We start from the raw sequence: 53634 nt of genomic DNA, 5'->3' as shown, positions 1-53634 counted from the left end.
TGGGGTCTGACGGCGCGCATAGCGGACCTGCTCTCATAAACATGGACGGGCGACGAGCGCGGGCCTAAGTCTGTAGCCACATGACCCCTTTATATGATCCCGCCAATCCATCGAGTGAGCAGACGCGGCGTCGCGCCTTCCGGCTTCTGTTTTTGTGCCTGATCGCGACCTCGATCGGCAATTCCATGCTGTTTGCGATCCTGCCGCCGCTGGCGCGGGACCTTCAGGTGGACGAGGTGTTCGTCGGCGCGATCTACACGGTGTCCGCCCTGTTGTTTCTGATCATGAGCCCGGTCTGGGGCGCCCTGTCGGACCGTCATGGGCGCCGTCCGCTCATTGTTTTCGGTCTGTCCGCCTTCGCGGCATCCTGCCTGGTCTTCGCTGCGGGCGCCTGGGCCGGTCAGGTGGGGCTGTTGCCGCCCCTGGCCGCGATTATCGCCATGGCCATGGCGCGCTCGATCTTTGGCGGGCTGGGCTCGGCGACCAACCCCGCGGCGCAAGCCTATGTGGCGGACCGCACCGAACCCGCCGAGCGCACCCGCGCCCTGTCGAGCCTGACGGCGGCGTTTGGCCTCGGCACGGTGATCGGACCGGCGCTGGCGGGGTTTTTCTCTCACCGGATCGGCATTTCCACCTTCATGATCGCGGTGGCGGTGATGGTGGCGGTCGCGGCGGTGTGCGTGCGCCTGTTCCTGCCCGAGCAGACGCCGCCGAAGAAAAAAGGGCGCCCCATCAATCCGCTGGTGCAGTTCCAGTTCGCGGGCGATCCGCGACTGACCGCCTTCATGATCTATGGCTGCGCCATGTGGATGGCCCAGGCGGCGAGCCTGCAATCACTGAGCTTTTACATCATGGACCGGCTGGGCATGGACGCCGCAGGCGGGCTGCAGCTGGGCTCCATCGCGCTGACGGCAGGCGCGGCGGGGCTGATTTTCGCCCAGCTGGTGGTGATCCCGGTGCTGAACACCAGCCCGCGCGTGCTGATGGCCATTGGCGCGGTGATGGTGGTTTTGGGCAATGTCACCATGGTCTTCGCGCCCGGTTATCTGGTCATTGTGATCGGCTATGTGTTCAACAGTTTCGGCTTCGGCCTCGCCCGGTCCGGCTTCACAGCCGGCGCATCGCTCGCGGTCGAGCCCGAAGAGCAAGGCCGGGCGGCGGGGCTGACTACCGCTACGGCGGGGGTGGGCTTCATGATCGCCCCGATCACCGGCTTGTGGCTCTATCAAAGCGTCGCGCCCGCGGCCCCGTTCGAGCTGAACGCCGCGCTCGCCGTGGTCGGCTTCGCGCTGGCGCTGCTGCATCCACGCGTACGGGCGGCCGACGCGGTTCTGACCCCGGCCGTCGAGGATACGCCGCCCGCTTAAACTCTTAGCGCGCCCGCGCCATCACCGCTTCATAGGTCAGCTGGCCGGCGTATCCGTCCGGCGTCAGCCCGTTGGCGGCCTGAAAGGATTTCAGCGCGCGGCGGCTGTTCGCCCCGAAAATGCCGTCCACACCCCGCGTGTCATGACCGAGATCGGTCAATGTCTGCTGCAATTGGCGCGACTGGGAGCGGTTGATCGGCGGATTGTCTTCCGGCCAGCCGTCCGGCAGCGCGTCGAGCCCTTCCAGACGCTTGGCCAGATAGCCGACGCCCAGCGCATAGGCGGTGGAATTGTTGTAGCGCATCAGGGCGTCAAAATTTGAAAACGCCATGAAGGCCGGGCCTTGCGCGCCAGACGGTAGGACGATGCGGGCCGGACGGTACAAATCATCCGGGCTCCACTCGCCTTGAGCCGGTCGCACGCCATCCATCGCCCAGGCGGAGACGGCGCGGCGATCGCGTTCTTCCCAAGACGCAAAGTCAAACGTGTCGGGCAATGTCACTTCCGTCACCACCGGCGCATCGGTTTCCCACCCGGCACGCGCGAGCAGGTTCGCCGCCGAACCCAGGGCGTCCGCCTCAGTGGTCCAGATGTCGCGATGGCCGTCGCCATGCATGTCCACGGCGCGTTCAAGATAGGTGGTGGGGATGAACTGGGTCTGCCCCATCGCCCCCGCCCAGCTGCCGGTGAGCTGATCGCGCTCCGCATAGCCGCGTTCGAGCATGTCGGCGACCGCCAGAAGCTGGTTCTCGGCAAACTGACGGCGGCGGCCCTCCCAGGCGAGCGTCGCCAGCGAACGCACGATGTCGAAATCGCCCATGATGACGCCATAGGCGCTTTCCAGCCCCCAGATGGCGGTGAGGATGTCCGCATCGACGCCGAACTGCGCCTCGACCTGATCAAGCGCCTCGCGATGGCGGGCCTGAGCGTTCAGCCCGTTCTGGGTGCGCGCGTCAGACGCGGCGCCATTGAGATAGACCCAGACCGGGCGCACGAATTCAGGTTGGGAGCGGTCGCGATCGATGATGCGCGAATCAGGCTCCAGCCCGTCCATCATGATCGCGATTGTGGCGGGCTCTGCGCCATGCTCGGCCAGGCGCTGGCGAAAGCCGTCCGCCCAGTCCTCAAAGCTCATCTCCTGCGCGCCAGCGGCTGCGGTCATGAATATGGCCAGGGCCAGACCCAGGCCCTTGAACAGTGTGCTTAGCGTCATGACGATCCTGACTATATGCTTGCGCCCCTCACCGAAGCTGTATGATAGCGCTGCTCGCACACACATGCGAGGCGCCAGAAGCGTTGACTCTGCTCTAAGCTTTGCGTAAATCCCGCCCTCCTGATTTTTCCGGGGGCCGTTTGCGTCCTCACTCGCAATTAAGCTAGGGCGACGACCATGAAAGTGCGCAGCTCCCTGAAGTCCTTGAAGAACCGCCACCGCGACTGCCAAGTCGTGCGTCGCCGCGGCAAGGTCTACGTGATCAACAAAACCGACCCGCGTTTCAAAGCCCGCGCCGGCTAGACAGCCGTGTCGCGCGCGGTTCTCTGGGACCTGGGTCATACCCTGGTCGACTGGGACCCGCGCCGGGTCTACAGAACGCTTATGCCTGACGACGCCGCCGTGGAGCAATTCCTCGGCGGTGTTTGTACGATGGCGTGGCACACCGAGCATGATCGCGGCGTGCCGATGGCGGACAACCGCAAGCCCCTGATCGAGGCGCATCCCGACAAGGCCGATCTGATCACGGCCTGGGAAACGCGCTGGCCGGACATGTTTGACGGCTGGATCACGGGCATGGAAGCGGTGGTCGACCGCCTGAACGCCCTGGGCGTCGCGCAATACGCCCTGACCAATCTGCCAGCCGAGAAATGGTCTCACATCCAAGAGACCTATCCCAAGATCGCCGCGTTTGACGCCGTGGTGGTTTCAGGCGCCGAGAAGATGGTCAAACCCGATCCCCGTCTCTATCAGCTGACCATCGATCGCATCAGCCATGCGCCTGAAGACGTGCTGTTCATCGATGACCGGGATGACAATATCCGCGCCGGAATCGAAGCGGGCTTCAAGGGCCATGTCTTCAAGGGCGCCGAAGGGGCTGTCAGAGCCCTGCGCGAGCATGGCGTCGATCTCTAGACGATCCGGTTGAAGTCGGGCGGATGGCCTTCTAATTTTACTGTCGAGCAAATCGACGGGATGATTACGAGCAAAGCTGTTCGCTGGGCCTTGGTCAGTTTCGCCATCCTCATTCAGCTGGCGGCCGCAACGGTTTTTCCTCAAAGCCCTCAGGCCTTGCGCGCCTTTGTCGCCGGATCTCTGTCTGGCGTGCCGATCAGCATCATCCTGATGAAGACAGGACTGATCTCTCAAAAAACCGCATAGCGCGCTTGCCGCATCCTGTGTCTCGCTTATCCTCCCCTGCATGATGCTGCTGAGCCTTCTGGCCGCTGTTCAGGCGACGCCGCTACTGGATCTGGCGCCCGCGCCGGATGCCGATCCGCCGCGCACCTATCAATCCGCCTCCGAGCGCCTGGAAGAAAAGCTCGATGAGCTGCTGACCGCGCCCGGAGAAGAAGCCGCCGCAGAAATCGCCAGCCAGGTCCGATCACTCTGGCGGCAACAGGCCGGGCCGACCGCTGATCTCCTCCTGCAACGCGGCGCTGAGGCGCGCGAGGCTGGCGATCTGAGCACCGCCTGGCGCAGCTACGATCATTTGCGCACGCTCGAGCCTGACTATGCCGAAGGTTGGATCGTTTCCGCCGAACTCGCCATCGAGGACACTGACTGGGATTTCGCGCTTGAGGCGCTCAACCAGGCCGTGACGCTCGATGCGCGGCGCTATGACGCCTGGGCGCTTCTGGGCAGGGCGCTGGAGCAGGCCCAGGCGCGTGAAGCGGCGATGGAAGCCTATCGCGAAGCGCTGGCGCTGTATCCGCTGCATCCCGCCGCTGGCCCCGCCCTGGCCCGGTTGGAGCGTGAGCTGGCCGGACGCGCGCTCTAGGCGCGCAGAGGAAACCGACCGAATGAGGATGACTTCATGACAGGCGGTTTCATCGAGCTGGGCGGCGTTCAACTTCACCACCACATCACTGGCCCGGAGGACGCGCCCGCTTTGCTGGTGCTGCACGGGGCCTCCACCTCCTATCTTGAACCGTTCATGGCGCTCTCGACGGCGCTGGAGGCCTACCGCGTGATCTGGCTGGACCGGCCGGGCCTGGGGTGGAGCGAACGCCCCGCCGGCCCCTGGTCACCGGGACGGGAAGCGGAACTGATCGAGCATTTCCTGACCGCGATAGGCGTGCCGCGCGTGACCGTGCTCGGCCACTCCTGGGGCGCCGCCATCGCCTTGCGCCTGTTGATGGACTTTCCCCAGCGCACGGGCGGCGGCGTTCTGATCAGCCCGGCGGCGCGCGCCTGGGTCGGTGAAGCGGCGGGCTATAACAAGATGACCGGCTGGCCGGTGATCGGCCCACTGATCAGTCATGTGGTCGCGCCTGTGCTGGGCCCGGGTCAATTGCCCAAAGGCGTCAAAAGCGCGTTTCACCCCGAGCCGGTCCCCACGGGCTATATCGAGACCGCCCGGCTCGACCGCTTGTTCGCGCCGTCAGTCTGGCGTGCGAACGCGGCGGACATGGCGCGCGTCAACACGCATCTGGCCGAGCAGGAAACCCGCTATGGCGAGATCACCCAGCCGGTGATCGTGCTCGCCGGTCCCAAGGACACGGTGGTGCGCACCAGCCGTCATGCCGAGCCGGTCGCCAAGACCTTGCCGCGCGGCGAGCTACGGCTGCTGCCGAAGGCGGGTCACAATCTGCACCACGCCTATTCCCACGAGGTGACGCAAGCGGTGGCGGACGTGGTCGCGCGCAAACGCTGAAACGCGGCCTCGAACCGCAGGTTCGCAAGCGCGACCGCGCGCCCGCAGCGTCAGCGAGGAGCGAACACCCGGACGTGTGTGAGCCTTGGGAAAAACCGAACCGCAGGTCCGCAAGACCAAAGGCCGCCCGCAGCGCAGCGAGGATCGACCGAGCGGAGGCGAGGGAGAACTTGAGAAAATCAGTCGCTGACCCGGCGGTACACGCCGTCAATGCGCAGCTGCCCGTTCTGCGCCCTGTAGAGCGCCTGCATCAGCGTGGTGAGCTGATCGAGATCGTGGATCGGGCAATACCCTTCCGCATCCAGAACCACGTCCGCGCTGTCCAGGACAGCGTCGGAGACATCGCTGCACGAGGGCTGGTGATAGCTGACCAGTGCGCCGTCTTCATACACAAAGGCGAGACCGTAGCCCACGCCGTCCTCACGCGGGGACTGAACGATATAGACATTGTCAAAAAGCGCATGGAACCGCGCGTTCTGATGGGGAAAATTCTCGGTGTCCGAGACATAACGACGTTGCGTCAGGCTGATCCGCCCGGTCCAGGTGGGCCGGTCCCATTCGCGGCCATCGGGATGGGTGGGCGTGTGGGCGTAAACGCCCTCGGCCACGGGCCGGTCCGCCCCCCAATACCCCACCAGCTCTGTCTCGCTGGCGAAACACGCCGACAGAGCCAACGCAAAAGCGAGCCCGACGCTGACGCGCAGACTCGCTTTCACAAGACGCAGCGCCCAAGCGCTCATCAGGGCGTCGCGCCCAGAATGGGCTCGCACGCCTTGGCGAGCCAGGCCGCAGCCTCACCGTCCAGAAGCGGCAGGACTTTTTTGCGCACATCGGCGTGATAGGCGTCGAGCCAGACAAGCTCGTCCTTGTCCAGCAAGGAGACATCCACCAGCGCACGGTGCATGGGCGCCATGGTCAGGGTTTCAAAGCCGAGCATGGAGCGATTGCCGCCCGGAACCGGTTCGGCAGGCGTGACCACCTGCAGGTTCTCGATCCGGATGCCGTAATCGCCGACCTGGTAATAGCCCGGCTCGTTGGACACGATCATGCCCGCTTCAAGCGCAATGGCGTTCGGCGCCTTGGAAATGCGCTGCGGACCTTCATGAACGCCCAGATAGCTGCCGACGCCATGGCCGGTGCCATGGTCATAGTCGAGCCCGGCGTTCCACAGCGGCTGACGCGCCACAGCGTCCAGCGCATGACCGGACGTGCCTTCAGGGAAACGTATGCGCGACAGCGCGATATGCCCCTTCAGAACGAGCGTGAAATGACGGCGCATCTGCGCGGTCGGCTCGCCAATCGGCACCGTGCGCGTGATGTCGGTGGTGCCGTCCGGATACTGGCCGCCTGAATCCACCAGGAAGAGCGAGCCCTTCTCCAACGTCCGGTTGGAATCCGTGTTCACCCGGTAGTGAGGGAAAGCCCCGTTCGGACCGGCGGCGGAAATCGTCTCAAACGAGATGTCTTTCAGCTGCGGCGACATGTGCCGGAACTCCTCCAGCTTCATCGCCGCGCGGATCTCGTCCATCTCGCCAGACTGGGCTTCGGTGTCGAGCCAGTGCAGGAAACGGGCGATGGCGGCGCCGTCGCGGATATGCGCCTGACGGCTGCCTTCGACCTCGACCGGGTTCTTGCACGCTTTCGGAAGGGCGACCGGGTCAGGCTTGCGCTGAACCTTGGCGTTGGCGCCGTCTAGCTGCTGCACGACCCAGACTGACGCCGTGGCTGGATCTACCCGCACCGTCTTGCCAGAAAGCGCTTTCAGCCCGTCTGCAAACTCGGTCTCGGGCCGGATCGCCACTTCATTGCCCAGATGGCTGCGGGTGGCGTCCGTGAGCTTGGCCTCGTTGATGAACAAGGTCGCCTGCCCGGACGGCTCGATGATCGCCGAGGACAGCGGCAGCGGCGTACACGCCACATCGCCGCCGCGCACATTGAACAGCCAGGCGATGGAGGCGGGATCGGTGATCACGGCGGCGTCCGCGCCGTCGTCCTTCACATCTTCGCCGATCCGCTTGCGCTTGTCGCCATGGGCTTCGCCTGCGACGTCCAGCGGCTGGGGATGCACGCTTGCGAGAGGAGCGGCGGGACGATTCTCCCAAGCCTGGTCGATCGGATTGGTTTCAACGGCGACCAGCTTGGCGCCGGACTTGTCGGCGGCTTCCTGCAACTTGGTCAGCGCGTCCGGCGAATGCAGGCGCGGATCATAGCCGATGGTCTGGCCAGGCTTGGCCGTCTTGCGGATCCAGCCCGCCATGCCGGTCTTGACCAGGTCCTCATAGTCAAAAAGGCTTTGATCGACCTGGGATTTGACCTGCTCGGTATAGCGGCCGTCCACAAAGACCGCCGCCACATCGCCGAGCACAGCCGCCGCGCCCGCGGAGCCGGTGAACCCGGTCGCCCAGGCGAGGCGTTCTGCATTGGCGGGCAAGTACTCGTTATTGTACTCGTCCTCATGGGGGATCAGGAATCCGTCGAGGCCGGCTTTCGCCAGGCTGGCGCGGAGCTTGGGAAGGTTTTCGCGCCCGTATTGAGGCCCGCCCTTCACGTGAAATTGCTGGATCTGATGGGTCATGGGGCAAAGCTAGGCCCGCGCCCGCGGCTTATCAATCTCATCCGTGCGACAGTGCGCAGCGAAATCGTCCGCCTTGCATTTCTGCAGGTCGGGCCTGCACAAATGGTTATGGCGCAAATAACCCTACAAGCTCATATCCCCGTTACGAAATTTCAGCCCGTAACGGAGCCCCCGCATGTTTCATCATGACGCCCATCTTCGCCTGAGCGCTTGCGACGGCCTGCGCTCTGTTCGCCGCGCCGAAACGGCAGGCGTGCGCGCCCGTCCGCGCAACACCGACGCCAACTCATTGTTTGAGAAAATCGGCCTCGGCGGCCGCGCCCGCAAACTCTGAGCCGGTCCCCTCACCGGCTTAATAAAAAGCGCGCCAGGCCTCACAGCTGGCGCGCTTTTTTCGTTTCAGGCGTTCCCGGCGTCATTTATCCAGCGTAGACTAGGGTCACCCAACCATCGAGGATCGCCTTGTCGATCCGTTTGAGGCCCAGCGCGTCATAGGCGGCCTCGACCTTGTCAGACTGCTCTTCGAGCAAGCCGGACAAAATCACCCGCCCGCCTTTCTCAAGACGGCTGACGATACCCGGCGCCAGGGTGATCAGCGGGCCGGCCAAAATGTTTGCGAAGATAAGATCAAACGAGCGCGTCTCCAGCACCGGATGATGGAAGCCGTCCGCCATCACCGCTTCAATGCGGGGTTTGACGCCGTTCTTGGCGGTGTTCTCCACCGTTTCGATCACTGATTCCTCGTCGATATCGGTGGCGAGAATTTCACAGTCGGGCCAGATCTTCGCCGCGGCGATGGCGAGCAGCCCGGTCCCGGTCCCAAGGTCCAGCACGGTTGCAGGCCGGAAGCCCGAGCGGTCGATCTTGTCGAGCGCTTCCAGGCACCCCTTGGTGGTGCCGTGATGACCGGTGCCGAAAGCGGGTCCGGCTTCAATCCACAGACCGATCTGTCCCTCGGCGAGATCGCCTGAGGTGTGCTCGCCATAGACCAGGAAGCGGCCAGCTTCGACGCTGGGCAGACCTTCCAGTGACATGGCGATCCAGTCTTCATCGGGCAAAGGCGCGAACAGCACTTCCACATCGTCATGATCGAGACCGATGTCGCCGACGAACGCGTCCGCATCGGGCTGATGGTCAAACAGAATGTCGATGCGGCCTGCTTCGGGCGAGCCGTCCTCGAACACCGACCAGCTGACCGGCAAGGGCTCCAGCTCATCATCCAGACGCGCATTCGCCGCGCGAATGATCGGCATGGGACCGCGGCCTTCAATGCGCCAGAGCGTGGTCATGTCAGTCTCCTGTTGTCATGCTGGCAAGGGCTCTAACGGCTTCCGGGCCGGAAGGAAAGCATGCAACGCGTCTGCATGATCTGCGCTTTGGGCGTCACGACCGGCTTGCCCCGCCCCGCCCCCCTCGCCTATCGAAGAGGGCAAGATCGTAAATCCCCGCCAGGAGACCCTCATGGCCGACTTTGCCGCTTCCACGCCTGAAAAAGACGAATCCGACGCCATCGGCGCCGCCGCGCGTGACCAGTTGCGCGCCCTGGTGGCCCGCATCGAGCGCCTTGAAGAAGACAAGGCCGGCGTCGCCGCCGACATCAAGGAGGTCTACGCCGAGGCCAAATCCATGGGCTATGACACCAAGGTTCTGCGCAAGGTGATCTCCCTGCGCAAACAGGATGCCCATGAGCGCCAGGAAATGGAAGCGCTGCTGGAGCTGTATCTGGGCGCTGTCGGCGAGCACTAGCCCTTTACCGCGTTGTAAGCTGACGCGCGGTCCGGTTCGGTCAGTATGTCGAGGTCACTCACAGGAGACCTTGATGATCAAATCGCTCGCCGTCAGCGCGCTCGCCTTCGCCAGCTTCGTCCTCGCCCCCAGCGCCTTCAGCCAAACCGATGAAGAGGCGGTGCGCGAGACGGTGCTGCATTATTTTGAGGGCGGCAATACAGGGTCGCCCGACCGGGTCGCGCAGGCGTTCGACACCGAGAACGGACATTTCTATGTCCGCCGCTCGACAGAGGGCGAAGACACGATCTCGGCCTGGCCGCTGGGCGAATTCGCTTCGGTGTTCACCAATGCGCCACCCTATGAGCGGAGGGGTGAATTTGCCGAGATCCGCATCGTTGATGATAGCATGGCCTTCGTGCACTTCATCATCACCATGCCCGGGCGCGAATTTGATGACTTCTTCCTGCTCTACAAAATCGAGGGCGACTGGCGGATCGTCAGCAAGACCGCCAGCCTGGAACTGCTCGAGGAGTAACACCTGGTCCCATGGCGCGTGAGGTTGAGGATAAATCGACCCGCAAGGCTCTGGCCCGCATCCGCCGGGCCAAGGCCGCTGTGGAGCGCGCTATCGCCAAGGCGGAATCAGATGATCCCGACGCCGCTGAAGCCGCCCGGGTCGAGCTGACCGATTGGGAAGACGAGTTCATGGCCTCCGTCGAGGAGCGCCTGAACACGTTCGGGTCCGCCTATGCCGATCCCGCCCTGGGCTCTGAAGGTGAAGCACTGTCCCGGCTGCAGCTCGCCAAGCTCAAGGAAATCGAGAAGAAAGCCCAGGGCAAGGCCCCCAAGGGCTTCGCGCGCGGCGGCGGGTCGAGCTTCAAGAACAAGGGCTCGGGCTTCAAGCGCAAAGGCCCTGAACGCCGCTCGCGCGATCGCGACATCCATGAAGACGTCATCGCGCCGGTCGAGGATACAGCGCCTGATCCCGTCGCGGAGTTGCGCAAATCCGGACTGGTGCGCAAAGGCTTCACCCCGGAAGTCGTGGAGAACACATCCGCTCCTGAAGAGACCGCACCGCAAGACAGCGATGACCGTGAAACGGATACGCCCGATACGCCAACCCCGCCCCAGCCGCCTCGCCGCGGCGGCTTTCGGGTGATCGAGGGCGGCAAGGACTAGAAATGACGCCTGAATTGACCGCTGAACAGGCTGCACTCTGGGCGCAGTTTCAGGCCGAAACCGGGATAAAGGCCCCGCTGCGCGGCGTCGACGCTTTCGGCGACAGTCCGGAGATGATGGATGAGCTGCTCGCTCTGGTGCTGAGTCGGACCAAGCAGGCCACCGCCAGCCTGGCGCGCTGGTTCGTGGACGATCCGCTAGGTCTGCCCAAACCCGGTGATCTGTGGCTGATCACAGACGGGCGCGGGTCGCCGGCTTGCGTCACCCGGACGACGCGCGTCGACGTCATGCCCATCCACCAGGTGGACGCCGAATTCGCCTGGGTCGAAGGCGAGGGCGACCGGTCTTATGCGTACTGGATCACCGAGCACCGCAAATTCTGGCGACGCGAAGCCGCGCGTGAGGGGTTTGAGTATTCAGACGATCTCGACGTGGTTTGCGAACGCTTCGAGCTGGTCTGGTCGCCCGATCAGCCGGAATAGAAAAGAAGCGGGCTTTCACCCGCCTCTCCTGAAATCGGTTAGGGGCGATGGATGGCGCAGAGCTTGTTGCCGTCCGGATCACGCACATAGGCGAGATTCATCGCGCCCATATCACTCTCACGCAGCCCGGGCGCATCCTCGATAGACGCGCCGCCATGAGCGACCGCCACATCGTGAAATTGCGTGAGCTGATCGAACGAGCTGCACTTGAAGCCGAAGGTCGAGCCATTGCCAGCGGTCGCGGCTTGTCCGTCAATGGGCTCGCTGACGCAGAAAACGCTGCCATCGTGGATATAGAACAAGCGGACATGACCGGTCGGCGCTTCATTGCGCACAGGCTCGCCCGCGCCCAGAACGCCCAGAACGGCGTCGTAAAAGCGCTTGGACCGCTCGATATCATTCGATCCGACCATGATGTGATTGAACATGCAGTCCTCCGTCTGCGATTAAAGAGTCTGCATTCTCGCGCGAGACGAAATCCTGTCCATGCCTGAGCGCAGAGCGTCAAGAACGAAGCAAACTTCATAGCGCGTTGAGAGCGCGGAAGCTTTCGCGGGCCCAGCCCCCAACAACAAATCGCGGCCCAGGCTGAACGCCTGAACCGCGATGAAGTTTTGGCTCAAAACCTGGACGCCGTACTGGACGTCCAGCCCTGAATACAGCGTCGCCTCAGCCCGCTTCGCGGAAATTATCCACGTCGAGATCGTACTCGCGCACTTTGCGATAGAGCGTGGAGCGGCCCACGCCCAGGCGTCGGGCGACCTCGGCCATGCGGCCGGAATAGGTCTCGATGGCGAAGGCGATCAGATCGCGTTCAATGCTTTCCAGTGAGCGCAAATGTCCGCCTTCATCCATGATGTCGACGGGCAGATGCTCGTCTTCAGCCGCATGCGCCGCAGCGCCCTCAAACTGCTCGGCCGGCAAGCTCGGCGCAGCGGCCGGCACGGTCTGAACATTGGCGGCCGGCGCAACGGGCGCATCGCGCAGGGTCGGGGCGAGCCCGGAAATCTGCGGGAAGTCCTCTTCGGTAAGATAATCGGTGTCTGACAGAACCACGGCGCGGAACACCGCGTTTTCAAGCTGGCGCACATTGCCTTTCCAGTGATGGCTGGAGAGCATGTGCATGGTCTCAGCCGTCGCATCGAGCACCGACTTGCCTTCCTGGGCGTTGAAGCGCGCAATGAAATGGCGCACCAGAGCCGGAATGTCTTCGGTCCGCTCTTTCAGGGACGGCACTTCGATCGGGAACACGTTCAACCGGTAAAACAGGTCTTCACGGAACGCGCCGGTCTTCACCTGTTCGGCCAGATCACGGTTGGTCGCCGACACGATGCGCACATCCACCTTCACCGGGCGCTTGGAGCCCACCGGGTCCACTTCGCCTTCCTGAAGGGCGCGCAGCAGTTTCACCTGCATGTCGAGCGGCAGTTCGCCGATTTCATCAAGGAACAGCGTGCCGCCATCGGCCTCCTGGAATTTACCCAGATGCTTGGCCACAGCGCCCGTGAACGAGCCCTTTTCGTGACCAAACAGGGTGGATTCCACCAGGTTTTCAGGGATAGCGCCGCAGTTGACCGCCACAAAGGGACGGCCCGCCCGGTCAGACCCCGCCGCGATCGCGCGCGCCACCAGCTCCTTGCCCACGCCGCTTTCCCCGGTGACGAGGATCGGAATGTTGGACTTGGCTGCGCGTTCGCCCAGCCGCACCACCTGGCGCATGGACGGAGCGCCGGCGATCATGTCGGCGAAGCCCAGCGCGCCGGAGGTTTTCTTCTTCAGGCGGCTAACCTCGCCGGACAAATCCTTGACCTTGAGCGCGTTGCGGATCGACACCGCGATGCGTTCCGGGCTGGCGGGCTTCACAAAGAAGTCCACGGCCCCGGCCCGCATGGCTTTCACCACGGTTTCAATGCCGCCATGCGCCGTGAGGACGATGACCGGAAGATCGGGGTTTCGGGCCTTGATCGCTTCCAGCGTTTCAATGCCGTCCATACCGGGCATGACCATGTCGAGCATGACCACGTCCACCCCGCCGCGCTTGACGCGCTCGAGGCCGGCTTCCCCATCTTCGGCGGTCTCCGCCAGATGCCCCTGTTTTTCCAGAACCGCCTGCATCAGGCGGCGCTGAGTCGGATCGTCATCGACAATCAGTACGGTCTTGGCCATCACACCCACGCCTTTTCGGTCGCTTATTTATCGGAGCGGTTTGTGAGTGGACCGACCAAGGTTTTCCTCGTGTCGGTCCAAACCGCCCTCCCACCTGTTGTGTGACCCTTTATGGGACACCCGGCGTAAAGATGAGGTGTAGAGGCGACTCAGAAAGTGTTAGGGTAAATAGAGGGTTAGTCTGTTCTTAAACCCTTGCTCAGACTCTGCCGTTTGACGGGTCGGCCCTGCGCGGTCTACCCCTGAAGCTCCTAAGTATAAGAGACCCAAGGTCCGATCATGACCAAAGCCGACCGCTTACCCCCGCCCCTCGCACCGTTTGACGGCCAGCCTGTGCCCGCGCCGGACTGGTTCAACCACGCGCTCGAAACCGAGGCTGAAACCGGCGTGGCGGACCGGGACGGCGTGTCCCTCGCCTGGAAAGCCTGGGGCGAACGCGGCAAGCCCGGCGTGCTGCTGGTGCATGGCGGCACAGCCCATAAAGGCTGGTGGGACGCCATGGGGCCGTTCCTGGCGAAAGAAGGCGGCGGGCGCCGCGTCGTCGCCGCGGACCTTTCAGGCATGGGCGAAAGCGGCTGGCGCGACGTCTACACCATGGACGAGCACGCCCGGGATATGCTGGTCGCGGCTGAGGCCGGCGGCGCGTGTCAGGCTGGAAAGCCGATCATGATCGGGCATTCGTTCGGCGGTTTCGTCACCTTGCAGGCCGCCACCATGCTGGGCGATCAGCTGGAGGCGGCGATCATTCTCGACAGCCCGATCCGCAAGCCCGAAAAGCAACGCGAAGGCAGCCCGCCCCGTCGCGGCGGGCGCGTGTATTCCGATCTTTCAGCGGCGCTGGCGCGCTTCCGGCTGCTGCCTGAGCAGGAGTGCGACAATCTGTGGATCATCGATCATATCGCCCGCGGCAGCCTGAAAGCCGTCGATGAGGGCTATACATGGCTGTTTGATCCCGATCTCTGGGCGAAGCTCACCTATCAACGTCGCGACCCCGAAGCCGCTGCGGCCAATCTCAAATGTCCGCTGGCGTTTATTCGCGGGGAAAACTCCGTCCTGATGGGCGAGGAGACCTGGAGCTACATGAAAGCGACTTTCACCCGTTCGCCCTTTGTCAGCATACCGAACACCCAGCACCATCTGATCCTGGACGCCCCGCTGGCGGTGACCGCAGCGCTCGACGCGCTGATCGAAGGATGGGCGCGCAAGCCAGTCTAGACCGCTTGCGCATCTTGGCGAGAGCCAAGGAGCGTGATACATGCGCGATCACAGGACTTCTTTTTCAGATGAGGACGATCATGGCTGAAGAATACACCCGTGGAGAGATGGACATCTCCGAGCATAAAGCCTCTTTCGACGGCTTTATCAGCGTGTCAGTGTATTCCACCCTGGTCGTGACCGTAACGCTGTTGTGCGTGATCCTCGTCTTCGGCGCGCATTTTCATTGGCTGACCGCCATGTTCGTCTCCGCCATTGTCGGCGGTCTGGGCGGCGTGTTCCTGAAGCAAGGCGCCGGCTATTGGGCGACCCTGGTGATTCTGGCCATCATCGGCTTCATCACAGGCGGCCTCGTCTCCCTGCTCGGCTAGGACTCACCCCCGATCTCACGACTGGTTCACCAGTAGTTGAGGGGAGTTTGCCCGTACAAGCCAAATTAACCCCTTTCCGGGCTTAGACGTTTGTCGCAGACTGCGCACAACGTTAACGACCGGACGACGGGGTCTTTGCATGCACATCGCCGTACTCGCCGAAACCCGGGATGGAGAATCCCGGGTCGCCGCCACGCCTGACAGCGTCAAGGCGCTGATCAAGGCCGGAGCCGAGGTCACGGTTCAAAAGGGGGCGGGAGAGCGCGCCGCCTATACCGACGCAGCCTATGAGGCCGCCGGGGCCAAGCTCGCCACGCGCGCCGCAGCCGTCAAAGGCGCGGACGCCTTGTTCTGCGTCCGCCGCCCCGATGACGAAACGCTCAAACGTCTCAAGGACGGCGCGCTGGTCATCGGGCTTCTGGAGCCTCATGGCGCGACCGACTTCGCCAAGGCCTGCGCGGACGCTCACGTCAACGCCCTGGCCATGGAATACACGCCGCGAATCACACGCGCCCAATCCATGGACGCGCTCTCGAGCCAGTCCAACCTGTCGGGCTATCGCGCGGTGATCGAAGCGGCCGAGCTGTATGGCCGCGCCTTCCCCATGATGATGACCGCTGCGGGCACCATCGCCCCGGCCAAGGCGTTCGTCACGGGCGCCGGCGTGGCGGGCCTTCAGGCCATCGCCACCGCGCGCCGTCTGGGCGCTGTGGTGTCAGCGACCGATGTGCGTCCCGCCGCCAAGGAGCAGGTGGGCTCGCTCGGTGCAAAATTCATCGCCGTCGAGGATGACGAATTCAAGGAAGCGGAAACCGCCGGCGGTTACGCCAAGGAGATGAGCGACGCCTACAAGGCCAAGCAGGCCGAGCTGGTCGCCAGCCATATCGCCAAGCAGGACATCGTCATCACCACCGCGCTGATCCCGGGCCGCCCCGCGCCGCGCCTGATCACCAAGGCCATGGTCGAGAGCATGCGTCCCGGCTCGGTGATCATCGACATCGCGGCTGGCAATGGCGGCAATTGCGAGCTGAGCGAGCCCGACAAGGTTGTCGAGCATAACGGCGTGAAGATCGCCGGCTTCACCAATCTGCCCGCGCGACTTGCCGCGGATTCCAGCCAGCTTCTGGCCAAGAACCTCGTCAATCTCTTCCCCCTTCTGGTGGGCGAGGATGGCGGCTTCGCCCCCCATTGGGAGGACGAAGTGATTGTCGGCATGGCGCTGACCAAGGACGGCGCGGTGATCCATCCCAGCCTGAGCGGGGACGCCTGATGACGATGCGCGCCTCTCGCCCCGCCCCCTATTCCCTGACCGCCCTCGCATACGGAGCCTGATATGGAAGCCGTTGATCCGATTGTCTTTCGCCTGGCGATTTTCATCCTCGCCGTTTTCGTGGGCTATTATGTCGTCTGGTCGGTGACCCCGGCCCTGCACACGCCTTTGATGAGCGTGACCAACGCCATCTCCTCGGTGATCATTGTCGGCGCGCTGATCGCAGCAGGCGCCACGGCGATGGACCAGGCCGGACAGTTCTCCAAAGGCGTCGGCGTGCTCGCGGTGATCCTCGCCAGCATCAATATCTTCGGCGGTTTCCTGGTCACCCAGCGCATGCTTGCGATGTACAAGAAAAAAGAAAAGCCGGCGGCCAAGCCGAAGGCGGAGGGCTAAGACATGTCAGCCAATCTCGCCGCAATTCTCTACATGGTCTCGGGCATTCTGTTCATCATGGCCCTGCGGGGCCTGTCGAGCCCGGAAACCGCCCGCCAGGGCAATTATCTGGGCATGGCCGGCATGGCCATCGCCATCGGCACCAGCCTGTTCTACGTCCAGCTGGACGGCCTGGGCCTCATGCTGATCCTCGGCGCGGTCGCCATTGGCGGCGGCATCGGCGCGGTGATCGCCCGCCGCATCCCGATGACGGACATGCCCCAGCTGGTCGCGGGCTTTCACTCCCTTGTGGGTCTGTGCGCCGTGCTGGTCGCCGCCGCCGCGCTCTACGAGCCTGAAGCCTTCCACATCGCCACCGCCACCGGGAAGCTCAAGGGCCTGTCCCTTGTCGAGCTGTCGCTGGGCGTCGGCATCGGCGCGATCACGTTTTCAGGCTCGGTCATCGCCTTCATGAAGCTTCAGGGCCTGATGAGCGGCGCGCCCATCGTCTTCAAGGGTCAGCACTGGCTGAACCTTGCGCTTGGTATCGCCATCGCCGTCTTCATCACCTTCCTGACCGCGTCGGGCGGGGACGCCAAGATCGCATTCTGGATCATCACCGTGCTGGCGCTGGTGCTCGGCGTCTTGCTGATCATCCCGATCGGCGGCGCGGACATGCCGGTGGTGGTCTCCATGCTCAACTCCTATTCGGGTTGGGCGGCGGCGGCGCTGGGCTTCACGCTGGAAAACACGGCGCTGCTGATTACCGGCGCGCTGGTGGGCAGCTCGGGCGCGATCCTGTCCTACATCATGTGCAAGGGCATGAACCGCTCCTTCATCTCGGTGATCCTCGGGGGGTTCGGCGCCGACACCACGGCCGCCGCTGCGGCGACCGATGTGGATCGTTCGGTCAAGCAAGGCTCGGCCGATGACGCCGCCTTCATCATGAAGAACGCCGGCAAGGTCATCATCGTGCCCGGTTACGGCATGGCGGTGGCCCAGGCCCAGCACGCGCTCAAGGAAATGGCCGACACCCTCAAGGAAGAGGGCGTGGACGTGTCTTACGCCATCCACCCGGTGGCGGGCCGCATGCCGGGGCATATGAATGTGCTGCTGGCGGAAGCCCAGGTGCCCTATGACGAGGTGTTCGAACTTGAGGACATCAATTCCGAATTCGCCACCGCAGACGTGGCGTTCGTGATCGGGGCCAATGACGTCACCAACCCCGCCGCCGAGGATGATCCCTCAAGCCCGATCTACGGCATGCCGGTGCTGCAGGTGTGGAAGGCGAAAACCGTCTTCTTCGTCAAACGCTCGCTGGCGTCGGGCTATGCCGGCATCGAGAACCCGCTGTTTTATCGCGACAACACCATGATGTTGCTGGGCGACGCCAAGAAGATGAGCGAAAGCATCGTCAAGGCGCTCGACTAACAGCGATTGCCTGTCACGGCCTGAACGCCCCGCCCGGATCCGTCCGCGGCGGGGCGTTTTGCGTCAGGCGTATGTGAGGCATCTGCGCCGCACAGACCTGATTTCACGACCTAGCCCTGGCTTGAAGCTGGACTCTGAGCGACCGCTCCGCCTTTCTAGGGCAAACGCCAAGGGGGACAGGCGTGACGGGGATGGACGCCGCTATACAGGGGCTGGCCCATGCATGGGGCAGGGCCTGGGAAGTCTGGACGCTTGCGCCGGACTGGCTGCGCTATGGCGCAATCCTTCTGCTCGTTGTTTACGTCCTGTGGCTGGTCTTGTTCTTCACCCAGCGCCGCATCCTCTATTTCACCGACCCGACGCGCATCCATCCCTCAGACTGCGGGCTGGAGCGCACACGCGAGACCGAGCTGGAAACGCCCGATAGACAAACGCTCGTGATCTGGCGCGCCGAGGCCGAGCGCGACGCCCTGCCCCATATCCTCTACCTGCATGGCAATCGCCGGGCGCTGTGGCGGCGCGCGCGGTTCTTTCGCCTGTTTATCGCGTCGGGATGGGGGCTGAGCGCGCTGGCCCATCGCGGCTTTAACGGCTCCACCGGCCGGCCCAGCGAGCCTGCGAATGTCGCCGACGCCATCCACGCCTTTGACGCATTGGTGGCCGAGGGCATCCAGCCGAGCCGGATCGTCGTTTATGGCGAGAGCCTGGGATCGGGCACCGCGGTGCAGCTGGCCGCCGCCCGGCCTGTGGGCGGGCTGATCCTTCATGCGCCCTATGACAGCTTTCGCGAATTTGTCCGCTCGCGCACGGGCTGGCTGTTGCCGCGGGCGATCTTTCGCGAGCGCTACGACTCCATTCGTCAGATCGGCCGGGTGACCTCGCCCCTGCTCTGGATTCATGGCGATCAGGACCGGGTTATCCCCCAGGGACGCGGGCGACGGCTTTATGACGCCGCCGTATCGACGAAATATGCAGCCCTTGTGAAAGGGGCGAACCATTTCGGCATCTACACCCAGGCCGTGTTCAATCAGCATATCCGCTTCTTCGCTGAAAGCTCCGCCTGTCTGGGCGGGCAGTCTTCCGCCGCCCCGGAGATGAGCGTCATCGACCCGATCCTTCCTCGCGAAGACGCCCGGCCCGAGCTGACGAAAGGCCGCGTTTCCACCGGTCCGAAAGCGCGCTAGCCTGACTCTCATGTCCTTTTATGAAAACCACATCCTGCCCCATCTGATCGGCTGCGCCTGCGGCGCGCCGCAGATCATGAAACAGCGCTCGCGTCTCGTCCCCCAAGCCGAAGGGCGCGTGCTGGAGGTCGGCTTCGGCGCCGGTCCCAATCTGGAGTTCTATGACCCTGGCAAGGTCAGCCGCGTCTTTGCGCTGGAACCCTCGATGGGTATGCGCCGCAAGGCCGCGGCAGCGATTGAAGCCTGCCCGGTCGAGGTGGAGCTGATTGACCTGCCGGGTGAAGAAATCCCGCTCGACGATGACAGCGTGGACACCGTGGTGCTCACCTATACCGCCTGCACCATTCCCGATGTGGACGCGGCTCTGGCGCAAATGCGCCGGGTGCTGAAACCGGGCGGACGCCTGCTGTTCTCCGAGCATGGACTGGCGCCTGATCCCGGCGTGCAGCGCTGGCAAAAGATCATCGAACCGGTGTGGAAACCCATTGGCGGCGGGTGCCATCTGACCCGGCGTCCGGACGCGCTGATCGAAGCGGCTGGGTTTTCGATCACGGACATGACGGCGGACTATTTGCCCAAAAGCCCGAAATTCGCCAGCTTCAACTATGCCGGGGCGGCCAGTTTGCGCTAATCGGGCGTGTCCATGCGCCGATGGTGCGTCTTTACAGGGCGATGATCCATCAATAACAAAGTGCTAGGTCAGAGGCCTGAAACCGCTCTGGCCCCGAGTGGAGCAGCCTGCTTACACTTAGGCTCCCTGGCCGCATCCTGATGGGCCGTCTGCAGAAGTGACGTCATAGAGCAATGCTGTACAGCCACCCCTCCCGCATGGCCGCTTACAACACCTGGGCGAACGCTCGATTGTATGACGCGGCGACAGCGCTGAACGATTTTGAGCGCAAGCGGGATGTGAAAGCCTATTTCACCAGCCTGCATGGCACGCTCAATCACATGCTGACGGCGGACCGGATCTGGCTCAAGCGCCTCACGGGCGAAGGCGATGCGCCCGCCAAGCTCGACACCGTGCTGTTCGAGCAGTTCTCGGACCTGCGCGAGGCGCGCGAGGGCGAGGACAAGCGGCTGATGGATTACGCCGCGACGGTGAAGCCTGAGCAGCTCGAGGACGTCTTTGAATACGTCAACACGCGCGGCGAAGAGAAAGCCCTGCCGCTGGGCGTGGTGCTGACCCATGTGTTCAACCACCAAACCCATCATCGCGGGCAAGCGACCCACATCCTGCGTCAGCTGGGCGTGGCCGAGCCGCCTTCACTCGACCTGTTGTACTTCGCCTTGCCGACCGCCTAGCTCAGCGCCGCCTGAAGGCTTTCAAGCCAGGCTGTGATGCGCTTGCGGTTCACGCCCATATCGGAATAGCCGATCACAGCGCGCGAATAGATCGCCAGCGCGGCGCCGCCCTGCGTCTCAAAGGCCTTGGCGGTGATGTAATCGGGAAAGCGAAACAGTTTGGAGCGCTGCACCAGCTCGATCTGGCCAGCCTCATCGCGCACCAGGGCGACGCGCGGCGCAGCCAGAGCGACGGCCTTGAAGGCCTCCAGCAGCGCCTCTGGCGTTTGCTCAAAGACCGGGCTGTCCTGATCTGGCGAGGCGTCCGCGTCAAATCCCGTCGGCAGCACCAGCCAGCGCCGCGGCCGCGCATCGGGGACCAGAGTCGCAAAATCCAGCGGGAAAGGTCGCTCAGCCATTTTCATGCTCCATCCTGCGCGATTGCATCGTGCGCGATTCACTGGCGCTATTCATAGCTGGATTACCGCTGCGCATCACCCTAAACCTTGAAGAAATGTGTTTCGGGAGCATCCAATCTGATGACTGAATACGCCCTGGAGGTGGACGGCCTGAGCAAGACCTTCGCCGGCAAGCCCGCCGTGCGCAATGTGTCGTTCAAGGCTCGAAAAGGCGATATCACCGGCTTTCTGGGTCCGAACGGGGCCGGCAAGACCACCACGCTGCGCATGTCGCTGGGGGTGATCACCCCCGATGCAGGGCGTGTGACGCTGTTTGGCGGCGCGCCCACCACCATGAGCATGGACCGGGTGGGCTTTCTACCGGAAGAGCGCGGCGTCTATCGCAAGATGACCGCCGAAGCCGTGATCGTCTTCTTCGCCCGCCTCAAAGGCCTGTCGGCCGGCGAAGCGCGACGTCGGGCGCTGGTCTATCTGGAACGCTTCGGCCTCAAGGATGCCGCGACCAAGAAGATCAAGGAACTCTCCAAGGGCATGGCCCAGAAGATCCAGATCATCTCCGCCATCATCCACGAGCCTGACTTCATCATTCTCGACGAGCCGTTTTCGGGCCTCGACCCGGTGAACCAGGCCATGCTCGAACAGGTCATCCGCGAACAGGCTGAAGCGGGCCGCACCGTTCTGTTTTCCACCCATGTGATGGAGCATGCCGAACGTCTGTGCGACCGGATCATCCTGATGGCGCGTGGGCAAAAGGTCTTTGACGGACGGGTGGACGAAGCCCTCGCCCGGGTGCCGCGTCAAGTGACGCTGGGCGCGGCGGCGGGCTCTGACCTCGCCGGCGTCATCGCCGATATGGGCGAGGTGGAGACGCTGGAGGCCGACCCTGACGGCGCCATCAACCTGCACCTGACGCTCAAACCCGGCGTGGACGCGCAGGACGTGCTGCGCGCCTGCGTGCAGGCCGGCGTGCCGCTGACCCGGTTCGAGCCCCGTCGCCCCCATCTTCACGACGCCTTCGTCGCCCTGGTGGGCGCGGATGCGGTCGAAACCGTCAGCGAAGAGGCCTGATCATGCGCGCTGCTTACCTGATCGCCCGCCGCGAATACCTGTCTTATGTCGCCACTTGGGGCTTCTGGCTGTCGCTGCTGGCGGTGCCGATCTTCGCCGCCATCGGCGGGCTGACCCCGGCCCTGATCCAGTCGAGCCAGCCGGTGCGCTATTTCACCGTCATCGACGAGACCGGCCAGGGGCTCGACCGTTTGATCGAAGAGACCCGGTTTGAAGAACGCCGGGAACGCGTGCGCAGCGCCATCGAGATGATGGCCCGCGGCATGGGCGGCGATGACGCCGCAGCGCGTGCGCTTGCCATTTTCGATGAAGACCCTGACGGCGTCAGCCGGGCCGAGGACGCCTTGCAGGCTGTGGGGCTCTCAGACGCCGCCAGCGCGCTAGACGCTGGCCGCACCAAGGCGGTGCAGGTCGACCCGCCTGCGCAGACTGTTGAGGCCCTGCGCGCCTATCTGGCGGGCGATCAGACCATAGACACGCCTGAAGGACCGAAATCGCTGTTCGCGGCCTTCTTCATCCGCCCCCATCCCGAGCAGGGTCTGGAGCTGGTTTATCTGTCCGCCAACCTGACAAACAACGATCTGCGCACCGATGTGCGCAATATTCTGCGCGCCAATATGCGCGAGGACGCGCTGGTCAGCGAAGGGCTCGACCCTGACGAGATCAACGCCATTCTCGATATCCGCCCTCTGGTCACCAGCCTCGATGTCAACAGCAACGCCGGCGAAGAGGAAGAAGTGACCTTTGCCGATCGTGCGCCCTTCTTCGTGGCGCTGGGCCTCGCCTTCATCCTGTGGATGGCGGTGTTCTCGGTCGCCAACATGCTGCTCACCTCCATGATCGAGGAGAAGGGCGGCAAGATCATCGAGCTTCTGCTCTCTACCGCACGTCTGGAAGACATCCTTCTGGGCAAGCTTCTGGGCGTGGCCGGCGTTTCAGTCACGCTCTTCGCCGTCTGGGGCGGGGTGGGCGTCGGTCTGAGCACGCTCGGCGGCTCCGCCCTCGCCTCCATCGACCCCGACCTTCTGGAGCTTCTGACGTCCGTGTTTGATCCCGGCCTGCTGCTCGCGGGTCTGTTCTTCTTCACCTGCGGCTATTTGATGTATGGCGCGATCTTCCTGGCCATGGGCTCGCTATGCGACACCTTGCAGGACGCCCAGACGCTGATGGGGCCTGTGATCTGGATCCTGATGCTGCCCATGCTGATCATCGTGTTCTCGATCAATGCGCTTGATTCCATGGTGATCCAGATCGGTTCCTGGGTGCCGCTGTGGACGCCGTTCGTGATGATGGCGCGCCTGCCCACCGATCCACCGTTCTGGGAGCTCGCAGCCGCGTGCGCGCTGATGGTGGCGACCACTGTCATCGTTCTGTGGGGCGCCGCAGCCGTGTTCCGTCAGGGGGCGCTGGGCCACGCCAATGCGGACTCGGTGCGCAAGCTCTTGAAGATGGGCGGCAAGAAAAAAGCCTGAGCGGAACCGCTCAGGCTTAGCCGCTCTCTCAGGTACGCTCAGACACAGCAAAACCCCGTACGCGATGCGTACGGGGTTTTTTGTGTCTGCTTTGGAGCGGTTAAGCCCGGCGCAGCGTCCTAGCGGCGAGCACTGCCGCCGCCACGCTTGGGCAGCAAGCCCTCACGTTGGGCGCGCTTGCGAGCCAGTTTGCGGGCGCGACGGATCGCTTCCGCTTTTTGGCGCGCTTTTTTCTCAGACGGCTTTTCGTAATGGTTGCGGCGCTTCATCTCGCGGAAAGTACCTTCCCGCTGCATCTTCTTTTTCAACGCTTTGAGCGCTTGCTCAACGTTGTTATCGCGCACGACGATCTGGACGATGGTAATCTCTCCCTTCGAATAGGTGCTCAAAGTCCGCTCCGGACTTTGAAACGTATAGCTCACGCGAACACAAAGAGCCGCGTGGCTCCAACGTCCGCGCCGGATCGCTTCCAACAGAGGCGGGCGATATACCGGGTCTGAAAGCCCCTGTCCAGCACAGAGCGCGGCGAAACGCCCCGTGACGTCAGGCTTTGAGCGCACTAGATATACCATCATGACCGCAAAAGCACAAAACTCCGCACCCTCCCGCGCCCAGGCCGCCCGCGATGCGCTGGTGGACGCCGCCCTACCCAACGCCGCCTTTGACGGTTGGAGCGAGGCCACCCTCGCCCAGGCCGCCAGGGATGCCGGTTTGAGCGAAGGGGAGGTGCAACTCTATTGCCCGGCAGGGATTCTCGACGTGATCGAGACCTGGACGCGGCGCTGTGACGACGCCGCCCGCGCCGAGATCGAGGCCAACCCCGCCAACCGGATTCGCGACAAGGTCAGCCAGGGCGTTCTGGCCCGGCTGGCCCAATATGACGGTGAGGAAGAGGCCGCCGCCCGCGCCCGCGCTCGCCTGCTGCTGCCGGATGGGATTGATCGCGGCGCGCGGCTGGTCTGGGCGACTTCGCACATGATCTGGAGCGCCATCGGCGACACCAGCACGGACGGGAATTTCTATTCCAAACGAGCGATTCTCTCCGGCGTTTACGCCTCGACCTTCGCCATCTGGCTGGAAGATGACAGTGAGGACCGCGCCAAAACGGCAGAATTCCTCGGCCGCCGCATCGACAACATCATGCAGTTTGAAAAGGCGAAGGGTCAGGTGCGCAAACTCACCAAGACTTTGCCGGACCTCACCGCGATGATGGGCGATCTGCGCTACGGCATGCGGCGGGCGAAGTAAGCGCGCTTACTTCAAAGGCCCCAGCACGTTCACATGGCCCATTTTGCGGCCATCGCGCGTCTCACGCTTGCCATACAGATGCAGCAAGGCGTTTGGCGTCTTCAGCCAATGTTTCCAGCCGTCCGCATCATGGCCGATCAGATTGATCATCTGTGCGGAGGAATGCGGCGTCGTATCGCCCAGCGGCCAACCGGCCACAGCGCGGATATGCTGCTCGAACTGGCAGACCGTGCAGGCGTCCTGGGTCCAGTGACCGGTATTGTGGACGCGCGGCGCGATCTCGTTGACCAGCAGCGTTCCGTCTTTCAGGGCGAACAACTCCATCCCCATCACGCCCACATAATCGAGCGCCTTGAGCACGCTGGCGGCCATGGCGAAGGCGCGGTTCGACAGCTCCTCGCTGATCTCGGCAGGGGCGAAGCTCTCGCGCAAAATACCGCCTGAATGCCGGTTTTCAGACAAGGGGTAGGCGGCGACCTCGCCATCGAGGCCACGGGCGGCGATGATGGACAGCTCCATGGTGAAATCCGCGAAGGCTTCCAGAATGGCCGGCTGGCCGTTCATGGCGACGAAGGCGTCTTCCGCGTCCGACATCTCGCGGACCACGGCCTGGCCCTTGCCGTCATAGCCAAAGCGCCGGGTTTTCAGAATGGCCGGCAGGCCCAGCTCTGAAATCGCCGTGTGCAGATCCTCAAGCGTATCCACAGCGCGAAACGCCACCGTCGGCGCGTCATGCTCATTGAGGAAAGTTTTCTCCGTCAGGCGGTCCTGAGCGACGTCCAGCGCCAAAGCGCCCGGACGCAGGGGCGCATGCTCGGCCGCCGCCGCGGCGGTCGCGGCGGGCACGTTCTCAAATTCATAGGTGACGGCGTCGACGCTGGCGGCGAATTTCGCGACTGCGTCCAGATCATCGTAAGCCGCGGTGATGGTCTCCACTGCCACGCGGCTCGCCGGGCAACCAGGTTCAGGATCAAAGATCACCACATCAAGGCCGAGTCGCGCCGCAGACAGCGCCAGCATCCGGCCCAGCTGGCCGCCGCCCAGAATGCCGATCCGGGCGCAAGGCGCGAGCGCGTCAGCCATGGATCAGTCCTCGACCGTTTCGTCCACTGACTCCGTCAGCGACGCGCGATAGGCTTTCAGGCGTTCCATCAGGGCGTCATCAGACAGACCCACAATGGAGGCGGCCATGATGGCGGCGTTCTTGGCGCCCGCCTCGCCAATGGCCAGCGTGCCCACCGGCACGCCGCCGGGCATCTGAACGATCGACAGAAGCGAGTCGAGGCCCGACAGAGCGCGTGATTGCACCGGGACGCCCAGCACCGGCAGATGGGTCATTGACGCCACCATGCCCGGCAGGTGCGCCGCGCCGCCCGCGCCGGCGATGATGACTTTCACGCCACGATCCGCTGCAGACTTGGAAAACTCCACCAGCCGGTCAGGCGTGCGATGCGCGGAGACCACTTTGGCCTCATACGCCACGCCCAGCTGATCCAGCAGATCGGCGCCGGCCTTCATGGTCGGCCAGTCCGAACGCGAACCCATGATGATGGAGATGGGAGCGGCCTGTACACCGCTCGAATTGCTTTCGCTCATAATAGCCTTGCCTGACAGGCGATTGGAAAGCACGTCAACTTAACTGTGGCGCGCTTTCGGTCAAGCAAAACCCCAGTCTGCACTGTATTCAGCGCGAGGGCTGTTTCACCCGCGCCATCAATTCCTCTGCGGTTTCCTTGCGCTCGGAGTATCGGTCGACCAGATAGTCGGCGTTTTCCCGGGTCATCCAGGTGAACTTCACCAGCTCCTCCATCACGTCGACAATGCGGTCATAAAGCCCTGAGGGCTTCATCCGCCCCGCCTCGTCAAACTCAAGGAACGCCTTCGGGATCGAGGATTGGTTGGGGATGGTGATCATGCGCATCCACCGCCCCAGAACGCGCATCTGGTTAAGCGTGTTGAAGCTTTGCGAGCCGCCCGACACCTGCATCAAGGCCAGGGTCTTGCCCTGGGTCGGACGCACCGCGCCCAGCGCCAGCGGGATCCAGTCAATCTGGGCTTTCATCACCGCCGTCATCGCGCCATGGCGTTCGGGACTGCACCAGACCATGCCCTCAGACCAGGTCACCCGCTCTCGCAGCTCCGCCACTTTGGGATGATCCGCCTCCGTGTCATCAGGCAGCGGCAAGCCATGGGCGTGAAACATCCGGATCTCGGCGCCCAACAGCTCGAGCAGGCGTCCCGCCTCCTCCACCGCCAGACGGCTGAAGGAACGCTCCCGAAGGGAGCCATACATCAGCAGGATGCGCGGTTTGTGCGTGAAACGCCCACGCGGCGCCAGTCCATCTGTCTGGATCGGCGCCATGCAATCGATCGCCAGATTCGGCAGGGGATCAGTCATGACATCGGACACGCAGGCTCTCCGCTTCAAATCGCCCCAATACTTCAGGAAATTCTGAAATAAATGATCCGGCGCAATACTTCAAGAAGCTCTGAAGTGATTGCCAACCTGTCGGCCTATCGACCTGTGTCGCGACGCAGCGCAATGACCTTGGGTTGAAGCGCGCAAAGCCGCACCCCTAAACAGTTGAAACACTGCCCGCAAAATCAGGAATGAACGGTTTTTTTACCACACGCGCCGAGGCTTAGGATGAAAGACCCGTGTTATGGAGCCCGCGACATGCGAATACGATCCGGCGGTCCGCTCGCTGGCGCCGGCCCTGTGGGTCGCCGCGAGGAGACACGGCGCAGCGAGGCTGCGCCTCGCGGAGCGAGCGCGCCGACCGATAGTGCGTCCATCCTGGGCGTCCCCGAAGCTGAGCTGACGCCCAATGTCCAGCGCGCCCTGTTGTCCTTGATGGGCGAGGTCGACCAGTTGCGTCGCGAGACCGAGGCCCTGCGCGGACGCATGCGCGAGCTGGAAAGTCTGGCGGACCGGGACGCCTTGCTGCCCGTTCTGAATCGCCGCGCTTTTTTGCGAGAGGTCTCAAAGGCCTTGTCGCTGGCGGAGCGGCATAACGCGCCGTCCAGCCTGATTTATCTCGATCTCAACGGCTTCAAGCAGATCAACGACAAGCATGGACACGCCGCCGGCGACGCTGCGCTGGAGCAGGTCGCCAATCTGATCACAGATCATGTGCGGGAAACCGACACCGTCGGCCGTTTGGGCGGAGATGAGTTTGGCATCGTCCTGACCCTGACGCCCGAAAGCGCCGCCAAAGACAAGGCGCGCGATCTCTCAAAAGCGATTTCGGACAGCGCCATCACCCATAATGGACACACGCTGGATCTGGGCGCCGCCTGGGGCGTGCATCCGCTCTCATCCGGCATAGCGGTGGAAGACGCCATCGCGGCGGCGGATGCGGCCATGTACGCGCACAAGCAGGCCGCCAAGGATCGCGCCGCCAGCTAGGGCGCGCGCCCGCAAAGCGCTTTAGGCGATGATGTCGGGGTTCAGGATGTCTTCCAGACGATAAATCTCGTCTTTCAGGTAGAGCTTCCGGCGCTTGAGGCGGACCAGTTTGAGCTGGTCAGTGACGCCGCATTCCGCCAGAGCCGAGACTTCTTCGTCAAGTGTCCGGTGCTCAAGCTGTAACTCTTCTAGCTGGCGCTTGAGCGCGGTTTCGTCGAACTCGCCATCCATTGTCCAGATCGACCCTTTCAATCAGACACAGGCCGGTCATATCCGGCTGAGTAGATTATCGAAAAGACCTCGGGCGCAAAAAGCGTCTCGCTTGCGCTCACTTCAATTCGAGGACGCCCATATTACACATTTTTGCTCGTCTCGAAAATGTTTTCCACAAATGCGGTCGCACTGTCGCCCGGAGCGCCGCAGCGGGCGGCGTACTCATGCAGACGGCGAAGGACCAGGGCGCGCCGGTCGTCCTCGCGATTTTCTGGACACGCCTGAGCCAATGATTCAAGACCATGTTGTTCCAACTTTTCCGCCTCCAGCTCGACCGCCAGAACCTTCTGGCGCAAGGCGGTCGCGGCGTCGGGATCAACGTCTGCGAACGGGTGTTTGAGATGGTCGCGCGCCATGCGCAGCGGCTTGACAACGCGCGCGCTCCACAGCGCGGACAGCTCCACCGCCTGCCCGAGCGCCGGGCCCGGATCACGCCCGTTCATCACCGTCCAGACGATCCACAACCCCACATTCACGTCCATGCCCGCCGCCTGCAGCGCCAGACAGGCGGTTTTGACACCGTCCTTGCCATAGAGTTTGACGGAGAAAGTCCAGAACGCGCTCATTCGGACGGCGCCCGCGTCCGCGCTTGCGGGCGGCGCCCCTGCTCGAGATCCTCGCCCCAGCGCTTTGTGCCGTCCCAATCCAGCCCGAACAGGTCAAGCGCGCGTCCGACGGTTTGATTGACGATGTCATCCACGCTTTCGGGATGCGCATAGAACGCCGGCAAGGGCGGCATGATCACAGCCCCCATTTCCGCAAGCTGGGTCATGGTGCGCAAATGCCCCAGATGAAACGGGGTTTCACGCACCATCAGCACCAGAAGGCGACGCTCCTTGAGCACCACATCCGCCGCGCGGGTCAGAAGCGAGGAGGTCACGCCCGTGGCGATCTCGCTCATCGTGCGCACCGAGCACGGCGCAATCAGCATGCCGCGCGTCTTGAACGAGCCTGACGCAATCGGCGCGCCTACATCGGCCTGTTTGTAGAGCATGTCGGCGCGCTCACGCAGCACGCTGGGCTTTTCACCCATCTCGTAGGACAGGGTCATCTCGGCCGCCTTGGAGGCCACCACATGACTTTCCACACCTAAGGTTTTCAACGCCTCAAGCGCACGCATGGCGTAAACCACGCCAGACGCGCCGGAAATCCCGACCACAAGCCGATCTGGGGTCATATCCGTCACTGCTGATTAACTCCGATAAAATGTCGCAACCGATTTTGAATTGTCATCTGGCGCTATCAGATGGTTCAATGTGAGTCCTAGAGCAAGGGAGGCATATATGGCCACTGACGCGCGTATTCGTGAACTGGACGCCCGCCACGACAAACTGGATCATCAGATTGTCGAGCAGATGAAAAGTCCCTCCAGCGACACCCTCGCGGTCGCCGCCCTTAAAAAACAGAAGCTTAAACTTAAAGAAGAGATTGAAGCCCTCAGGCGACGACAATAACCGGGCTTCCTGCTAGCCTGACCGGAAGGGCGGACCTCGCGTCCGCCCTTTTCTTTTTTATCCGCTGACAGTCGAGTTCGGTCGTGCTTCATCTCATCCGCCTTCTGACGATTACTGTGATGTTGGGGCTGATCGCCCAACCCGCGCACGCACAGAGCGCGCGCCAGCAACTCTGCCCTGAGGGATATGCCGCACTCTCCGACAATGAAGCGGAGGCCGCGATCCCAGCCTTTCAGGCCTGTCTGGCCGAGCAATTTTATGACTGGCCGCAAGAAGCCGAGCTGCGAACCCGTCTGGGCGCAGCCTATCTGGCCTCCGGGCGCTCTGAAGAGGCGCTGATCGCCTATAATCAGATTTTTGCGCTGGTGGAGGCCAATGACGGCGATGTGGACAATCCGCTGATCCGCCGCAATCGCGCCGCCGCCTATCTGCAGCTGGACCGCCCCGAAGACGCCCTGCCTGATCTCGAAATCGCCCTGGCGCGGATCCCTGAAGACGGCTTCACCGCCGTGCTAGCGGGCTCGGCCTATCTTGATCTGGACCGCGCCGCCGAAGCCGTCGCCGCCTTTGACGCCGCCGTGCGGGCTGAACCCGCCTACGCGTCCGCCTGGATCGGGCGCTCCGCCGCTTTCGTCGAGCTGGGAATGAGCACGCTGGCGATCGAAGACGCGCGTGAAGCGGTGAGCCTGCAGCCTGACGATCCGGGCGCGCTGAACGCACTGTGCTGGGCGCTGGTGCGGGCCGAGCGGGCCGCTGACGGCCTGACGATTTGCCGCGCCGCGTCAGAGGCCGCGCCGGAGGAAGGCTCGATCACCCATTCGCTCGCCGCCGCGCTGGAACAAGTGGGCGAGGTTGAAGAGGCGCACGCCCTGTATACGCGCGCCCATGAGCAGGCCCCTGATGATCCTGAAATAACCCAAGATTATGAGCGCGTCTTCGGCGCCACGCCCTAACGCCTTCAACACAAAGGCTGACTGAGGTGTTTACAGGGCTCTCGCGCATCTGTTTGATCGCCGCCGACTGATTGAAAATGGAGTTTACCCATGGCGGTCTCTGATCGTGTGGCCATCATCACCGGCGGCGCCAAAGGCATCGGCGCGGCCTGCGCCCGGCGCTTTGTCGAAGAAGGCCTGCGGGTCGTGGTCGCTGACATTGATGACGAGGCCGGGGAAGCCCTGGTTGAAACCCTCAACGCCGGCAAGGAGCGCGCGCTCTTTGTCAGCTGCGACGTATCTGACAAGCTTGCAGTGGCCAACCTGATGGCCGAGACCCGGTCTGCATTCGATCGGGTGGATGTTCTGATCAACAACGCCGCAACCCTCGCCAAGGGCGACGTGATGGATCTGTCGGCGGATGATTTTGACGCCGTGATGAACGTCAATATGCGCGGCGCCTTTCTGGTCGCCAAGGCCGCCTCCAAGCAGATGGTCGAGCAGATCGAGGAAGAGCAGACACGCGCCGAGGATTGTCGCAAGCGCTACGCCATCATCAATATGAGTTCGGTCAACGCCGTGGTCTCCCTGCCTGACCAGCTCGCCTATTCGATGAGCAAGGGCGCGCTCAACCAGATGACCAAATCCATGGCCCTGGCCCTGGCGCCCTGGGGCGTGCGGGTGAACGCCATCGGGCCAGGCTCGATCAATACCGACATTCTCAAGGCCGTGGCCGATGATCGCGAAGCGATGAAGCGCATCCTGTCGCGGACGCCGCTCAACCGTCTGGGCGATCCTGACGAGATCGCCGGCGTCGCCTGGTTCCTCGCCAGCAAGGACGCCAGCTATGTCACCGGCGAATGCATTTACGCCGACGGCGGTCGACTGGCGCTCAACTACACCATGCGGCCTGAAGATTACGAAGACTGAGCACGCGCAAGTCGCACAGCAACAAGCCCGGCTCTGAGAGCCGGGCTTTTTTCATGCGCAAGCTTTTGAAGGCTTAGTCGCTATCGCCCTTGGGCTTGCCGAACAACTCATCCAGCGTGGTCGGCGAGTTAGAGGATTCGCCGTCCTGATCGTCAGCCGGCTTGAGGGTGTCTTCCTCGATGATCACCTGACCATCTTCTTCCATCTGCTTGCGACGGGCGGACGCCTTGGAGACCTGCGCATCCAGATCGATCTGGGTGCACAGACCCAGCGTCACCGGGTCGGTCGGCTTGATGTTCGGCGAATTCCAGTGCGTGCGCTCACGCACCGCCTCGATCGTGGTCTTCGTGGTGCCGACCAGCTTGGAGATCTGCGGATCCGTGAGTTCAGGGTGATTGCGAACCAGCCAGGCGATGGCGTCCGGACGATTCTGGCGGCGCGACAACGGCGTGTAGCGCGGGCCTTTCTTGCGTTCCTGGAACTCGGCGTATTTCGGCTTGGAGGCGCTCATGCGGTAGGAGGGGTCGCCTTCCGCCTTGGTCAGCTCTTCACGGTCCAGCTGGCCGGAGGCGACCGGGTCCGCCCCACGCACGCCAGCAGCCACGTCGCCATCTGCGATGCCCTTGATCTCCAGATGGTGCAGGCCGGTGAAGTCAGCGATCTGTTCAAAGCTCAGCGCGGTGTTGTCCACCAGCCAAACCGCCGTCGCCTTTGGCATGAGAATCTCGGCCATGTCAGTCCTCGTACACGAAACAAAAGAAAACCCGGCGCGGACCGCCGGGTTGTCGCCGTCGACCGCCCCTCATCACGCCAGTCACGATTGAAGAGGGAAAGTGTGTCCCTCCTTATAGCGCGCTTGTGGCGCGCTGGAAACACCCCTGACACGCCGTCGTCAGGCGCTAGGGGACAAGCAGGATCTTGCCGGCATGGCCGCCTGCATCCATGCGCGCATGAGCTTTGGAGACCTCATCAAGCGCAAATGTGGAATCCACCTGTGGGCGCACCTTCCCCGCCTCTATCCAGGGCCAGACATGGGTCTGAACCGACTGGGCGATTGCGGCTTTCTCCGCATCGGGCCGGGCGCGCAAGGTCGAGCCGGTCAGGGTCTGGCGTTTGAGCATCAGGCCCATCAGATCCACCTCCACCCGGCTGCCCTTGAGGAAAGCGATCATCACGATGCGCCCCAGACGGTTCAGGCAGTTGAGGTTCTTCTGCACATAATCGCCGCCGACCATGTCCAGGATCACGTCGGCGCCGCCCTCCGCGCTGATCGCCGCGGACCAGTCCTCGGCGTGGTAATCAAAGGCGCGATCTGCGCCGAGATCGCGGCAAAGCTGCGCCCGGTCGGGGCCGCCCGCCGTCGCGATGACAGATGCGCCATGCGCTTTGGCCATCTGGATGGCTGTCGTGCCGATGCCGCTGGCGCCGCCATGCACCAGAAACCGCTCACCGGGTTTCAGCGCCCCGGCGTCAAACACATTGGTCCAGACGGTGAAAACGGTTTCGGGCAGCCCGGCCGCATCTTCAAGCGCTACGCCTTCAGGCGCGGGCAGCACGCTGCCCGCCTTGGCGCGCGCGACATCCGCATAACCGCCGCCTGACACCAGCGCCACGACCGAGTCGCCAATCGCGAAATCCGTCACGCCCTCGCCCAACGCCCGCACTGTGCCGGACACTTCAAGTCCCAACCCCTCAGGCGCGCCCTCAGGGGCGGGGTAAAAGCCCATCCGCTCAAACACGTCCGGCCGGTTGACCCCGGCGGCGGCCACGTCGATCAGCACCTCGCCCGGCGCCGGCGGCGCCAGCTGGACGGTTTTCACAACCAGCTTTTCAGGTCCGCCAGGTTCGGGAGCGACGACGATGCGCGATGAAATCTCAACCATGAACGGGACTCCGATGGGTTAATGCACTAGTATCTGTCGCCTTATCCCTAGAGAGGAGAGCGATGCAGATGTTTCAAGATGAACCGCTGACCTCCGGCGCCGAGGCGATCACTCCGGGCGAAGACCTGAGCGAGCTGGGGGTCGAACAACTGACGGACAGGCTTGAAGCCTTACGCCAAGAAATGGCCCGGACTGAAACGGCGATCAAGGACAAGAAGGCCGGGTTGTCGGCTGCAGAAGCCTTTTTCACCACGCCTGGCTCCCAGTAACGGGCGCTTGGCCTCAGCCTTGCTTAAGAGTTCTTATACATTCTTGAACTGATGCGTAACGAGACAGCACGGATATCCACATGACCCCGGTCACGCCTCACATCGCCAGCACCGCCGCCCGCGTTTCCGATTTCGCGGAGTCTGAAATGTTCCGCCGCCTGTTTCGCGACGGCATGGATCTGGTTGAGGAAACCGCCAGCTATCTGGACGGGCCGGGCCGCGATGACGCCAAGCGTCTGGGCCGGTCGGGCGCGCTCGCTTACGCCTCGGAATCCATGGGCCTGACCACCCAGCTGATGCAGTGCGCCTCCTGGCTGTTGACCCAGCGCGCCGTGGCGGAAGGCGACATGCACGCCGATGAAGCCGCTGAAGAGCGGTATCGCCTGTCGCCGAACAAGTTCAGCCCGCCCAGCTGGCCCGCCGGGGATGACCCCTGCCCGCCGCGCCTGGGCGATCTGGCCCTGCGCGCGCGCGAGCTGCACGAACGCCTGATGCGGCTTGACGATTCCCTGTTTGAAGCCGAAGTGAAGCCGGCGGACAATCCGGTCGCGAGCCAGCTGTCGCAACTGAGCGCCGCGTTCTCGGAAGCCTGAGCGCCAAACAGCTTTAAACGCAAAAACGGCCGCTCCGAGGAGCGGCCGTTTTTGTGTTCAACACACCCCCATAGGCGTATCGAGCAGGCGAGAAAAACGCCCGCAGCCGAGGGGAGACTGCGGGCGTTCCTCGAAAGACTTCAACGGAGCCAAGCTCTGCCCGATCGAGGGGGGATAGGGCCTTAGACGCCGAAGCCTTTGAACTTGTCTTTGAACTTGGACACGCGACCCGCACGGTCCAGCAGGGTCTGGTTGCCACCAGTCCAGGCCGGGTGCGTGGACGGATCAATGTCCAGTTGCAGCACTGCGCCTTCTTTACCATAGGTAGAACGAGTCTTAAAGCGCGATCCGTTCGGCAGCACCACTTCGATGAAGTGATAGTCGGGGTGAGTGTCCTGTTTCATCGTGCCGCTCCGGCCCTCTTTACGCTTGAAGGCGGCCGTTAGAGCCGCCCACAAGTGGAAATCTGCATGAATTGAGGCGCGGTGTATACACCCCGAAATCGACTGTTTCAAGCGCTCTGAGTCAGATAGCGCAAATACAAGGACTTACCGAAAACTTAATCGCCGGTGAGCTGCATTTATGGTTCACAAACCCCTAACGGGAGGTCAGTTTCAGCTCGATCCGGCGATTACGGGCATAGGCCTCCTGGGTGCGGCCTTCCGCAAGGGGGTAATGCTGCCCGAAACCTGCGGCCAGCAGACGGCGCGGTGGTACGCCCTGGCTTTCAAAAAAGGAAATCACCGACAAAGAGCGCGCCGTGGACAGCTCCCAGTTGGACTCGAACGGCGCATTGGGGCCCAGCGGCACCCGGTCGGTATGCCCGTCCACACGCAGCACCCAATCAAGATCATCAGGGATTTCGCCGGTGAGCTGGATGATCGCGCCCGCTATGGGCGCCAGCGAGCGGCGGCCTTCCTCACTCAGCTCGGCTGAACCGGAGGCGAACAGAACATCGGTCTCGAACACGAACCGGTCGCCCACCACGCGAACGCCGGAGCGGTCGCCCAACACCTCGATCAACCGTCCGAAGAATTCCGAGCGATAGCGCGCCAGCCGCGCCACTTCGCTGGCGAGCGCCGCATTGAGCCTTCGCCCCAGATTGACCACTTCGGCTTCCAGCTCCGCCTCACGCGCCTCAGAGGCGTTCAGCGTCTCATTGAGCCGCGCCAGCTCTTCGCGCAAGGCCGCCATCTGATTGTTCAATAGCGCGACCGTCGCCTGCGCTTCCTCATTGAGGGCTTCTTCTTCCGCCAGACTCGCGCGCGCCGCAGCGAGACCGTCCTGCAAGCCCGCAATTTGAGAGCTGAGACCGGCGTTGGTTTCCTGCAAGGCGCCGTTTTCCTGATTGAGCACGCTCACGCGCAGGCTCAATTGCTCGTTTTCGCTCTGTGCGAGGTTGAGCTCTTCGGCGAGCGTGGCGAGACGGCTGTTGAGATCGGCCAGCTGCTCGTCGCGGCCTGTCAGCGCCTGGGACAGGGCGAACTGCCCGGCTGTGAACACCGCCAGCAGAAAGACGATGACCAGCAGCAAGGTCGCGAGCGCATCAACGAAGCCCGGCCAGTAATCGCCGGAATCGCTCTGGCTGGACTGAAGGTGCCGAGGCAGGGACATGGTTTACTCGTTCCGGTCCTGGCCGCGTTCCCGGTTCAGGCGCGCCTGCGCCTCCAGCGCCCGCACCAGAACCTTGATCTCGTCGCGCAGAAGACGCGCGCTCTCACGCTGGCTTTCCGCTGCGTCGTCCGCAAAGCGGGTCATGATGGTTTCAAGCTGACGGGTATGGCGCTCCAGCGTGTGGGTCAGCCGGTCCAGCGCATCCGCGCTCTGCTCCAGCAAGGCCCCCACATACGCGCCGGAACCGCCCGCCTCGTCCGCGCTGGCGCCCTGCGGGCCGGCGTTGGACAGGCGCGAGATCGTGGAGAGCCATTCCTCGACCTCGTTGTAAAAGCGGTTCTGCGCCCGGCTCGCCTGCAATTCGAGAAAGCCGATGATCAGGGAGCCCGCCAGACCGAACAGCGACGAGGCGAAGGCCGTGCCCATGCCGGCGATCGGTTCCTCAATGGCGCTCATCAGCGCCATGGCGTCGGTCTCCCCGGCGCCGGAGGAGGTCGCTGATACGGCGCGCACCGCGTCGCCCACATCCGACACCACAAGAAGCAGGCCGTAGAACGTGCCCAGAAGCCCCAGAAAGATCAGAAGGCGTCCGAAATAGCGCGTGAAGGCGCCGCTTTCCGCCATCCGCGCCGCAACGGAATCCAGCACCACGCGCGCTGACGCCGCCGACAGGCGCGACCGGCCGTCCGCCGCATCGGTGATCAGCGCCGCCATGGGCGCGATCAGGGCGGGCGGGCTGGGCAGTTGATCAGGGTGGTCGGCCTCGTTCAGGCGCACCAGCCAGCGCGCGCTCGGCCCGATGGCGAGCGCTTGTTGGAAGGTGTACAGAATGCCGATGAAGAGGACACCCAGGATCAGGCCGTTGATGGCCGGATTGGCCTCGAACGCCAGGATCAGGGGTTGGTGCAGCGCGGCCGCCAGCGCCAGCACTACAGCGAGAAACACCACCATCCAGAGAATGTAGTTTCCCGGTCCGGTGAAACGGGCCTTGCGGCGCGGTTCTTTCGGATCAGCCATGCGATGCGGCTCCCTCATCTGACGCGTCAGCTTCCCTGCAGGCTTGGCCTACGCCGCTATCAAACGCAAGGGTCTTGGCGGGAATGAGGCAGGGATGGGGCCGGGTGAAGACCCGCGGCGCCCTCGCTTGCAAAGCGCGCACTCGCCAGTTTCAACTTGCCGCAACCCTTAACCGGGATTAACCATAGCAGAGCAGATGTTGCAGCGCAGCACCGGATCCGCCATGTCGCTCAGACTGAAACGCTGGACTTACCGGATCAACCGGCACGACATCGTGCTGGAGTGCGGCTATACGCTGTGGGGGTGGGCGCAGGCGCGCCTGTCCGTAGACGGCGACAGGCTGGTCCAGACCTCCGGCTGCCGCTTCTGGCCGCTGACGCTGGATTCTCAAATAAAAACCGCTCAACCGCCCATGCCGCTGAAAGCCATCGTCACGCCGGGCTTTCTAAGCGTGCATTCCGAGCTTTGGGCCTATGGCGTTCCGGCGTCTGCGCCGGTCCGGGCTGTGAAAGGCTGGCTGGACGCGCCTCGCGGCGCCTGGCCGGAAAGCCGTCGCGCCGCGCAGAACGTTCAAAAACCGCAGAGCTAGCTGGCGACCTTTGCGAGCATTTCGCGCAATTCCTTGATCACCATCTCGTTGCCGGCCGCGATATGGCCGGTTTCCAGCACGTCCGTGCCGGGATCGATCGCGCCGGCATAGCCGCCCGCTTCACGCACCAGCACGAGACCTGCAGCGATGTCCCAGGGTTTCAGGTTGCGTTCCCAGAAACCGTCAAACCGGCCCGCCGCCGTCCAGGCGAGGTCGAGCGACGCGGCGCCATAACGGCGCACGCCCGCGGTCATCGGCATGATCTGGTGCAATTCCTTCAGGAACTGGGCATGCCCCTTCTTGCCGAAGAACGGCATGCCGGTGGCGATCACGCAATCATGCAGATCACGGCGTTCGGCCACCCGCAGGCGACGGTCGTTCATGAACGCGCCACGGCCCTTCTCGGCGTGAAACAGCTCGTCGGTGGCGGGGTTATAGACCACGCCCGCCATCAGCTCGCCTTCACGCTCCAACGCCACGGAAATGGCGAAATGGGGCTGGGCGTGCATGAAGTTCAGCGTGCCGTCCAGCGGATCAATGATCCAGCGATGGGATTTGTCGGTGCCTTCGACAACGCCGCGCTCTTCCATGACGAAGCCATAGCCGGGCCGCGCCTTGGACAGGATGTCAAAGAGGATCTCTTCAGATTTCATGTCGGCCTGGGTGACGAAATCCGCCGGGCCTTTCTTGGACACCTGAAGGTGTTCGACTTCGCCAAAGTCACGCGCCAGACGGCGGCCCGCTTTGCGGACCGCGTCGGTCATGACTTGCATCAATGCAGAAATTTGAGCCAAGACTTACTCCGCCCGACGGACATAGGAGCCGTCTTCCGTGGCCACGACAATACGCTCGCCCACACCCACGAAAGGCGGCACGGCGGTGCGGACATTCCCGGCTAGCATGGCGGGCTTGAACGAGTTCGCCGCCGTCTGGCCCTTGACCACCGGCTCGGTCTCGATCACCTCGAGCTCCACATGCTTGGGCAGCTCGATGCCGATGGGCTTCTCTTCGTAGATTTCCAGAACGACCATCATGCCGTCGGTCAGATACGCCGCGCGCTCTTCGCCGACAAAATCGATGGGCAGGCTGGTCTGCTCGTAGTTTTCAGTGTCCATGAACACCAGCATTTCACCCTCAGGGTAGAGGAACTGGTGGTCTTTTTGCTCAAGGCGCACCTTCTCAACCTTGTCCGCAGAGCGGAAGCGTTCATTGAGCTTGCGACCGTCGAGCAGGTTTTTCAGTTCGACCTGGGCGAACGCGCCGCCCTTGCCCGGTTTCACGTGATCCGCTTTCACCGCCACCCACAGGGTGTCCTGGTGCTTGATCACGTTGCCAGGCTTGATTTCATTGCCGTTGATTTTCATCGGAAGGTCCGTTTCTGGAACAGGCGCGCCGCACAAACCTTCAGCGCCGCCCATGAATTCAGCCGCGCTCGTTTAACAGGGCCGCCCTGTACGGGCAAGCTGCACGTCTGAGGCAGGGCTCAGCCCAGCCCGCCGGACACAGTTAAAACGGGCTTGATTGCACCGCCGCCTCGACCCGAACACGCTGTTGAACGGGTTCTGGCAAGGCGTTTTCCAGCGACGCTTCCAGCCGGTCGCGGTCAAAGTCTTCCGGGGTGCGGCCGCCCCGCGGCGCCGCCGCGCGCAGCACCCAGTAATAGGCGCGTTCGAGATTTTGCGGCGCGCCATTGCCGCTCGCCAGCGCATAGGCGAGCAGGAACTGGCTGTCGGGATCATTGGCGTCCGCGCCCTGACGCGCCCAGTCCACGGCGTCCGAGGGGTTGGGCGGCTGATCCGCCACGCCCTGAAACAACAAGAGTGCGTGCTGGCCCATGGCGGCGGGCAGACCGTATTCGGCGGCCATGCGGATCATCCGCGCCCCGCCGGCTTCATCAGGCTCGCCGCCCTCGCCCTGCATCATCATAAGGCCCGCTATCAGCGCCGCACTGGGATCGCCCGCCTCGCCCGCGCGTTCATACCAGGTGCGCGCCGCGCTCAGATCATGCGGACCGTGATCCCAGTCGGCCAGCGCATAGGCGTAATCACCATAGGCTTCGGCCCGTCCGCTTTGGGCGGCCAGCTGCAACCAGTTCAACGCCTCTTCGGCGGCGCCGGGATCACCGCGCTCCATCAGATACAGGCCATATTCATGGGCCCCGCGCGCGTCGCCGGCCTCCGCGGCCTGAGCGAGGTATTCACGCGCTTCCCAGACCTGAAGCCCGCCGCGTTCTTCTTCCGCCAGTCGCGACAGGATGATCAGCGCATCCGGCTCGCCCAGATCCGCCGCCCGGCGGAACCAGCGCACCGCGTCTTCATCGCTCGCCTCAGCGGACAGGCCATGCAGCAGAATATGCCCCGCCAGGGTCGCGCCGCGCGCTTCACCGCCCGCCGCCGCGCGCTGGGCGTGGATCAACGCGCCTTGATAATCGCCGACCAGATAGGCCGCAGACGCGCTCGCCATGGCGGAATTGGTCAGCGACCGGCCTTCCACCGCATCGCCGCTGGCGTCGCGCGAGAAGTCTTCCGCGAGCCCTTCAGGCAAAGGCGGCAAGGCCGTTTCCGCCGCTGGCGCCCCCTGCACATCATCAGCAGTCGGCACGGTCGGCGCGTCCTGAAAAGCCCAGGCGGAGCCGCCCAGGCACAGGATCAATCCAAGAGTTGAGACAAGCCCGCGCATGCGGCCTCCGGTCCATCGGGATGCGACCAGACCCCGCCGCATACTGCTATATAATCAGCCCCGGCGGCGATCAGTTCGGAGGCGTTCTCCGCATTTACTCCCCCGATCGCAACGCAGGGCAGTTCGAACAACTCGGTCCACCAGACCAGTATGTCCAGATCAGCGCGCGTCTTGGGCGATTTCGTGGCGGTGTCGAAAAAAGCGCCAAAAGCGACGTAATCGGCGCCCTGCTCCCCAGCCGTCATAGCCAGATGGCGGCTGTCATGGCAGGTGACGCCCACAATGGCTTTGGGTCCCAGGACGGCGCGGGCGTCACGGATCGAACCGTCCTCCTGGCCGATATGCACGCCGTCGCAGCCCAGCTTCGCCGCCAGCGCCGCATCATCGTTGAGGATCACGGACACCCCGCGCTGATGCGCGATCTCGATCAGTTTCGGCGCCAACGCCTCGATCTCCGCGTCAGAATGCTCTTTGAGGCGCAGCTGCAGGGCGGAGACGCGTCCGGCGTCCAGCGTGCGCGCCAGCACGTCTGCAAAGTCATCGTCGATTTTGGGCGGGGTCAGAAGATAAATCTCGGCCATGCCCTTCTCCTAACCCGGCGCAGGCTGAAAAGGAACAATCTGTATCGGTCGCGCTCAGGGTCGGCCTTGATAGCTGACGCCCGCAATCGTGCAGCCCAGATCCCAGACCCGCCCCCGCCCCTTGGCCCGCACCACGCCATAGCGCTCGCCGCGCGCCTCGATCGTGCCGCCCGCCCCGTCGCTGATCGCCACATGGCCGGCGCCATAATGATGGGGGCGACGCACCAGCACGGCGCCCGGCATCTCAAACGCGGCTTCGACGGTCAGAGCGTGCGCGGGGTTTTCGGCGTACGCAATCCAGGCGCCTGAATAGGGGTGGCCCGCTGGTGTGAGCCCCGCCTTGATCTCATAGGCCTGATACACGCACCAGCTGACGAAATCGGCGCAATCCCACGGCCCGGCATAGTCGGGATCTTCAAGCGCCGCCACAGCGCCCAAGCGATAGGCTTCACCGATATGTGCGCTGGCGATATGGACAAGATCGTCTCCGGTCATCTGACACCCCTTTGATAAAACGGGTCTCAGTATCGCGGCGCCGGGACAGGGGGCGGATTAGCGCTTTGGCGGCGTGTGGACGAAACCGGCGCGCACGGTGATTGGCCAGCGCACCCGGACCTCACCCTCGCCCCAGGCCTCGCGCGCCTTGTCGAGATAGCCGTCCACCAGGGCGTCCTCGCCCGCAGCCCGCGCGCCGCGCAGCGCCGACCAGCTTTCGAGATAGGCGGCCATCTCATCAAACGTCCAGTCATGCACGATGGCGCCGCCCTTCACCGTGATCTCGTCAAAGGGGAAGTCAAACCGTGCATAGGCGGTTTCGACATCTTCGCGCTCGGGCCGCCACCACGGATCAAGCGCTTGATAAAGCTGGCCTATGGGCTTCATGGCGGGCGTGTCAGCCTCGGCGTTGTTATAGGTGATCAGCGCCAGCACTGCGCCCGGCGCCGCGATGCGGCGCACCTCAGCGTAAAACCGCGGACGGTCAAACCAGTGCGCCGCCTGCGCCGCCGTGATCAGATTGGCGCTGCCGCTGGCGACCGGCAGGGCTTCGGCGGGGGATTTGGCGTAACTGACCTTGGGATGGGCGCGCGCATGGGCGAGCTGGCTGTCGCTGGGATCAAAGGCGCGGACCTCATCAAAATACTCCGCCAGCAGCACGGATAACTGTCCCGTGCCGCAGCCCACATCCACCGCAAGCTTGTGCTTGCTCACAAGACCTTCAAGCGTGAAAGCGAGTTTGGACGGATAGATCGGGCGGCCTTGAGCGTAGCGCTCGCCGCCCTGTTCAAACGGGTTTGCTGTCATGGGGCGAGCGTGAAACGAAAACGCCCCGGCCGCAAGGACCGGGGCGTAAGACGTCACGTCTGGCGAAGCGCTTAGCCTTCGCTTTCCAGACCCTCATTCCACTCGCCCAGCGCGGCCAGGCCGTTCATGCGGGCGCGGTGGTTGAAGGCTTTCTGACCGGCGGCGACATCAGATCCGTTCCACGCTTTCAGCGGGGCGGCCTGCAGCGCGCGACCATAGGAGAAGGTCAGCGGCCAGGGCATGTCAAAGCCCTCATTGAGCAGGTTGAGGTGCGCGGTGGCGTCCAGATCGGACTGGCCGCCCGACAGGAAGGCGATGCCCGGAACCGCCGCCGGAACCGTGTTCAGAAGGCATTGCGCCGTCATCTCTGCCACTTCCTCGCGGCTGGCCTGATCCGCGCATTTCTTGCCGGCGATGACCATGTTCGGCTTCAGAACCGTGCCTTCCAGGATCACGCCCTGATCAAACAGCTCGGCATAGAGGCGCTTGAGCGTGAATTCGGTCACTTCATAACAGCGCTCGATGGAATGATCACCGTCCATCAGAACCTCAGGCTCGACGATCGGGACAATATTGGCCTCCTGGCACAGGGCGGCGTAACGGGCCAGCGCGTGCACGTTCACATCCACGGCGTATTGAGAAGGGATGTCCTCGCCATTGATGTCGATGACGGCGCGCCATTTGGCGAAGCGCGCGCCCAGATCATGATACTCGGCCAGACGCTCGCGCAGACCATCAAGGCCTTCGGTGATGGTCTCGCCTTCGGCGCCGGCCAGCGCCTTGGCGCCCGCGTCGACCTTGATGCCAGGCACTGCGCCCGCATCTTCGATCAGCTTCACCAGCGGCGTGCCGTCGGCGGCTTTCTGGCGCAGGGTTTCGTCAAACAGGATGACGCCTGAGACATGGTCGGTCATGGCGGGGGTGGTGCGGAACAGCATCTCGCGCCAGTCACGGCGATTGTCTTCAGTGTTTTCAAGACCGATGCCGTCAAAGCGCTTGCCGATGGTGCGCGTGGATTCGTCGGCGGCCAGAAGGCCCTTCCCCGGCGCCGTCATGCGGATCGCGATTTCGTTGAGCTGATCGATGTCCATGACCGTCGTCCCCCTTAGAAGAAAGTGTGGCGAAGCTCGCCGGATTGAGTGTGTTTCGCCCCGAGCGGGCGAAGGGTCAAGCCTTAGTCCCGAAGCGCTTCCACGCCCGGCAGAGCCTTGCCCTCAAGCCATTCCAGAAAGGCGCCCCCTGCCGTCGAGACAAAGGTGAAGTCATCTGAGACCCCCGCCTGGTTGAGCGCGGCGACCGTGTCGCCTCCGCCCGCCACGGCCGTCAGCCCATGATCCTTGCAGCGCGAGGCGGCGTAGCGGGCCGCTTCCACGGTGGCGGTGTCAAAGGGCGGCGTTTCAAACGCGCCCAGCGGCCCGTTCCACACCAGAGTGCGCGAAGCGGCGATGGCGTCGGCGAGCTGATCGACCGTCTCCGGTCCGCAATCAAGGATCATCTCGGTCGCCGCGACCTCCTCCACCGGAACGACCCGGCGGTCGGCATGGGGTTTGAACTCCTTGGCCACCACCACGTCGGTGGGCAGCAGCAAGGCGCACTGCGCCTGGCCGGCGGCTTCGTCGATGGCCTTGGCGGTGTCAATCAGATCGACCTCATACAAGCTTGCGCCCACATCATGACCGCGCGCGGCCAGGAAGGTGTTCGCCATGGCGCCGCCCACAAACAGGCGGTCCACCTTTTTGACGAGGTTTTTCAAAAGCGCGATCTTGGTGGAGACCTTGGCCCCGCCCACCACCGCCAGCACCGGGCGGTTGGGATTGTCGAGCGCCGCAGTCACATGATCGATTTCACGCTGAAGCGCCAGACCGGCATAGGCCGGCAACAGCCGGGCCACGCCTTCGGTGGACGCATGCGCCCTGTGCGCGGCGGAGAAGGCGTCGTTCACATACACGTCCGCCAGTTCCGCCAGCTGGGCGGAGAATTCCGGGTCGTTGCTCTCTTCGCCCTCATGAAAGCGCGTGTTCTCCAGCAAGAGCACGTCGCCCGCCTTCATGAAGGAGATCGCGCCTTTCGGATCTTCGCCCACGCAATCAGAGACGAACTTCACCGGATGGCCGATCAGATCGGACAGCGGCGTGGCCACGGGCGCCAGGCTCATCTGAGGGTCGCGCTTTCCCTTGGGGCGGCCGAAATGCGCCATCAGGATCACTTTCGCGCCCGCCTCGCGCAGGAAGGCGATGGTCGGCAGCGCCGCGCGCAGGCGGGTGTCGTCGCTGACGCTCCCGCCTTGCATGGGCACGTTGAAGTCCACACGGACCAGAACACGTTTACCGGCGATGTCGGCGTCTTCGATGCGGCGGATCATAGGAGCGTCCCTTCAGGGTCCGTCAGCTTAGAGAAAGCGGCCCATGGCCTTGGCGGTGTCGAGCATGCGGCATGCAAAGCCCCACTCATTGTCATACCAGGTCATGACGCGGACCAGGCGTTCGTCGATCACATTGATCTTGTCGAGCGCCACCACCGACGAGCGGCTGTCATGGTTATAGTCGATGGAGACGAGCGGCGCCGTGTCATAACCCAGAACGCCCTTCATCGGACCGTCCGCCGCCGCCTTGATCGCCGTCGATAGCTCTTCGACCGAGGTCGGCTTGCCCGGCGTGAACACCAGGTCGATCAGCGACACGTTCGGGGTCGGCACGCGAACAGCCGAGCCGTCGAGCTTGCCCGCCAGCTCGGGAAGCACCAGGCCGACCGCCTTGGCGGCGCCGGTGGAGGTGGGGATCATCGACATCGCCGCGGCGCGCGCACGGTGCAGATCCTTGTGGTTCCGGTCGAGCGTCGGCTGGTCGCCGGTATAGGCGTGGATGGTGGTCATATGGCCGCGCTCGATGCCGACCGCGTCATTGAGCACCTTGGCCACCGGCGCCAGGCCGTTGGTGGTGCACGAGGCGTTGGAGACCACGATGTCGTCGGCGGTCAGCTGGTCATGGTTCACGCCATAGACAATCGTCTTGTCGGCGTTCTTGGCCGGGGCCGAGCACAGAACGCGTTTGGCGCCGGCCTCGATATGAGCCATCGCCTTGGCCTTGTCATTGAAGGCGCCGGTGCATTCCAGCACGAGATCAATGCCCATCTCGGCCCAGGGAAGCTTGGACGGATCACGCTCATTGACCTTGGTGATCTTGCCGAAGCCCAGATCCATCCAGTCTTCGCCGGTGGTCAGATCGCCGCGATAGCGGCCATGCACGCTGTCAAACGCGAACAGATGGGCGATGGCTTCAGCGGTGCCGGAATTATTGATCGCCACAACCTCGAACTCGTCCGTCCGCTCGTGCTCCATGAGGGCACGCAGAGCCAGACGGCCGATCCGGCCAAACCCGTTGATCGCCACACGCAGCGCCATGATCCGCTCCTTTAACCAGTTTGAGCCGCGCGCAGCCAAGCGCTTGCGGCCTTGAGACATATCGCGCGCGGTTTAGACGGTTCCCGACTGTCCGTCCATACGCGAGGCGCCGGGACCGCGTCCCGCCCTTGCATCCGAGCCCATGAACTGCAAGAAACCTCGTCAAAATTCTGACAGGGTCAGGACAGTCTTTTTTTGGGGATTGAGATGAAAGTACTCGTGCTCGGCGGTGATGGTTTCTGCGGCTGGCCGTCTGCGCTGCATCTGTCTGCGCGTGGCCATGACGTTGTAATCGTGGACAATCTGTCTCGCCGGAAAATCGATATCGAGCTGGAAGTCGACTCTCTGACGCCGATCCGCCCCATGGGCGAACGTCTGGCGGCCTGGAAGGACGTGTCCGGCAAAGAGATTCGCTTCAAGGATCTCACCATCGGCAAGGACTATCAGGAACTGGTCGACCTGATCCTTGAAGAAAAACCTGACAGCATCATTCACTTCGCCGAACAGCGCGCTGCGCCCTATTCGATGAAGTCCGCGCGCCACAAGCGCTACACCGTCGACAACAACCTGAACGCCACCAATGACGTGCTGGCCGCCATCGTGGACACCGGGCTGGACATCCACCTTGTTCACCTGGGCACCATGGGCGTTTACGGCTACGGCACGGCGGGCATGAAAATCCCCGAAGGCTATCTGAAGGTCAAAGTGGAGACCCGAGAAGGCCTGAAGGATCAGGAGATCCTGTATCCGGCCAATCCGGGCTCGATCTACCACATGACCAAGACCCAGGATCAGTTGTTCTTCCACTTCTATAACAAGAACGACAAGGTGAAGATCACCGACCTGCACCAGGGCATTGTCTGGGGCACCCAGACTGAAGAAACCAAAAAAGACGAGCGCCTGATCAACCGTTTCGATTATGACGGCGATTACGGCACCGTGCTGAACCGCTTCCTGATGCAGGCCGCCATCGATTTCCCGATGACCGTGCACGGCACCGGTGGCCAGACCCGCGCCTTCATCCACATTCAGGACACGGTGCGCTGCATCCAGCTGGCGGTCGAGAACCCGCCCGAACATGGCGAGCGCACGCGCATCATGAACCAGATGACCGAGACCCACCGGGTTCGAGAACTGGCTGAGATGATCGCCAATATGACGAAGACCGAGGTCGCCTACCTGCCCAATCCGCGCAATGAAGCTGACGAGAACGAACTTCACGTGGAAAACGACACCTTCCTGTCCATGGGTCTGAAGCCGATCACCCTGGCCGAAGGCCTGATGGAGGAAGTCACCGAGATCGCGAAGAAATATTCCGGTCGCTGTGACCGCTCCAAAGTCAAATCCGTCTCTTACTGGAACAAGGATCGCGAAGCCGCCCAGTCTGAGAAAGGCTGAGCGCTCTGATCCGAGCCAGACGACCCAAGGCCGGAGCATTGTCTCCGGCCTTTTTTCTCTCCTTCGCGCACCCCGCCCCTTGAAGCGGACGCTCTGACCGCTCACCCTGCCAAGGGCGATCACAGGTGGCCCATGTCGGCGTTGAAATCAGAATACAGGCTGGCGCTGGAAGCGGGCGCACAGGCGCTCGACGCGGCGCTGGACGGGCTCGACGCCGCGGGCGCGGTGCGCCGGGTGCTGGCTGGCATTTATCCCGGCGAATCCTGTGTGGTGTCGTCTTTCGGGGCGGAAAGCGCGGTGATCCTGCACCTGGTCGCCCAGGCCAAACCCGATACGCCGGTTCTGTTCATGGATACCGGCCAGCTGTTTGACGAGACGCTCGCCTATCGCAACGCTCTCTCTGAGCGGCTAGGCCTGAGCGATGTGCGGACCCTGTCGCCCAATCAAGACCACCTCAAGGCCGATGATCCTGACGGCACGCTGCACAAGACCAATCCTGATCTGTGCTGCCATATCCGCAAGACCTTGCCGCTGATCAGCGCGCTGCGGCCCTATAAAGTCTGGATTTCAGGACGTAAACGCCATCATGGCGGAGACCGGGCCGCCCTGCCGCGGGTCGAGATTCAGGACGGCAAGCTCAAGCTCAACCCGCTTTTTGACTGGTCACGCGACCAGATCAACGCGTATTTCGAAGCCCATGACCTGCCGCCCCACCCCATGGTGGCGGACGGCTATCCCTCAATCGGCTGCCTGCCTTGCACCACGCAAGTCTCAGACCCAGCTGAAGATCCACGCGCCGGACGCTGGGCGGGTCAGGACAAGACCGAGTGCGGCATCCATATCAGCGAAGACGGTGTGATCACCCGCACGGGCGGCTAATCGCGTCTAAGCGGAGAGGCGCTGTTCCAGCTTTCTCAGGAAGGCCATGCAGGCCTCAAGTTCGCTGATGGCGACGAACTCATCGGCCTGGTGGGCTTGCTCGATCGAGCCTGGTCCGCAAATCACGGTGGAGAAGCCCGCTTCCTGAAACTGGCCGCCCTCGGTGCCGTAGGCAACCACGCGCGGGCTGTTATCGCCTGTCAGGGCGCGGGCGAGGGTTTCCGCCTCCCCCATCTCTTCAGGGCGCAGCGGCGGCACGTCCGACAGTATCTCGATAGTGATCTTCGCGTCCGGCGCGGTCTTGTGCATCTCCGCTTCCAGCGCCTGCGCCCGTTCCGCCAGACGTCGTCCCAGCCCCGGCCCGTCATCCCAGGGCGCCGGGCGCATCAGGGATTCAAACCAGGCGTGACGCGCCAGAATATTGATCGCCGTGCCGCCGCCCATCTGACCGATGGTCATCGTCCCATAAGGCGGGTTGAACGGGCTGTCCGCCGGGGTCTTGGCCTTGAGAGCATCGGCCTCCTCGACGATCCAGTTCATCAGGCGCACGGCGTTGGTCGCGGCGCAGGCGCCATCCTCGACCAGCGACGAATGCGCCTCCTTGCCGAACACCTCAACCCGAACCGAGAACAGGCCCTTATGGCCCGTCACGACCGCCATCTCGGTGGGCTCGCCCACGATCACGCAAGACGGTCGGGGCGTATGGCCCGCCATCTGGGCGATCATGTCCGGCGCCCCCAGGCAGCCGATCTCCTCGTCATAGGAGAACGCGAAATGCACGGGCCGTTTGAGACCGGCCTTCGCAAAGCTCGGCGCCTGAGCCAGGGCGCAAGCGATAAATCCCTTCATGTCGCACGAGCCGCGCGCATAGAGCTTGCCGTCGCGTTCGGTCAGCGTGAACGGATCAGAACTCCAGTCCTGACCATCCACCGGCACCACATCGGTATGGCCGGACAGAACGACGCCGCCATCCACATCCGGCCCCAGGACCGCATGAAGATTGGCTTTCTTGCCGTCCGGACTGGCGATGCGATGGCACACCGCGCCCAGACCAGCCAGATACGCTTCCACCCGGTCAATCAGAGCCAGGTTGGAATTGCGAGACGTGGTGTCAAAGGACACCAGCTCGGCCAGCCAGTCGGTCGCGGTGCGCATCGGCTTTACTGCTCGTCGATCGGGCGGTTGGGCAGGCTGATCAGCTCCATGCGGAAGATCAGCGTGGCGTTCGGGCCGATCGGACCGCCGGGCGTGCCGGTGGGGCCATACGCGAGGTTGGAGGGGATAAAGAGGGTCCACTCCTCGCCCACATGCATCAGCGGCAGCGCTTCCACCCAGCCTGCGATCAGACGGTTGGAGGGGAAGGTGGCGGACTGGCCGCGTGCATAGGAGCTGTCAAACACCGTGCCGTCGATCAGCGTGCCTTCGTAATCGACTTCCACCATTTCGCCGCGCGGATCGGGCGAAACGCCGTCCCGGGCGCGATTGATGCGAAACTGAAGACCCGACGGCAGGGTGAACACGCACGGATTGACGGCGTTCTGCTCCAGGAAGGCGGCGCCCACTTCAGCATTGTAATCAGCCAGCGCCTGATCTTCGCCCTGTTCGGGCACGTTGAATTCAGGATCGTCACCTTCGACGCGGCACTGACGCGCTTCGGCGACGATGGTCTCTTCTTCAGACATCGCGGCCGAGCCCGCCATGGCTTCAAGGATGTCGTTGACCTGGGCTTCGCTCTCGCTCAGCGCCTCTTCACCACCCGCATCAGCGGCGGGTTCTTCGGCGGACGGCGCGCCACAGGCGGCGAGGCCCAGGCTGACAAGCGCGGCGGTGGTCAAAAGCGCAATACGGTTCATGGTGAACTCCCCTAAGTCCTCACGCACCGACGGGCGCGGAGTGTCAGGCCTGAGCCTGAACGCGAAACGGCGCGAGCTTATCAGGCCCGCGCCGCGCGTCGAGGGGGTGTGTGCGCCGTCACTCGAGCCCGAGCACATCGGTGAAAAACAGGGTTTCCGCCGCCCGCTGGAAATCCCGATTGGATTTCTTGCGGAAGCCATGGCCTTCATCCATCGCCAGCAAATACCACGGGTCTCCGCCGGCCTCGCGCACCGCGCTCAGGATCTGCTCGGCTTCAGACGCCGGCACGCGCGGGTCATTGGCGCCCTGGATGATGAAAAGCGGCGCTGTGATGCGATCCGCCTGATTGGCGGGGCTGATTTCCTGCAAGAAGGCGTACATGTCCGGATCGCGTTCATCACCATATTCAGCCCGGCGCAGATCGCGCCGATACCCGTTGGTGTTTTCCAGGAAGGTCACGAAATTGGAGATGCCGACAATATCCACGCCGCCCGCAAGCCGGTCGGAATAATGCACCATGCTGGCCAGAACCATATAGCCGCCATACGACCCGCCATAGACCACAACGCGGTCTTCATCGAGCTCAGGCTGTTCAGCGATCCAGTCCAGCAACGCGCCGATATCGCGCACGGAATCTTCGCGATTCATGCCGTTGTCGAGCGCCACATACGCATTGCCATACCCTGATGAGCCGCGAACATTGGGCGCGATGACAGAGACGCCCAGCTCATTGACCCAGTACTGGATCGTCGAGCTGAAACCCGGCCGTTCCTGGCTCTCCGGGCCGCCATGAATATCGATGATCACCGGACTCGGCCCCTCGCCGGGCGCCGCATAATAGAATGCCGGGATTTGCAGGCCGTCAAAGCTCGTGAACTCGATCAACTCGGGCGTGACGAAGGAATCCGTGTCCAGCCCGCCCACTTCAGACTGGGTCCAGCGCGTCAGTTCGCCAGTCTCCAGCGTGTAGGTCCAGGCGTCGCCGGGCGATTGCGCGCTGACATGGGAAAAGCCGAGACGCGCGTCTTCCGCGTCAAACTGCACGCCGCCGATCAAGCCCAGCGGCAGATCCGGAGTCGGCAACGTTTCACCGCTGACCGGGTTGATGATGTGCAGCTCGGAATTGCCGCCGCTATTGAGGACATAGGCAAGCGTCTCGCCGTCCGAAGACAGGTCCATGCCGCTGACATCCCAACCATGATCGGGCGTGACCTGACGCATGGCGTTGTCGGCCAGATTGATCTCCACAACCCGGCGGAATTCGCCGCCTTCATCAGTGATCACATACAGGCTCTCGCCGTCCGGGGTGAAAACCGCGCCGCCATACGCCACGTCGGCGTCCGGATTGACCTCGGTCAACGCACCGGACTCCACGTCCAGCACATAGAGATCCGCATGAGTGATCGAATAATAGCGCAGGATCAGCAGCTGACGGCCGTCCGCGGACCAGTCCACCGGGATCATCAGGCCTTCGCCCTCCAGCGCCACGCGCAGGGATGCGGGATCGGACGGATCCGCGACCAGAATGTCAGAGTCCGGATCGCCGTCCACTTGCCGGTACCAGGCGATCCGGGCGCCGTCATCTGACCAGTTCAGTCCGCCATTGCGCGTTTCAGCTTCGGTAAAGCGGGAGTATTGCGCGGTTTCGGGGTCGAACAGATAGCCCTGGAAGAACTCGTCACCGCCAATATCCTTGGTGAAGACGAACTGGCCGCCGCCCGGGCGAACATTGGCCCCGCCGGTTCGCTCGGAGAAGAAGGTGACCTGCCGGCGCATGCCCATCGGATTCGCCACATGGTGGATCTGGCTGGTCTCGCCGAACCGGGTGGTGATGTAGACGCCGCCATCGGGCGCGAAATCGGAAAACCCGGCCGAGCGCGTATTGGCGTATTGCTGGAGACGCTCCTGCACCGATGCGGGAATATCGGGGATGTTCTCCATCACCAGATTGCCCTGGGTCACACGCCCGTCCTGCTGAGCCGCGCTCAGCCCGACCGTGCACAACGCCAAGATACAGGCGCTCGCGATTAGCTGTCTCATCACTCTCTCCCCATCAAACCTGTGCAGGATGTTCAGTCTGCGCTGATATCACCCCCTAGTGAACCCAAGCCCCGACAGGCGGCCCGGATGCGGCATCAGTCTCCGGCGTCTTCAGACATCCCTTGCGGCAGAATCGTGACCCGATAGGCCTCTGAGGGCTTGAGCGAATCCGCCGCCAACGCCACCAGCTCAGCCACCGTCACCGCGCGATAATCATCTTGCACCGAGCGGATATGATCGAGCGTTTCAGGGCGGCTCTGGGAACGCGCCAGGGCGTTCACCCAGAACGGATTGCGTTCAAGGTTTTCTTCCAGGCTTTCCAGGATCGGCTGTCGGGCGCGCTGGAGTTCGTCCTCGGAGATGTCGCCGCCCGCCATAGCGAGGGAAATCTCATCGGCGATGGCGTACATGCGATCAATCTCGGACACGTTCACATCCAGACCGACCCAAAAGAAGCCATAGCCTTCCGAGACCCGCGATTGCTGGCTAGAGACAATGGCGGAATAGGTCGCGCCTTCCTGCTCCCGGAACCGGTCGATCGCCTTGAGATTATAGACGGCGCGCAGCAGGTCATAGGCCCGGCGCTGGCGCGGCTCAATCCCGTCCGTCGTCGGGTAATACACGTTCGCCATGCCCTGATAGTCCTGACCATTGAAGGTCACGATTTCAGGGTCTTGCGTCGCTTCAGGGAAGCGGACCTGCGCATTCTCCTCATACTCCGGCCAGCTGGCGTCACGCTCCGCCAGGGCGCCGAAGGTCGTCGCCACCACCTCAATGGCGCGTTCGGTGGTCACGTCGCCGGTGATGGTGATCTCGATCGGCGCACTGTTCAACGCCGGCTCCAGCATGGTGCGGGCATGCTCCATGGTGAAAGCGCTGACTTCCTCTGCGGTCGGGAAGCCCCAGCGCGGATCGCCGCTGCGCAGCACGCGACCGACCCGGTTTACCGCTACCTGAACGGCTTGCGCGTTCTGGCCGCGGCGGATCTCCTCGGCGATGGCGCGGAACTGGTTGAGCCCGTCCTCACGCCAGCCCGGCGCCGTCATGAACGCCGCCAGGACCTGCATTTGCAGCTCAAAATCGGTCGGTGTCGTGGCGTTGCTGAACGAGAAGGTGTCAGTCCCCACATTCAGGCCATATCCCACGGAACGCCCGGCCAGTAGCCGTTGCAGCTCGTCACGGTCATGGGCTTCCAGCCCCCCGCCGCCAAACACGGCGCCCAGAATGGTGCCCGCCGCGGGACTCGGTTGCGGGGTCAGATCGCCCGCGCCGAAATCCACACGCACTCGGATGACATTGTCTTCAAAATCAGTGGTTTTGACATTCAGGCGCACGCCATTGTCAAAGACGATCTGGTCGACGCCCAGATCTTCGACCCGGCCCGTGCTGACCACCTCGCCGGCAGAACCGAACTCGGTATAGGCGAACTCGGCCGAGCCTGCGTCTTCCACCGGCGCCACAGGTTCAGCGGACGAGGCGAGCCAGGCTTCGCGCACGGCCGCTTCGCCGTCGGCCAGGTCCTGATTGACGGCGACCATCACCATGGGCGGCGAGGCGTCCCAGACCGCTCGCATGGCATCTTCTACAGCTTCAACCGTGATGCGGTCTTCCTGCGCTTCAAAACGCGCCAGCGCATCCTGGGGCGACGAGAACACCTGTCCTTCAATCCAGCTCGACCACAGGCCATCGGCCAGATCGCCGCTTTCACGCGTATCCGCCTGATCGACAGCGTTGCGCAGGCTGGTGCGCACATTGGCCAACTGTTCGTCGAGCTCGGCCTGGGTGAAGCCGTGCTCCTGAGCGCGACGCAGCTCCTGTTCCAGAACCGCCACGCC

General features: G+C 63.4%; 63 protein-coding genes. 31 read left to right on the top strand and 32 right to left on the bottom strand.

Going from position 1 to position 53634, the window contains the following annotated elements; genetic code table 11:
- The first annotated feature begins 80 nt into the window (after positions 1–80).
- Positions 81–1367 carry an MFS transporter gene (locus B3M53_RS00325; RefSeq protein ID WP_273019779.1) on the top strand — a complete coding sequence of 429 codons (1287 nt, stop codon included), beginning with the start codon at positions 81–83 and terminating at the stop codon, positions 1365–1367.
- A 4-nt stretch (positions 1368–1371) separates the two neighbouring features.
- Here B3M53_RS00325 and B3M53_RS00320 read toward each other — a convergent pair whose 3' ends face one another.
- Positions 1372–2580 carry a lytic murein transglycosylase gene (locus B3M53_RS00320; protein WP_286799436.1) on the bottom strand — a complete coding sequence of 403 codons (1209 nt, stop codon included), beginning with the start codon at positions 2578–2580 and terminating at the stop codon, positions 1372–1374.
- Positions 2581–2757: 177 nt separating this feature from the next.
- Here B3M53_RS00320 and ykgO point away from each other — a divergent pair, with 177 nt between their 5' ends.
- The 5 genes from ykgO to B3M53_RS00295 are packed head-to-tail and all read left to right on the top strand — an operon-like array spanning position 2758 to position 5236.
- The gene (gene ykgO, locus B3M53_RS00315; protein ID WP_009801967.1) at positions 2758–2883 is read left to right on the top strand and encodes a type B 50S ribosomal protein L36; all 126 of its coding nucleotides are present in this window, start codon (positions 2758–2760) and stop codon (positions 2881–2883) included.
- Between the two features lie 6 nt (positions 2884–2889).
- Positions 2890–3495 carry an HAD family phosphatase gene (locus tag B3M53_RS00310; RefSeq protein WP_349678813.1) on the top strand — a complete coding sequence of 202 codons (606 nt, stop codon included), beginning with the start codon at positions 2890–2892 and terminating at the stop codon, positions 3493–3495.
- Between the two features lie 9 nt (positions 3496–3504).
- Positions 3505–3741 (top strand): hypothetical protein, encoded by a 237-nt coding sequence (locus tag B3M53_RS00305; protein ID WP_273019772.1) that lies wholly within the window; start codon positions 3505–3507, stop codon positions 3739–3741.
- A 40-nt stretch (positions 3742–3781) separates the two neighbouring features.
- Positions 3782–4360: a hypothetical protein gene (locus B3M53_RS00300; protein WP_273019771.1), complete on the top strand. Its 579-nt coding sequence runs from the start codon at positions 3782–3784 to the stop codon at positions 4358–4360.
- 36 nt (positions 4361–4396) lie between these two features.
- On the top strand, positions 4397–5236 hold the full coding sequence (locus tag B3M53_RS00295; protein WP_273019769.1) for an alpha/beta fold hydrolase: 840 nt from the start codon (positions 4397–4399) through the stop codon (positions 5234–5236).
- Positions 5237–5415: 179 nt separating this feature from the next.
- Here B3M53_RS00295 and B3M53_RS00290 read toward each other — a convergent pair whose 3' ends face one another.
- The gene (locus B3M53_RS00290) at positions 5416–5976 is read right to left on the bottom strand and encodes a hypothetical protein (RefSeq protein WP_273019767.1); all 561 of its coding nucleotides are present in this window, start codon (positions 5974–5976) and stop codon (positions 5416–5418) included.
- Positions 5976–7811 (bottom strand): aminopeptidase P family protein, encoded by a 1836-nt coding sequence (locus B3M53_RS00285; RefSeq protein WP_273019765.1) that lies wholly within the window; start codon positions 7809–7811, stop codon positions 5976–5978. Before B3M53_RS00285 ends, B3M53_RS00290 begins: the two co-directional genes overlap by 1 nt.
- A 175-nt stretch (positions 7812–7986) precedes the next feature.
- Between B3M53_RS00285 and B3M53_RS00280 the strand changes: the two genes are divergently transcribed.
- Positions 7987–8145 carry a hypothetical protein gene (locus B3M53_RS00280; protein WP_022700495.1) on the top strand — a complete coding sequence of 53 codons (159 nt, stop codon included), beginning with the start codon at positions 7987–7989 and terminating at the stop codon, positions 8143–8145.
- 85 nt (positions 8146–8230) lie between these two features.
- On the opposite strand, the gene B3M53_RS00275 is transcribed toward B3M53_RS00280, so the two are convergent.
- Entirely contained in the window at positions 8231–9100 is an 870-nt protein-coding gene (locus B3M53_RS00275) for a 50S ribosomal protein L11 methyltransferase (protein WP_273019763.1), read from the bottom strand.
- Positions 9101–9272: 172 nt separating this feature from the next.
- Between B3M53_RS00275 and B3M53_RS00270 the strand changes: the two genes are divergently transcribed.
- The 4 genes from B3M53_RS00270 to B3M53_RS00255 all read left to right on the top strand — a co-directional run bounded on the left by B3M53_RS00270 (position 9273) and on the right by B3M53_RS00255 (position 11200).
- Positions 9273–9557, top strand: a complete 285-nt coding sequence (locus B3M53_RS00270; protein ID WP_009801976.1) for a DUF2312 domain-containing protein — start codon at positions 9273–9275, stop codon at positions 9555–9557.
- 73 nt (positions 9558–9630) lie between these two features.
- On the top strand, positions 9631–10074 hold the full coding sequence (locus B3M53_RS00265) for a nuclear transport factor 2 family protein (protein WP_273019760.1): 444 nt from the start codon (positions 9631–9633) through the stop codon (positions 10072–10074).
- Positions 10075–10085: 11 nt separating this feature from the next.
- The gene (locus B3M53_RS00260) at positions 10086–10718 is read left to right on the top strand and encodes a hypothetical protein (protein ID WP_273019758.1); all 633 of its coding nucleotides are present in this window, start codon (positions 10086–10088) and stop codon (positions 10716–10718) included.
- Between the two features lie 2 nt (positions 10719–10720).
- Positions 10721–11200, top strand: a complete 480-nt coding sequence (locus B3M53_RS00255) for an ASCH domain-containing protein (protein ID WP_273019756.1) — start codon at positions 10721–10723, stop codon at positions 11198–11200.
- A gap of 38 nt (positions 11201–11238) precedes the next feature.
- Here B3M53_RS00255 and B3M53_RS00250 read toward each other — a convergent pair whose 3' ends face one another.
- Positions 11239–11628, bottom strand: coding sequence for a VOC family protein (locus B3M53_RS00250; RefSeq protein WP_273019754.1), 390 nt, complete (start codon positions 11626–11628; stop codon positions 11239–11241).
- A gap of 241 nt (positions 11629–11869) precedes the next feature.
- Complete coding sequence (locus B3M53_RS00245) at positions 11870–13366, bottom strand: sigma-54-dependent transcriptional regulator (protein ID WP_273019753.1); 1497 nt, start codon at positions 13364–13366, stop codon at positions 11870–11872.
- Positions 13367–13645: 279 nt separating this feature from the next.
- Between B3M53_RS00245 and B3M53_RS00240 the strand changes: the two genes are divergently transcribed.
- The 8 genes from B3M53_RS00240 (at position 13646) to B3M53_RS00205 (ending at position 20517) form a co-directional block, all read left to right on the top strand.
- Positions 13646–14581, top strand: a complete 936-nt coding sequence (locus B3M53_RS00240) for an alpha/beta fold hydrolase (RefSeq protein ID WP_273019751.1) — start codon at positions 13646–13648, stop codon at positions 14579–14581.
- Positions 14582–14661: 80 nt separating this feature from the next.
- Entirely contained in the window at positions 14662–14952 is a 291-nt protein-coding gene (locus B3M53_RS00235) for an aa3-type cytochrome c oxidase subunit IV (protein WP_273019749.1), read from the top strand.
- A 139-nt stretch (positions 14953–15091) separates the two neighbouring features.
- On the top strand, positions 15092–16222 hold the full coding sequence (locus B3M53_RS00230) for a Re/Si-specific NAD(P)(+) transhydrogenase subunit alpha (protein WP_273019747.1): 1131 nt from the start codon (positions 15092–15094) through the stop codon (positions 16220–16222).
- A 63-nt stretch (positions 16223–16285) separates the two neighbouring features.
- Positions 16286–16618 carry a proton-translocating transhydrogenase family protein gene (locus tag B3M53_RS00225; RefSeq protein WP_022700506.1) on the top strand — a complete coding sequence of 111 codons (333 nt, stop codon included), beginning with the start codon at positions 16286–16288 and terminating at the stop codon, positions 16616–16618.
- Between the two features lie 3 nt (positions 16619–16621).
- Positions 16622–18028, top strand: a complete 1407-nt coding sequence (locus B3M53_RS00220; RefSeq protein ID WP_273019744.1) for an NAD(P)(+) transhydrogenase (Re/Si-specific) subunit beta — start codon at positions 16622–16624, stop codon at positions 18026–18028.
- Positions 18029–18219: 191 nt separating this feature from the next.
- Positions 18220–19212 (top strand): alpha/beta hydrolase, encoded by a 993-nt coding sequence (locus B3M53_RS00215; protein WP_273019793.1) that lies wholly within the window; start codon positions 18220–18222, stop codon positions 19210–19212.
- A 10-nt stretch (positions 19213–19222) separates the two neighbouring features.
- Positions 19223–19843: a class I SAM-dependent methyltransferase gene (locus B3M53_RS00210; RefSeq protein ID WP_273019742.1), complete on the top strand. Its 621-nt coding sequence runs from the start codon at positions 19223–19225 to the stop codon at positions 19841–19843.
- A 173-nt stretch (positions 19844–20016) separates the two neighbouring features.
- Entirely contained in the window at positions 20017–20517 is a 501-nt protein-coding gene (locus B3M53_RS00205) for a DinB family protein (RefSeq protein ID WP_273019740.1), read from the top strand.
- On the opposite strand, the gene B3M53_RS00200 is transcribed toward B3M53_RS00205, so the two are convergent.
- Positions 20514–20915 carry a DUF1499 domain-containing protein gene (locus B3M53_RS00200; RefSeq protein WP_273019738.1) on the bottom strand — a complete coding sequence of 134 codons (402 nt, stop codon included), beginning with the start codon at positions 20913–20915 and terminating at the stop codon, positions 20514–20516. The genes B3M53_RS00205 and B3M53_RS00200 overlap by 4 nt on opposite strands.
- A 120-nt stretch (positions 20916–21035) precedes the next feature.
- Here B3M53_RS00200 and B3M53_RS00195 point away from each other — a divergent pair, with 120 nt between their 5' ends.
- Both B3M53_RS00195 and B3M53_RS00190 read left to right on the top strand, forming a co-directional pair.
- Positions 21036–21983 (top strand): ABC transporter ATP-binding protein, encoded by a 948-nt coding sequence (locus tag B3M53_RS00195; RefSeq protein ID WP_273019736.1) that lies wholly within the window; start codon positions 21036–21038, stop codon positions 21981–21983.
- A 2-nt stretch (positions 21984–21985) separates the two neighbouring features.
- Complete coding sequence (locus tag B3M53_RS00190) at positions 21986–23455, top strand: ABC transporter permease (protein ID WP_273019735.1); 1470 nt, start codon at positions 21986–21988, stop codon at positions 23453–23455.
- Positions 23456–23574: 119 nt separating this feature from the next.
- On the opposite strand, the gene rpsU is transcribed toward B3M53_RS00190, so the two are convergent.
- Entirely contained in the window at positions 23575–23844 is a 270-nt protein-coding gene (gene rpsU, locus B3M53_RS00185; protein ID WP_349678812.1) for a 30S ribosomal protein S21, read from the bottom strand.
- Between the two features lie 184 nt (positions 23845–24028).
- On the opposite strand from rpsU, the gene B3M53_RS00180 reads away from it, so the two are divergent.
- Complete coding sequence (locus B3M53_RS00180) at positions 24029–24703, top strand: COQ9 family protein (protein ID WP_273019733.1); 675 nt, start codon at positions 24029–24031, stop codon at positions 24701–24703.
- 6 nt (positions 24704–24709) lie between these two features.
- Here B3M53_RS00180 and B3M53_RS00175 read toward each other — a convergent pair whose 3' ends face one another.
- The 3 genes from B3M53_RS00175 to arsH all read right to left on the bottom strand — a co-directional run bounded on the left by B3M53_RS00175 (position 24710) and on the right by arsH (position 27101).
- On the bottom strand, positions 24710–25786 hold the full coding sequence (locus B3M53_RS00175) for a 5-(carboxyamino)imidazole ribonucleotide synthase (RefSeq protein ID WP_273019731.1): 1077 nt from the start codon (positions 25784–25786) through the stop codon (positions 24710–24712).
- A gap of 3 nt (positions 25787–25789) precedes the next feature.
- On the bottom strand, positions 25790–26299 hold the full coding sequence (purE, locus tag B3M53_RS00170; protein WP_273019729.1) for a 5-(carboxyamino)imidazole ribonucleotide mutase: 510 nt from the start codon (positions 26297–26299) through the stop codon (positions 25790–25792).
- Positions 26300–26387: 88 nt separating this feature from the next.
- On the bottom strand, positions 26388–27101 hold the full coding sequence (arsH, locus tag B3M53_RS00165) for an arsenical resistance protein ArsH (protein ID WP_349678815.1): 714 nt from the start codon (positions 27099–27101) through the stop codon (positions 26388–26390).
- 279 nt (positions 27102–27380) lie between these two features.
- Between arsH and B3M53_RS00160 the strand changes: the two genes are divergently transcribed.
- A complete protein-coding gene (locus B3M53_RS00160) occupies positions 27381–28112 on the top strand; it encodes a GGDEF domain-containing protein (protein WP_273019725.1) in 732 nt (243 codons plus the stop codon).
- 21 nt (positions 28113–28133) lie between these two features.
- Here the strand turns inward: B3M53_RS00160 and B3M53_RS00155 are convergent, their stop codons facing one another.
- The 3 genes from B3M53_RS00155 to B3M53_RS00145 form a co-directional block, all read right to left on the bottom strand.
- Positions 28134–28343: a YdcH family protein gene (locus B3M53_RS00155; RefSeq protein ID WP_022700520.1), complete on the bottom strand. Its 210-nt coding sequence runs from the start codon at positions 28341–28343 to the stop codon at positions 28134–28136.
- A gap of 122 nt (positions 28344–28465) precedes the next feature.
- On the bottom strand, positions 28466–28951 hold the full coding sequence (locus tag B3M53_RS00150; RefSeq protein ID WP_273019722.1) for a TIGR02444 family protein: 486 nt from the start codon (positions 28949–28951) through the stop codon (positions 28466–28468).
- Positions 28948–29562, bottom strand: coding sequence for a UbiX family flavin prenyltransferase (locus tag B3M53_RS00145; protein ID WP_273019721.1), 615 nt, complete (start codon positions 29560–29562; stop codon positions 28948–28950). Before B3M53_RS00145 ends, B3M53_RS00150 begins: the two co-directional genes overlap by 4 nt.
- A gap of 106 nt (positions 29563–29668) precedes the next feature.
- Between B3M53_RS00145 and B3M53_RS00140 the strand changes: the two genes are divergently transcribed.
- From B3M53_RS00140 to B3M53_RS00130, 3 genes are all read left to right on the top strand, one after another.
- Positions 29669–29839, top strand: coding sequence for a DUF465 domain-containing protein (locus B3M53_RS00140; protein WP_160092672.1), 171 nt, complete (start codon positions 29669–29671; stop codon positions 29837–29839).
- Between the two features lie 83 nt (positions 29840–29922).
- The gene (locus tag B3M53_RS00135; RefSeq protein WP_273019719.1) at positions 29923–30792 is read left to right on the top strand and encodes a tetratricopeptide repeat protein; all 870 of its coding nucleotides are present in this window, start codon (positions 29923–29925) and stop codon (positions 30790–30792) included.
- A gap of 90 nt (positions 30793–30882) precedes the next feature.
- Entirely contained in the window at positions 30883–31701 is an 819-nt protein-coding gene (locus tag B3M53_RS00130; RefSeq protein ID WP_273019717.1) for an SDR family NAD(P)-dependent oxidoreductase, read from the top strand.
- A 73-nt stretch (positions 31702–31774) separates the two neighbouring features.
- On the opposite strand, the gene B3M53_RS00125 is transcribed toward B3M53_RS00130, so the two are convergent.
- Entirely contained in the window at positions 31775–32434 is a 660-nt protein-coding gene (locus B3M53_RS00125; RefSeq protein ID WP_022700526.1) for a DUF1013 domain-containing protein, read from the bottom strand.
- A gap of 166 nt (positions 32435–32600) precedes the next feature.
- Positions 32601–33584 carry an NAD(P)H-quinone oxidoreductase gene (locus tag B3M53_RS00120; RefSeq protein ID WP_273019714.1) on the bottom strand — a complete coding sequence of 328 codons (984 nt, stop codon included), beginning with the start codon at positions 33582–33584 and terminating at the stop codon, positions 32601–32603.
- 68 nt (positions 33585–33652) lie between these two features.
- On the opposite strand from B3M53_RS00120, the gene B3M53_RS00115 reads away from it, so the two are divergent.
- Together B3M53_RS00115 and B3M53_RS00110 are read left to right on the top strand one after the other, a co-directional pair.
- On the top strand, positions 33653–33853 hold the full coding sequence (locus B3M53_RS00115) for a DUF1192 domain-containing protein (protein ID WP_156861380.1): 201 nt from the start codon (positions 33653–33655) through the stop codon (positions 33851–33853).
- A gap of 80 nt (positions 33854–33933) precedes the next feature.
- Complete coding sequence (locus tag B3M53_RS00110) at positions 33934–34446, top strand: DUF1465 family protein (protein ID WP_022700529.1); 513 nt, start codon at positions 33934–33936, stop codon at positions 34444–34446.
- 182 nt (positions 34447–34628) lie between these two features.
- Here the strand turns inward: B3M53_RS00110 and rpmE are convergent, their stop codons facing one another.
- The 3 genes from rpmE to B3M53_RS00095 form a co-directional block, all read right to left on the bottom strand.
- Positions 34629–34850, bottom strand: coding sequence for a 50S ribosomal protein L31 (gene rpmE / locus B3M53_RS00105; protein ID WP_009802014.1), 222 nt, complete (start codon positions 34848–34850; stop codon positions 34629–34631).
- 193 nt (positions 34851–35043) lie between these two features.
- Positions 35044–36060 (bottom strand): peptidoglycan -binding protein, encoded by a 1017-nt coding sequence (locus B3M53_RS00100; RefSeq protein WP_273019709.1) that lies wholly within the window; start codon positions 36058–36060, stop codon positions 35044–35046.
- A 3-nt stretch (positions 36061–36063) separates the two neighbouring features.
- Positions 36064–37077 (bottom strand): hypothetical protein, encoded by a 1014-nt coding sequence (locus tag B3M53_RS00095; RefSeq protein WP_273019707.1) that lies wholly within the window; start codon positions 37075–37077, stop codon positions 36064–36066.
- Between the two features lie 196 nt (positions 37078–37273).
- Between B3M53_RS00095 and B3M53_RS00090 the strand changes: the two genes are divergently transcribed.
- On the top strand, positions 37274–37666 hold the full coding sequence (locus B3M53_RS00090; protein WP_273019706.1) for a hypothetical protein: 393 nt from the start codon (positions 37274–37276) through the stop codon (positions 37664–37666).
- Here B3M53_RS00090 and B3M53_RS00085 read toward each other — a convergent pair.
- The 9 genes from B3M53_RS00085 to gap form a co-directional block, all read right to left on the bottom strand.
- Positions 37663–38439: an inositol monophosphatase family protein gene (locus tag B3M53_RS00085; RefSeq protein ID WP_349678814.1), complete on the bottom strand. Its 777-nt coding sequence runs from the start codon at positions 38437–38439 to the stop codon at positions 37663–37665. The two genes, B3M53_RS00090 and B3M53_RS00085, sit on opposite strands and share 4 nt — an antisense overlap.
- Positions 38440–38463: 24 nt before the next feature.
- On the bottom strand, positions 38464–39030 hold the full coding sequence (gene efp / locus B3M53_RS00080; RefSeq protein WP_273019704.1) for an elongation factor P: 567 nt from the start codon (positions 39028–39030) through the stop codon (positions 38464–38466).
- 142 nt (positions 39031–39172) lie between these two features.
- Entirely contained in the window at positions 39173–40345 is a 1173-nt protein-coding gene (locus B3M53_RS00075; protein WP_273019703.1) for a tetratricopeptide repeat protein, read from the bottom strand.
- On the bottom strand, positions 40315–40926 hold the full coding sequence (gene thiE / locus B3M53_RS00070; protein ID WP_273019702.1) for a thiamine phosphate synthase: 612 nt from the start codon (positions 40924–40926) through the stop codon (positions 40315–40317). The genes B3M53_RS00075 and thiE overlap by 31 nt, the downstream gene beginning before the upstream one ends.
- A gap of 54 nt (positions 40927–40980) precedes the next feature.
- Entirely contained in the window at positions 40981–41421 is a 441-nt protein-coding gene (locus tag B3M53_RS00065) for a CHAP domain-containing protein (protein WP_273019701.1), read from the bottom strand.
- A 57-nt stretch (positions 41422–41478) separates the two neighbouring features.
- A complete protein-coding gene (locus B3M53_RS00060) occupies positions 41479–42228 on the bottom strand; it encodes a class I SAM-dependent methyltransferase (RefSeq protein WP_273019700.1) in 750 nt (249 codons plus the stop codon).
- Positions 42229–42299: 71 nt separating this feature from the next.
- Positions 42300–43319, bottom strand: a complete 1020-nt coding sequence (locus B3M53_RS00055) for a class I fructose-bisphosphate aldolase (RefSeq protein WP_273019699.1) — start codon at positions 43317–43319, stop codon at positions 42300–42302.
- 83 nt (positions 43320–43402) lie between these two features.
- On the bottom strand, positions 43403–44590 hold the full coding sequence (locus B3M53_RS00050) for a phosphoglycerate kinase (RefSeq protein ID WP_273019698.1): 1188 nt from the start codon (positions 44588–44590) through the stop codon (positions 43403–43405).
- A 27-nt stretch (positions 44591–44617) separates the two neighbouring features.
- A complete protein-coding gene (gene gap, locus B3M53_RS00045; RefSeq protein WP_028284566.1) occupies positions 44618–45628 on the bottom strand; it encodes a type I glyceraldehyde-3-phosphate dehydrogenase in 1011 nt (336 codons plus the stop codon).
- Positions 45629–45835: 207 nt separating this feature from the next.
- On the opposite strand from gap, the gene B3M53_RS00040 reads away from it, so the two are divergent.
- Together B3M53_RS00040 and B3M53_RS00035 are read left to right on the top strand one after the other, a co-directional pair.
- Positions 45836–47026 (top strand): NAD-dependent epimerase/dehydratase family protein, encoded by a 1191-nt coding sequence (locus B3M53_RS00040; protein WP_273019697.1) that lies wholly within the window; start codon positions 45836–45838, stop codon positions 47024–47026.
- 132 nt (positions 47027–47158) lie between these two features.
- Positions 47159–47905 (top strand): phosphoadenylyl-sulfate reductase, encoded by a 747-nt coding sequence (locus B3M53_RS00035; protein ID WP_022700543.1) that lies wholly within the window; start codon positions 47159–47161, stop codon positions 47903–47905.
- A 6-nt stretch (positions 47906–47911) separates the two neighbouring features.
- Here the strand turns inward: B3M53_RS00035 and argE are convergent, their stop codons facing one another.
- The 4 genes from argE to B3M53_RS00015 all read right to left on the bottom strand — a co-directional run.
- Positions 47912–49060 (bottom strand): acetylornithine deacetylase, encoded by a 1149-nt coding sequence (gene argE, locus B3M53_RS00030; protein ID WP_273019696.1) that lies wholly within the window; start codon positions 49058–49060, stop codon positions 47912–47914.
- A 5-nt stretch (positions 49061–49065) separates the two neighbouring features.
- The gene (locus B3M53_RS00025; RefSeq protein WP_022700545.1) at positions 49066–49758 is read right to left on the bottom strand and encodes an FKBP-type peptidyl-prolyl cis-trans isomerase; all 693 of its coding nucleotides are present in this window, start codon (positions 49756–49758) and stop codon (positions 49066–49068) included.
- Between the two features lie 118 nt (positions 49759–49876).
- On the bottom strand, positions 49877–51799 hold the full coding sequence (locus B3M53_RS00020; RefSeq protein ID WP_273019695.1) for a S9 family peptidase: 1923 nt from the start codon (positions 51797–51799) through the stop codon (positions 49877–49879).
- A 95-nt stretch (positions 51800–51894) separates the two neighbouring features.
- Positions 51895–53634, bottom strand: a 1740-nt coding sequence (locus B3M53_RS00015; RefSeq protein ID WP_286799422.1) for an insulinase family protein, incomplete at its 5' end; no start/stop codon positions are given.

The sequence above is a fragment of the Oceanicaulis sp. UBA2681 genome (assembly GCF_002354675.1).
In the GTDB taxonomy this organism is placed as follows: Bacteria; Pseudomonadota; Alphaproteobacteria; order Caulobacterales; family Maricaulaceae; genus Oceanicaulis; species Oceanicaulis alexandrii.
Note: the sequence above shows the minus strand (reverse complement) of the source record. Positions and strands in the feature narration are given on the sequence as shown.

Bases quoted from the DNA above. Each gene is read 5' to 3' on its own strand.
- B3M53_RS00270 (WP_009801976.1), top strand. From the start codon at position 9,273: ATGGCCGACTTTGCCGCTTCCACGCCTGAAAAAGACGAATCCGACGCC.
- B3M53_RS00090 (WP_273019706.1), top strand. From the start codon at position 37,274: ATGTTGCAGCGCAGCACCGGATCCGCCATGTCGCTCAGACTGAAACGC.
- B3M53_RS00320 (WP_286799436.1), bottom strand. From the start codon at position 2,580: ATGACGCTAAGCACACTGTTCAAGGGCCTGGGTCTGGCCCTGGCCATA.
- B3M53_RS00175 (WP_273019731.1), bottom strand. From the start codon at position 25,786: ATGGCTGACGCGCTCGCGCCTTGCGCCCGGATCGGCATTCTGGGCGGC.
- B3M53_RS00220 (WP_273019744.1), top strand. From the start codon at position 16,622: ATGTCAGCCAATCTCGCCGCAATTCTCTACATGGTCTCGGGCATTCTG.
- B3M53_RS00025 (WP_022700545.1), bottom strand. From the start codon at position 49,758: ATGAACCGTATTGCGCTTTTGACCACCGCCGCGCTTGTCAGCCTGGGC.
- B3M53_RS00110 (WP_022700529.1), top strand. From the start codon at position 33,934: ATGACCCCGGTCACGCCTCACATCGCCAGCACCGCCGCCCGCGTTTCC.
- B3M53_RS00255 (WP_273019756.1), top strand. From the start codon at position 10,721: ATGACGCCTGAATTGACCGCTGAACAGGCTGCACTCTGGGCGCAGTTT.
- B3M53_RS00115 (WP_156861380.1), top strand. From the start codon at position 33,653: ATGTTTCAAGATGAACCGCTGACCTCCGGCGCCGAGGCGATCACTCCG.
- B3M53_RS00230 (WP_273019747.1), top strand. From the start codon at position 15,092: ATGCACATCGCCGTACTCGCCGAAACCCGGGATGGAGAATCCCGGGTC.
- B3M53_RS00150 (WP_273019722.1), bottom strand. From the start codon at position 28,951: ATGAGCGCGTTCTGGACTTTCTCCGTCAAACTCTATGGCAAGGACGGT.
- B3M53_RS00195 (WP_273019736.1), top strand. From the start codon at position 21,036: ATGACTGAATACGCCCTGGAGGTGGACGGCCTGAGCAAGACCTTCGCC.
- B3M53_RS00295 (WP_273019769.1), top strand. From the start codon at position 4,397: ATGACAGGCGGTTTCATCGAGCTGGGCGGCGTTCAACTTCACCACCAC.
- ykgO (WP_009801967.1), top strand. From the start codon at position 2,758: ATGAAAGTGCGCAGCTCCCTGAAGTCCTTGAAGAACCGCCACCGCGAC.
- B3M53_RS00200 (WP_273019738.1), bottom strand. From the start codon at position 20,915: ATGGCTGAGCGACCTTTCCCGCTGGATTTTGCGACTCTGGTCCCCGAT.
- argE (WP_273019696.1), bottom strand. From the start codon at position 49,060: ATGCGCACCGCGACCGACTGGCTGGCCGAGCTGGTGTCCTTTGACACC.
- B3M53_RS00050 (WP_273019698.1), bottom strand. From the start codon at position 44,590: ATGATCCGCCGCATCGAAGACGCCGACATCGCCGGTAAACGTGTTCTG.
- B3M53_RS00250 (WP_273019754.1), bottom strand. From the start codon at position 11,628: ATGTTCAATCACATCATGGTCGGATCGAATGATATCGAGCGGTCCAAG.
- B3M53_RS00060 (WP_273019700.1), bottom strand. From the start codon at position 42,228: ATGACAGCAAACCCGTTTGAACAGGGCGGCGAGCGCTACGCTCAAGGC.
- B3M53_RS00125 (WP_022700526.1), bottom strand. From the start codon at position 32,434: ATGGCCGAGATTCTCATGCCAAAGGCGACGGCGGTTTGGCTGGTGGAC.
- B3M53_RS00225 (WP_022700506.1), top strand. From the start codon at position 16,286: ATGGAAGCCGTTGATCCGATTGTCTTTCGCCTGGCGATTTTCATCCTC.
- purE (WP_273019729.1), bottom strand. From the start codon at position 26,299: ATGAGCGAAAGCAATTCGAGCGGTGTACAGGCCGCTCCCATCTCCATC.
- B3M53_RS00120 (WP_273019714.1), bottom strand. From the start codon at position 33,584: ATGGTTGAGATTTCATCGCGCATCGTCGTCGCTCCCGAACCTGGCGGA.
- B3M53_RS00245 (WP_273019753.1), bottom strand. From the start codon at position 13,366: ATGGCCAAGACCGTACTGATTGTCGATGACGATCCGACTCAGCGCCGC.
- B3M53_RS00240 (WP_273019751.1), top strand. From the start codon at position 13,646: ATGACCAAAGCCGACCGCTTACCCCCGCCCCTCGCACCGTTTGACGGC.
- B3M53_RS00260 (WP_273019758.1), top strand. From the start codon at position 10,086: ATGGCGCGTGAGGTTGAGGATAAATCGACCCGCAAGGCTCTGGCCCGC.
- B3M53_RS00290 (WP_273019767.1), bottom strand. From the start codon at position 5,976: ATGAGCGCTTGGGCGCTGCGTCTTGTGAAAGCGAGTCTGCGCGTCAGC.
- B3M53_RS00035 (WP_022700543.1), top strand. From the start codon at position 47,159: ATGTCGGCGTTGAAATCAGAATACAGGCTGGCGCTGGAAGCGGGCGCA.
- rpmE (WP_009802014.1), bottom strand. From the start codon at position 34,850: ATGAAACAGGACACTCACCCCGACTATCACTTCATCGAAGTGGTGCTG.
- B3M53_RS00285 (WP_273019765.1), bottom strand. From the start codon at position 7,811: ATGACCCATCAGATCCAGCAATTTCACGTGAAGGGCGGGCCTCAATAC.
- B3M53_RS00075 (WP_273019703.1), bottom strand. From the start codon at position 40,345: ATGCGCGGGCTTGTCTCAACTCTTGGATTGATCCTGTGCCTGGGCGGC.
- B3M53_RS00040 (WP_273019697.1), top strand. From the start codon at position 45,836: ATGAAAGTACTCGTGCTCGGCGGTGATGGTTTCTGCGGCTGGCCGTCT.
- B3M53_RS00180 (WP_273019733.1), top strand. From the start codon at position 24,029: ATGACCGCAAAAGCACAAAACTCCGCACCCTCCCGCGCCCAGGCCGCC.
- B3M53_RS00095 (WP_273019707.1), bottom strand. From the start codon at position 37,077: ATGGCTGATCCGAAAGAACCGCGCCGCAAGGCCCGTTTCACCGGACCG.
- B3M53_RS00325 (WP_273019779.1), top strand. From the start codon at position 81: ATGACCCCTTTATATGATCCCGCCAATCCATCGAGTGAGCAGACGCGG.
- B3M53_RS00210 (WP_273019742.1), top strand. From the start codon at position 19,223: ATGTCCTTTTATGAAAACCACATCCTGCCCCATCTGATCGGCTGCGCC.
- arsH (WP_349678815.1), bottom strand. From the start codon at position 27,101: ATGACTGATCCCCTGCCGAATCTGGCGATCGATTGCATGGCGCCGATC.
- B3M53_RS00100 (WP_273019709.1), bottom strand. From the start codon at position 36,060: ATGTCCCTGCCTCGGCACCTTCAGTCCAGCCAGAGCGATTCCGGCGAT.
- B3M53_RS00205 (WP_273019740.1), top strand. From the start codon at position 20,017: ATGCTGTACAGCCACCCCTCCCGCATGGCCGCTTACAACACCTGGGCG.
- B3M53_RS00140 (WP_160092672.1), top strand. From the start codon at position 29,669: ATGGCCACTGACGCGCGTATTCGTGAACTGGACGCCCGCCACGACAAA.
- gap (WP_028284566.1), bottom strand. From the start codon at position 45,628: ATGGCGCTGCGTGTGGCGATCAACGGGTTTGGCCGGATCGGCCGTCTG.
- B3M53_RS00085 (WP_349678814.1), bottom strand. From the start codon at position 38,439: ATGCAAGTCATGACCGACGCGGTCCGCAAAGCGGGCCGCCGTCTGGCG.
- B3M53_RS00155 (WP_022700520.1), bottom strand. From the start codon at position 28,343: ATGGATGGCGAGTTCGACGAAACCGCGCTCAAGCGCCAGCTAGAAGAG.
- B3M53_RS00020 (WP_273019695.1), bottom strand. From the start codon at position 51,799: ATGAGACAGCTAATCGCGAGCGCCTGTATCTTGGCGTTGTGCACGGTC.
- B3M53_RS00275 (WP_273019763.1), bottom strand. From the start codon at position 9,100: ATGACCACGCTCTGGCGCATTGAAGGCCGCGGTCCCATGCCGATCATT.
- thiE (WP_273019702.1), bottom strand. From the start codon at position 40,926: ATGGCCGAGATTTATCTTCTGACCCCGCCCAAAATCGACGATGACTTT.
- B3M53_RS00300 (WP_273019771.1), top strand. From the start codon at position 3,782: ATGATGCTGCTGAGCCTTCTGGCCGCTGTTCAGGCGACGCCGCTACTG.
- efp (WP_273019704.1), bottom strand. From the start codon at position 39,030: ATGAAAATCAACGGCAATGAAATCAAGCCTGGCAACGTGATCAAGCAC.
- B3M53_RS00280 (WP_022700495.1), top strand. From the start codon at position 7,987: ATGTTTCATCATGACGCCCATCTTCGCCTGAGCGCTTGCGACGGCCTG.
- B3M53_RS00130 (WP_273019717.1), top strand. From the start codon at position 30,883: ATGGCGGTCTCTGATCGTGTGGCCATCATCACCGGCGGCGCCAAAGGC.
- B3M53_RS00065 (WP_273019701.1), bottom strand. From the start codon at position 41,421: ATGACCGGAGACGATCTTGTCCATATCGCCAGCGCACATATCGGTGAA.
- B3M53_RS00145 (WP_273019721.1), bottom strand. From the start codon at position 29,562: ATGACCCCAGATCGGCTTGTGGTCGGGATTTCCGGCGCGTCTGGCGTG.
- B3M53_RS00190 (WP_273019735.1), top strand. From the start codon at position 21,986: ATGCGCGCTGCTTACCTGATCGCCCGCCGCGAATACCTGTCTTATGTC.
- B3M53_RS00235 (WP_273019749.1), top strand. From the start codon at position 14,662: ATGGCTGAAGAATACACCCGTGGAGAGATGGACATCTCCGAGCATAAA.
- B3M53_RS00055 (WP_273019699.1), bottom strand. From the start codon at position 43,319: ATGGACATCGATCAGCTCAACGAAATCGCGATCCGCATGACGGCGCCG.
- B3M53_RS00215 (WP_273019793.1), top strand. From the start codon at position 18,220: ATGGACGCCGCTATACAGGGGCTGGCCCATGCATGGGGCAGGGCCTGG.
- B3M53_RS00160 (WP_273019725.1), top strand. From the start codon at position 27,381: ATGCGAATACGATCCGGCGGTCCGCTCGCTGGCGCCGGCCCTGTGGGT.
- B3M53_RS00265 (WP_273019760.1), top strand. From the start codon at position 9,631: ATGATCAAATCGCTCGCCGTCAGCGCGCTCGCCTTCGCCAGCTTCGTC.